General features: G+C 71.8%; 43 protein-coding genes and 1 pseudogene (1 of these 44 running past the window's edge). 23 read left to right on the top strand and 21 right to left on the bottom strand.

Going from position 1 to position 57671, the window contains the following annotated elements; all coding sequences use genetic code 11:
* The 3 genes from AB0B35_RS10415 to AB0B35_RS10405 form a co-directional block, all read right to left on the bottom strand.
* Window positions 1-317 carry the start of a hypothetical protein gene (locus AB0B35_RS10415; protein ID WP_361043229.1) on the bottom strand. The gene continues 691 nt to the left of window position 1, outside the view, so the window shows 317 of its 1008 coding nt (coding positions 1-317); its start codon is at window positions 315-317; its stop codon lies beyond the left edge, outside the window.
* Window positions 318-324: 7 nt separating this feature from the next.
* Window positions 325-585, bottom strand: a complete 261-nt coding sequence (locus AB0B35_RS10410) for a hypothetical protein (RefSeq protein WP_120318357.1) — start codon at window positions 583-585, stop codon at window positions 325-327.
* A 92-nt stretch (window positions 586-677) separates the two neighbouring features.
* Window positions 678-1280, bottom strand: a complete 603-nt coding sequence (locus AB0B35_RS10405) for a DUF4126 domain-containing protein (RefSeq protein WP_361043226.1) — start codon at window positions 1278-1280, stop codon at window positions 678-680.
* Between the two features lie 71 nt (window positions 1281-1351).
* On the opposite strand from AB0B35_RS10405, the gene nucS reads away from it, so the two are divergent.
* Window positions 1352-2011: an endonuclease NucS gene (gene nucS / locus AB0B35_RS10400; protein WP_361043223.1), complete on the top strand. Its 660-nt coding sequence runs from the start codon at window positions 1352-1354 to the stop codon at window positions 2009-2011.
* A 63-nt stretch (window positions 2012-2074) separates the two neighbouring features.
* Here the strand turns inward: nucS and AB0B35_RS10395 are convergent, their stop codons facing one another.
* The 3 genes from AB0B35_RS10395 to AB0B35_RS10385 all read right to left on the bottom strand — a co-directional run bounded on the left by AB0B35_RS10395 (window position 2075) and on the right by AB0B35_RS10385 (window position 5541).
* Complete coding sequence (locus AB0B35_RS10395) at window positions 2075-3574, bottom strand: aldehyde dehydrogenase family protein (protein ID WP_361043221.1); 1500 nt, start codon at window positions 3572-3574, stop codon at window positions 2075-2077.
* 41 nt (window positions 3575-3615) lie between these two features.
* Window positions 3616-4302: an SDR family NAD(P)-dependent oxidoreductase gene (locus tag AB0B35_RS10390; RefSeq protein WP_361043218.1), complete on the bottom strand. Its 687-nt coding sequence runs from the start codon at window positions 4300-4302 to the stop codon at window positions 3616-3618.
* A gap of 162 nt (window positions 4303-4464) precedes the next feature.
* Window positions 4465-5541: an RNA ligase (ATP) gene (locus tag AB0B35_RS10385; RefSeq protein WP_361043215.1), complete on the bottom strand. Its 1077-nt coding sequence runs from the start codon at window positions 5539-5541 to the stop codon at window positions 4465-4467.
* Between the two features lie 346 nt (window positions 5542-5887).
* Here AB0B35_RS10385 and AB0B35_RS10380 point away from each other — a divergent pair, with 346 nt between their 5' ends.
* The 4 genes from AB0B35_RS10380 (at window position 5888) to AB0B35_RS10365 (ending at window position 10074) form a co-directional block, all read left to right on the top strand.
* Entirely contained in the window at window positions 5888-6787 is a 900-nt protein-coding gene (locus AB0B35_RS10380) for an alpha/beta hydrolase (protein ID WP_361043212.1), read from the top strand.
* A 210-nt stretch (window positions 6788-6997) separates the two neighbouring features.
* A complete protein-coding gene (locus AB0B35_RS10375; protein WP_361043387.1) occupies window positions 6998-8782 on the top strand; it encodes a 3-hydroxybutyryl-CoA dehydrogenase in 1785 nt (594 codons plus the stop codon).
* Window positions 8783-8958: 176 nt separating this feature from the next.
* On the top strand, window positions 8959-9228 hold the full coding sequence (locus tag AB0B35_RS10370; RefSeq protein ID WP_361043208.1) for a hypothetical protein: 270 nt from the start codon (window positions 8959-8961) through the stop codon (window positions 9226-9228).
* 66 nt (window positions 9229-9294) lie between these two features.
* Window positions 9295-10074 (top strand): alpha/beta hydrolase, encoded by a 780-nt coding sequence (locus AB0B35_RS10365; protein ID WP_361043205.1) that lies wholly within the window; start codon window positions 9295-9297, stop codon window positions 10072-10074.
* Between the two features lie 92 nt (window positions 10075-10166).
* Here the strand turns inward: AB0B35_RS10365 and AB0B35_RS10360 are convergent, their stop codons facing one another.
* The 4 genes from AB0B35_RS10360 to mce all read right to left on the bottom strand — a co-directional run bounded on the left by AB0B35_RS10360 (window position 10167) and on the right by mce (window position 15087).
* Window positions 10167-11480 carry a hypothetical protein gene (locus AB0B35_RS10360; RefSeq protein WP_361043202.1) on the bottom strand — a complete coding sequence of 438 codons (1314 nt, stop codon included), beginning with the start codon at window positions 11478-11480 and terminating at the stop codon, window positions 10167-10169.
* 78 nt (window positions 11481-11558) lie between these two features.
* Entirely contained in the window at window positions 11559-12788 is a 1230-nt protein-coding gene (locus AB0B35_RS10355; protein WP_360520818.1) for a cell division protein DivIVA, read from the bottom strand.
* Between the two features lie 229 nt (window positions 12789-13017).
* Window positions 13018-14373: a crotonyl-CoA carboxylase/reductase gene (ccrA, locus tag AB0B35_RS10350; RefSeq protein ID WP_361043199.1), complete on the bottom strand. Its 1356-nt coding sequence runs from the start codon at window positions 14371-14373 to the stop codon at window positions 13018-13020.
* Window positions 14374-14607: 234 nt separating this feature from the next.
* On the bottom strand, window positions 14608-15087 hold the full coding sequence (gene mce, locus AB0B35_RS10345; protein WP_361043196.1) for a methylmalonyl-CoA epimerase: 480 nt from the start codon (window positions 15085-15087) through the stop codon (window positions 14608-14610).
* Between the two features lie 65 nt (window positions 15088-15152).
* Here mce and AB0B35_RS10340 point away from each other — a divergent pair, with 65 nt between their 5' ends.
* From AB0B35_RS10340 to AB0B35_RS10320, 5 genes are all read left to right on the top strand, one after another.
* A complete protein-coding gene (locus AB0B35_RS10340; RefSeq protein ID WP_360520809.1) occupies window positions 15153-16334 on the top strand; it encodes an acetyl-CoA C-acetyltransferase in 1182 nt (393 codons plus the stop codon).
* Between the two features lie 159 nt (window positions 16335-16493).
* Window positions 16494-17495 carry a methylmalonyl Co-A mutase-associated GTPase MeaB gene (gene meaB / locus AB0B35_RS10335; protein WP_361043195.1) on the top strand — a complete coding sequence of 334 codons (1002 nt, stop codon included), beginning with the start codon at window positions 16494-16496 and terminating at the stop codon, window positions 17493-17495.
* A gap of 432 nt (window positions 17496-17927) precedes the next feature.
* Window positions 17928-21023, top strand: a complete 3096-nt coding sequence (locus tag AB0B35_RS10330) for an FtsX-like permease family protein (RefSeq protein WP_361043193.1) — start codon at window positions 17928-17930, stop codon at window positions 21021-21023.
* Window positions 21020-21967 (top strand): ABC transporter ATP-binding protein, encoded by a 948-nt coding sequence (locus AB0B35_RS10325; RefSeq protein WP_361043191.1) that lies wholly within the window; start codon window positions 21020-21022, stop codon window positions 21965-21967. Before AB0B35_RS10330 ends, AB0B35_RS10325 begins: the two co-directional genes overlap by 4 nt.
* The gene (locus tag AB0B35_RS10320; RefSeq protein ID WP_360520797.1) at window positions 21967-22626 is read left to right on the top strand and encodes an ATP-binding cassette domain-containing protein; all 660 of its coding nucleotides are present in this window, start codon (window positions 21967-21969) and stop codon (window positions 22624-22626) included. The genes AB0B35_RS10325 and AB0B35_RS10320 overlap by 1 nt, the downstream gene beginning before the upstream one ends.
* Window positions 22627-22720: 94 nt before the next feature.
* On the opposite strand, the gene AB0B35_RS10315 is transcribed toward AB0B35_RS10320, so the two are convergent.
* Together AB0B35_RS10315 and AB0B35_RS10310 are read right to left on the bottom strand one after the other, a co-directional pair.
* Entirely contained in the window at window positions 22721-25945 is a 3225-nt protein-coding gene (locus AB0B35_RS10315; protein ID WP_361043189.1) for a penicillin acylase family protein, read from the bottom strand.
* Between the two features lie 310 nt (window positions 25946-26255).
* A complete protein-coding gene (locus AB0B35_RS10310) occupies window positions 26256-27509 on the bottom strand; it encodes a CDP-glycerol glycerophosphotransferase family protein (RefSeq protein ID WP_361043384.1) in 1254 nt (417 codons plus the stop codon).
* Window positions 27510-27798: 289 nt separating this feature from the next.
* On the opposite strand from AB0B35_RS10310, the gene AB0B35_RS10305 reads away from it, so the two are divergent.
* The 5 genes and pseudogenes from AB0B35_RS10305 (at window position 27799) to AB0B35_RS10285 (ending at window position 32597) form a co-directional block, all read left to right on the top strand.
* Window positions 27799-29472 (top strand): methylmalonyl-CoA mutase family protein, encoded by a 1674-nt coding sequence (locus AB0B35_RS10305; RefSeq protein ID WP_361043187.1) that lies wholly within the window; start codon window positions 27799-27801, stop codon window positions 29470-29472.
* Window positions 29473-29613: 141 nt separating this feature from the next.
* Window positions 29614-30558 carry a tetratricopeptide repeat protein gene (locus AB0B35_RS10300; protein WP_360520788.1) on the top strand — a complete coding sequence of 315 codons (945 nt, stop codon included), beginning with the start codon at window positions 29614-29616 and terminating at the stop codon, window positions 30556-30558.
* Window positions 30559-30648: 90 nt separating this feature from the next.
* A pseudogene (locus AB0B35_RS10295) lies at window positions 30649-31551 on the top strand (arginase family protein); the annotation flags it as partial.
* A gap of 253 nt (window positions 31552-31804) precedes the next feature.
* A complete protein-coding gene (locus AB0B35_RS10290) occupies window positions 31805-32161 on the top strand; it encodes a hypothetical protein (protein ID WP_361043184.1) in 357 nt (118 codons plus the stop codon).
* Complete coding sequence (locus AB0B35_RS10285) at window positions 32154-32597, top strand: hypothetical protein (protein ID WP_361043181.1); 444 nt, start codon at window positions 32154-32156, stop codon at window positions 32595-32597. The genes AB0B35_RS10290 and AB0B35_RS10285 overlap by 8 nt, the downstream gene beginning before the upstream one ends.
* A gap of 92 nt (window positions 32598-32689) precedes the next feature.
* Here AB0B35_RS10285 and AB0B35_RS10280 read toward each other — a convergent pair whose 3' ends face one another.
* The 3 genes from AB0B35_RS10280 to AB0B35_RS10270 all read right to left on the bottom strand — a co-directional run bounded on the left by AB0B35_RS10280 (window position 32690) and on the right by AB0B35_RS10270 (window position 36821).
* Window positions 32690-33637: a hypothetical protein gene (locus AB0B35_RS10280; RefSeq protein ID WP_361043178.1), complete on the bottom strand. Its 948-nt coding sequence runs from the start codon at window positions 33635-33637 to the stop codon at window positions 32690-32692.
* A gap of 158 nt (window positions 33638-33795) precedes the next feature.
* The gene (locus tag AB0B35_RS10275; RefSeq protein WP_361043176.1) at window positions 33796-34773 is read right to left on the bottom strand and encodes a hypothetical protein; all 978 of its coding nucleotides are present in this window, start codon (window positions 34771-34773) and stop codon (window positions 33796-33798) included.
* 119 nt (window positions 34774-34892) lie between these two features.
* On the bottom strand, window positions 34893-36821 hold the full coding sequence (locus AB0B35_RS10270) for a penicillin-binding transpeptidase domain-containing protein (protein WP_361043174.1): 1929 nt from the start codon (window positions 36819-36821) through the stop codon (window positions 34893-34895).
* A 288-nt stretch (window positions 36822-37109) separates the two neighbouring features.
* Here AB0B35_RS10270 and AB0B35_RS10265 point away from each other — a divergent pair, with 288 nt between their 5' ends.
* On the top strand, window positions 37110-42077 hold the full coding sequence (locus AB0B35_RS10265; RefSeq protein WP_361043382.1) for an NAD-glutamate dehydrogenase: 4968 nt from the start codon (window positions 37110-37112) through the stop codon (window positions 42075-42077).
* A gap of 113 nt (window positions 42078-42190) precedes the next feature.
* On the opposite strand, the gene AB0B35_RS10260 is transcribed toward AB0B35_RS10265, so the two are convergent.
* Together AB0B35_RS10260 and AB0B35_RS10255 are read right to left on the bottom strand one after the other, a co-directional pair.
* Complete coding sequence (locus AB0B35_RS10260; RefSeq protein WP_361043172.1) at window positions 42191-42751, bottom strand: NAD(P)H-dependent oxidoreductase; 561 nt, start codon at window positions 42749-42751, stop codon at window positions 42191-42193.
* A gap of 108 nt (window positions 42752-42859) precedes the next feature.
* Window positions 42860-44308, bottom strand: a complete 1449-nt coding sequence (locus AB0B35_RS10255) for a glycoside hydrolase family 3 N-terminal domain-containing protein (RefSeq protein ID WP_361043169.1) — start codon at window positions 44306-44308, stop codon at window positions 42860-42862.
* A 202-nt stretch (window positions 44309-44510) separates the two neighbouring features.
* On the opposite strand from AB0B35_RS10255, the gene AB0B35_RS10250 reads away from it, so the two are divergent.
* On the top strand, window positions 44511-45701 hold the full coding sequence (locus AB0B35_RS10250) for an ROK family transcriptional regulator (RefSeq protein ID WP_360520761.1): 1191 nt from the start codon (window positions 44511-44513) through the stop codon (window positions 45699-45701).
* Here the strand turns inward: AB0B35_RS10250 and AB0B35_RS10245 are convergent, their stop codons facing one another.
* Window positions 45702-46676, bottom strand: coding sequence for an ABC transporter permease subunit (locus AB0B35_RS10245; RefSeq protein WP_361043167.1), 975 nt, complete (start codon window positions 46674-46676; stop codon window positions 45702-45704).
* 58 nt (window positions 46677-46734) lie between these two features.
* Window positions 46735-47742 carry an ATP-binding cassette domain-containing protein gene (locus AB0B35_RS10240; protein WP_361043164.1) on the bottom strand — a complete coding sequence of 336 codons (1008 nt, stop codon included), beginning with the start codon at window positions 47740-47742 and terminating at the stop codon, window positions 46735-46737.
* Between the two features lie 147 nt (window positions 47743-47889).
* On the opposite strand from AB0B35_RS10240, the gene AB0B35_RS10235 reads away from it, so the two are divergent.
* Entirely contained in the window at window positions 47890-48729 is an 840-nt protein-coding gene (locus tag AB0B35_RS10235; protein ID WP_361043379.1) for an ABC transporter ATP-binding protein, read from the top strand.
* Between the two features lie 56 nt (window positions 48730-48785).
* Entirely contained in the window at window positions 48786-49163 is a 378-nt protein-coding gene (locus tag AB0B35_RS10230; protein WP_361043161.1) for a YccF domain-containing protein, read from the top strand.
* Between the two features lie 54 nt (window positions 49164-49217).
* Here the strand turns inward: AB0B35_RS10230 and AB0B35_RS10225 are convergent, their stop codons facing one another.
* The gene (locus tag AB0B35_RS10225; protein ID WP_361043159.1) at window positions 49218-49694 is read right to left on the bottom strand and encodes a DUF6232 family protein; all 477 of its coding nucleotides are present in this window, start codon (window positions 49692-49694) and stop codon (window positions 49218-49220) included.
* A gap of 80 nt (window positions 49695-49774) precedes the next feature.
* Between AB0B35_RS10225 and AB0B35_RS10220 the strand changes: the two genes are divergently transcribed.
* On the top strand, window positions 49775-50548 hold the full coding sequence (locus AB0B35_RS10220) for an enoyl-CoA hydratase-related protein (protein ID WP_361043156.1): 774 nt from the start codon (window positions 49775-49777) through the stop codon (window positions 50546-50548).
* A 157-nt stretch (window positions 50549-50705) separates the two neighbouring features.
* Window positions 50706-52337, top strand: a complete 1632-nt coding sequence (locus tag AB0B35_RS10215; protein WP_361043153.1) for an acetolactate synthase — start codon at window positions 50706-50708, stop codon at window positions 52335-52337.
* 439 nt (window positions 52338-52776) lie between these two features.
* Here AB0B35_RS10215 and AB0B35_RS10210 read toward each other — a convergent pair whose 3' ends face one another.
* Window positions 52777-54840 carry a hypothetical protein gene (locus AB0B35_RS10210; RefSeq protein WP_361043150.1) on the bottom strand — a complete coding sequence of 688 codons (2064 nt, stop codon included), beginning with the start codon at window positions 54838-54840 and terminating at the stop codon, window positions 52777-52779.
* A gap of 153 nt (window positions 54841-54993) precedes the next feature.
* Here AB0B35_RS10210 and AB0B35_RS10205 point away from each other — a divergent pair, with 153 nt between their 5' ends.
* Window positions 54994-56283 (top strand): MFS transporter, encoded by a 1290-nt coding sequence (locus AB0B35_RS10205; RefSeq protein WP_361043148.1) that lies wholly within the window; start codon window positions 54994-54996, stop codon window positions 56281-56283.
* Between the two features lie 74 nt (window positions 56284-56357).
* Entirely contained in the window at window positions 56358-57524 is a 1167-nt protein-coding gene (locus tag AB0B35_RS10200) for an alanine racemase (protein WP_361043377.1), read from the top strand.
* Window positions 57525-57671 lie beyond the last annotated feature (147 nt).

The raw sequence follows: 57671 nt of genomic DNA, 5'->3' as shown, positions 1-57671 counted from the left end.
CCGCGCGGGGCCTGGGCGGGCACGGCGCTCTGCCAGCCCTCGTGGTGGCGGGCGTGGGTGTCGACGGGCATGCCCAGCGCCAGCGCGTACTCGTCGAGCCGGTCCTGGGCGACGCGCAGCGCGGCGGCGGCGTGGTCCAGGCGCTCGACGGCACGGCTCAGGTCGGGCACGCTGACCGGGGTCGCGCTGTGGTGCAGCACCCAGGCCAGCAGCCCGGTCGCGCTGCGCAGCCGTTCGGCGGCCGCGGAAACCTGCGGCAGCGGCAGTTCCTCCCGGGCGACCCGGAGCTGATCCGCAAGATCTTGAACGAGACTCATGCCAGGCTCACAGCGTCGCGACGTACGACTCGGCCTGCTCCACCGCGTGCAGCGTCGCGGTGAGGCATTCCTCGAGTTCCGAGGCGGCTTGGGCGAGTGCGGCCTGCGCGGCGGTCACGGCCTCGTGCCCGGACCCCTCGACGGCGGTCGCGAGGCTGAGCTGCGCCTCGCCGAGCCGGTCGTTGGCGGAACGGACCGCGTCCTGGCCTTCCTGCACGTGCAGCATGGCGGCATCGATGGCGGCTTTGACCTCGGCGACGCTGGCCACGAGACCTCCACGGGGGATCGGATGGAATTCCTCCGCGAGAGTATGACGTTTTCGCCCGTTTATCACGCTTTCGCCACGCCTGGTGGCCAGAGCTACTTTTCCGACAGTGCCCCGATGGCGCGACGCTGCCGCCGCCGTCGCCGGGCCGTCACCATCCACCAGACCAGGCCGATCAAGAAGATGATCACCAGGAACGGGACGATGATCGCGACGACCGACAGGCCCGCGCTCGCGCCGTCCTCGACCGTCGAGACCACCGGGGCCGCCATGCCGACCGTGGCCACGTTCATCACCGGCCGGGCGGTCGCCTTCGCGCCGTGCACGGTGAACGCGATGAGCAGGCCGATCACGATCGGTATCCACAGCTTCTGCGTCCACAGCGCCGACGGGTCGGTGACCGTGACGGTCTCGGAACCCGTGCCCGCCGCGAACGCCATGCCGCCCGCGGTCGGCCGGACCACGGTCTGCACCACGTCGTTGACGCTGTCCACCACCGGCACCTTGTCCGCGACGAACTCGATCGCCAGCAGCACCGCGAGGATCAGCAGCACCCAGCCGTTGCTCAGCCAGGACCAGGTGGAAGGCAGGTTGATCAGGTTCGTGTACCGGTCCAGCATGCCGATCACGAGGAGCGGGATGTAAGCGTTGAGCCCCGCGGCCGTGGCCAGCCCCGTGCCGGTCAGTAGTTCGAGCACGATCCCAGCATGCCCCGGCGGAGCAACGGACGCGAACGCTACGACGGATACGCGTCCCTTAGGCTGGTTCGGTGCGTCTCGTCATCGCCCGGTGCACCGTCGACTACGTCGGACGGCTGTCATCCCACCTCCCCTCCGCCAAACGCCTGCTCATCGTGAAGGCGGACGGTTCGGTCTCGATCCACGCCGACGACCGGGCGTACAAGCCGCTGAACTGGATGAGCCCGCCCTGCAAGCTGGTCGAGGAGCCCGGCGTCTGGCGCGTGGTCAACAAGGCCGGCGAGGAGCTCCGGATCGCTCTGGAGGAGATCTTCGAGGACACGTCCCACGTCTTCGGCCCCGACCCCGGCCTCCAGAAGGACGGCGTCGAAGCCCACCTCCAGGAACTGCTCGCCGCCGCCCCGCACACCTTCGGCGAAGGCTTCACCCTGGTCCGCCGCGAGTACATGACCGCCATCGGCCCCGTAGACCTGCTCTGCCGTGACGCCGCCAGCGCCCACGTCGCCGTCGAGGTCAAGCGCCGCGGCGAGATCGACGGCGTGGAGCAGCTCACCCGCTACCTGGAACTGCTCAACCGCGACCCCCTGCTGGCCCCCGTCGCCGGCATCTTCGCCGCCCAGGAGATCAAGCCCCAGGCCCGAGTCCTCGCCGAAGACCGCGGAATCCGCTGCGTGGTCGTCGACTACGACCGCCTCCGCGGCACCAAGAAAGACGAACTGACCCTCTTCTGACACCCGAGTGCGGAAACGGTGAGGCCCCCGGCGGGTGTGCCGGGGGCCTTCGTCGTGGGTGGGTCAGCGGTCGCGGCCGTGTAGGAGTCGGGTCACGGCCAGGGCCAGTTTCACGGCCGAGGGTTTGCGGTCGAAGGTGAGCAGGGGCGGCAGGCTGGGCAGGCGCCGGCGGGCGATGGCCTTGGCGCGGGTGAACTCGCGCAGGCCGTCGGCGCCGTGGATGCGGCCGAAGCCCGACGCGCCCACGCCGCCGAAGGGCAGGGTGGGCAGGACGGCGAAGGAGAAGGCCGAGTTCACGGCGGTCATGCCGGTCTTCAGGCGGCGGGCGATGGCCATGCCGTGGCGCTTGGAGAACACCGCCGAGCCGAGGCCGTACGCGGAGTCGTTGGCCAGCGCGATCGCCTCCTCGACGGAGGCGACCTTGGTGACGGTGATGGTCGGGCCGAAGGTCTCCTCGCGTACCGCGGCCGAGGACTCCGGAACGTCGACCAGGATGGTCGGCTTGACGTACGCGCCCTGCACCGAGTCCGGGCCGCCGAGCAGGGCGCGGCCGCCGCTGGTCAGCGCGTCGTCGATGTGGCGGGCGATGATGTCGCGCTGGCCGGGCATGGTGATCGGACCGACCTGCTCCCCCACGGTCAGCTTCTCGGTCCGCGCCACCAGCTTGCCCACGAACGCGTCGTAGACCCGCTCGTGCACGTACGCCCGCTCGATGCCGACGCAGGCCTGCCCGGCGTTGAAGTTCGCGCCCCAGGCCGCGGCCTCGGCCGCCGCGTCGAGATCGGCGTCGTCGTCCACGATCAGCGCGTCCTTGCCGCCGCACTCGATCAGCACGGGCGTCAGGGTCTCCGCGCAGGCCGCCATCACCTTGCGGCCGGTCGCCGCCGAGCCGGTGAAGGCCAGCTTGTCCACGCCCGAGCGGCACAGCGCCGCGCCGGTCTCGCCGGAGCCGTGCACGATCTGCAGCACCGGGTGCTCCGGCACGACCTCGTTGAACGCGTCCACGTAGAACTGGCCCACGGCGGGGGTGTACTCGCTGGGCTTGAAGACCACGGCGTTGCCCGCGGCCAGCCCGTACGCGATGGAACCGAACGGCGTGAAGATCGGGAAGTTCCACGGGCCGAGCACGCCGATGACGCCGAACGGCTGGTACTCCAGGTGCGCGGCGTATTCCGACTGCATCAGCGAGCCGCCGACGCGGCGCGGGCCGAGCACCTTGCGGGCATGCTTGGCGGCCCAGGCGGCATGGTCGACCGAGACGACGATCTCCAGCAGCGCCTCGTCGACCGGCTTGCCGCCCTCGCGGTGCATCAGCTCGGCCAGCTCCTGGATGCGGGCGACCAGCAGGCTGCGCCAGCGCAGCAGGCGCCGGCGGCGTTCGCGCCAGCCCAGGCCCGCCCACCAGACGCTCGCGGCGCGGGCCCGCTCGACGGCGGCGGCCACGTCCGCGGCGGTCGCGACGGGCAGGCGGGCCACCTCTTCGCCGGTGGCGGGGTTCGTCGAGATCAGCTTGCCGGCCTCGACGACACTCGCGCCGGGCGGCAGGGATGAGGTGGTGGTCACGCGCGCAGTCTAGGCCTACTCACGAGTAATCCGAAACATCCTCACGCCTGGAGATGCTCCTCGATCAGCCGGGCCGCGATCGCGGCCGGATCGGGCAGCTCGTCGTTCTCGTACAGGTCGAGGAAGCGCTGCCGTCCCGCGAACCGGGCGGACCGGATCGTCTCCTGCATACCCGTGTCCATCACGCCCGGGTTGACGACCTCCACCTTGATCCGCGGATCGTCCGAGCACTGCTCGGCCAGGTGTGCGAAGAACTCCTCGGCCCCGCGCTTGGTCGCCGAGTACGCCGACCAGCCGTCGATGATCCGGTGCGCCGCCCCGGAGGAGACGAACATGATCACGGCGCGGGAGGCGGTGGCGGGCAGTGCCGCGAGCAGGGAGTTCGTCAGCAGCATCGGCGCAGTCAGGTTCACCGCCACCGCGTTGGCCAGCTCGTCGGGCTCCAGGTCGCCGATCGGCCCGATCGGGGCGACCACCGCGGCGTTGTGGATCAGCACCACCTCGTCGGCGTCCTCGAACAGCTCGCTCAGCTCGGACGCGTGCGGCAGGGTGGACGGCTCGGCCAGCTCGCAGTGGCGCAGGATCAGCCGCTTGCCGGCGTTGATGCGCTGCGCGTCGGTGAAACCGCGACCCAGCGCGAGCACCACGGTGTCCTCGTCGGTCTCGAACTGGTTGAGCAGGGCTTCGCCCAGCCCGCGGGACACACCTGTGATCACGACATAACGCACGCTGACAGGCTAGTGCCTCGCCGTCGAGATCCACGCGACCGGCCCGAACAACCGGACCCCACTCAGATCTTGACGGTTTCTCGCGGCCCAGGCGACGAGAAACCGTCAAGATCAGACCTCGTGGCCCACGGCACGACGGCCGGTGAGAGTGGGCCGGGGCGGTCACTCGTACTCGGTGCCGCCCTTGCGGGTGAGGTAGGCGGGGGAGACCATCTTGCCGATGGCGCGGCCGCCGGTCACCGGGCTGTAGCGCTCGGGCAGCGAGCGTACGACCAGGCCCTCGCGCAGGTTCGCGCCCGTGCCGGAGACCGTCTCGGTGCCGTCGGCCAGCGCCATCAGCGCCTGCTCGTCGTACGCGCCCCGGTAGAGCACCGGGACCAGGGGCACCGCGTGCTCGGCGGCGAGCGGCGCGTACTCGTCCAGCGTCAGCCAGCGCACACCGTCCCCGGCGTCCACGCACACGTCGAACACCGCGTACCCGGGGCGCACCCCGGCGTTCGCGCCGTACGGCAGGTCCTGCACGCCCCGGCCGAACACCTCGCCGAACACGCCGACCCGGCCCGCGCCGACCGCGGCGGCGACCGCCCCGGCGAAGGCGGGCAGGTCGAAGGTCCGGATCGCGCGCCAGTACAGGTTGGCGCCGGTCTCCTTGATGGCGAGGCGCTGCTTGCCGAAGCCCTTCGACGACGCGTACACCGCACCGGTCGCCGCGACGTACGTCATCAGCGTGGCCGAGCCGTGGATCTTCTCGGTGGCGATCACCGGCTCCCCGGCCGTGAACAGGTCCGGGTAGCGGCGGATGTTCTCCACCTCGAGCCAGGGCAGCAGGTCGGCGGCGGGCTCCATGTCCCCGGCCAGGTGCACCGGCACCGGCGGGTTCCACTTGACCACGCCGAGCACCTCGGCGAAGTCCGTGCCCGCCGCGGCGGCCGCGACGAGGTCCAGGTCGGACAGTGCCTTGGGCAGGCAGACGATGCCCTGGGACAGCTCGCCGCGCAGGCGTACCGCGGTGATGCGGTCCTTGTTCGCGCCCGCGAGGCGTCCGGTGAGGCCGAGTTCGGCGATCAGCGGCTCCGGCAGCACCGAGCCTTCGGGCAGGTAAACGGCGTGGTCCCCGGTGCGGTAGGCGCCCTTGGCGACCACCGCGCGCAGCCGTCCCACCTCGGCGAGTTCGAGCGCGTCGGCATTGGGGTGCGGGTGGATCACCAGCCGTTCCGCGGTGACCTTGAGTGTCGACATGCCGAGAATGCTCCCGCCCCCGCATGCCCACAGCAACCGACTTCCCCGCCCGCCCAGAGCGAAGGAAGGGCACCTTCCCATCGCTATGTGTTGTAGAAGGTGCCCTTCCCAACCTAGGCGGGCGGACAGGCCTGCTCCGGACGTGGTCCAGTGCGCTACGGCGGTGCAACGGGCGCGGTGGCCGACGGGTCACGGCGCGGTCCCGCGGGCGTGCCGGCTGATGACCACGGACCGTGCCGTCGGCGGTGTGCGGCACGGTCCGGCGGCTGGGGTTGTGTGGGCAGACACCACTGGCAGGACGCGCGTGGTGTGGCAGCATTCGGCGCACGGCGAGTGAGGAGCGGCGATGGGCGACCTGGTGGCGTACCGGCTGGAGAGCGTGCCCGTGCGCGGCGGTGAGCTGCGGGTGGGCGTGTGGGGCGAGGGCGGTCCGGCGATCGTCGCGGTGCACGGGATCACGTCGTCGCACCTGGCCTGGACCCTGATCGGGCCGGAGCTGGGCCGCGACCACCGGGTGGTCGCGGTGGACCTGCGCGGCCGGGGCGGCAGCAGGGACCTGCCGGGCCCGTACGGCATGGCCGAGCACGCCGCCGACGTGGCCGAGGTGATCCGCGCGTACGCCGACACCCCTGTGCTCCTGGTCGGCCACTCCATGGGCGGCTTCGTGGTCGCCGAGACCGCGCGCCGATTCCCGGAGCTGGTCGAGCGCCTGGTCCTGGTCGACGGCGGAGCCGCGCTGCCGCTGCCGCCGGGCGTCGACGCATCGGCGGGCGCGGCCGCGCTGGAGGAGGCGATCGCCACCACCGTGGGCGCCGTCTTCGCCCGGCTGAACATGACCTTCCCCGACCGGGACGCGTACCTGGCGCTGTGGCGGCAGCACCCGTCGTTCGACCCGTGGCCCGAGGGGGCCGACGCGTATCTCGCGTACGACGTGGTCGGGCAGGAGCCGGAGTTGCGGGCCGCGTGCCGGATGGAGGCCGCGGTCCGCGACGGCCAGGACCTCTACGCGCTGCCGGGTATGACGCCGGAGCCGCTGCCCCGCCCCGCCGTGTTCCTGCGCGCCCCGCGTGGCATGTTCGACGACCCGGACTCCCCGCTCTACCCGCCGGGCCGGGCAAGCGAGTGGCTGCCCGGCGTGACGGAGGACGACGTTCCGGATGTGAACCACTACACGATCACCCTGGGCCGTGCAGGTGCCGAGACCGTGGCGGCAGCCGTGCGCGCCGCCCCGCGCGACGCCCCCTGACCTACCCCGCGCGGCCGCTGGCCTGGGCTGATGTCACCCAGATGTTAAGAAGGGCACCTTGTACATCGCGGAGCGATGGCAAGGTGCCCTTCCTTTCGTCAGTACGTGACGAGTGGCTATGTTCACTTGCGGCAGCCGCTGTGGGGACGCATGGGCCATGGCAGACTCCCGAGTAACCTTAGCGATCGTTCGGGAGATGGGATGGGCACTGTGGCTCGCGAAATCAACACGGTGGGCGTGGTCGGCCTCGGCACCATGGGCGCCGGCATCGTCGAGGTATTCGCGCGCAACGGCCTGAACGTCGTGGCCGTCGAGATCAGCGAGGGCGCGCTGGACCGGGGCCGGGCCAACCTGACCGGCTCGACCGACCGCGCCGTGGCCAAGGGCAAGCTGTCCGAGCAGGACCGCGACACGCTGCACTCCCGGGTCGACTTCCAGGTCGGCCTGGCGGCGCTGCACAGCGTCGACTTCGTGATCGAGGCGGTGCCCGAGCACCTGGACCTCAAGCAGGCGATCTTCGCCGAGCTGGACAAGGTCTGCCCGCCGCACGCCATCCTCGCCACCAACACCAGCTCGCTGTCGGTCACCGAGATCTCGGTCGCCACGCACCGGCCCAACCAGGTCATCGGCGTGCACTTCTTCAACCCCGCGCCGGTGATGAAGCTCGTCGAGATCATCCGTACCGTGGTGACCGCGCCTGAGGTCGTCGCCGACGTGGAGGCGCTGATCGCCCGCCTCGGCAAGACCGACGTGACCATCAGCGACCGCGCCGGGTTCATCGCCAACGCGCTGCTGTTCGGCTACCTGAACCACGCCGTCACCATGTTCGAGAACCACTACGCGACCCGCGAGGACATCGACGCGGCCATGAAGCTGGGCTGCGGCCTGCCGATGGGCCCGCTCGCGCTGATGGACCTGATCGGCCTCGACACGGCGTACGAGATCCTCGACACCATGTACCGCCGCGGCGGCCGCGACCGCCGGCACGCCCCGGCCCCGCTGCTCAAGCAGATGGTCACCGCGGGCCTGCTGGGCCGCAAGTCCGGCCGCGGCTTCTACACGTACGAGAAGCAGGGCTCGCCGGTCGTGGTCGCCGATGAGCTGACCCCGGCCGCCGGGGAGCACGAGGCCGCCGCCCGCCCGATCGGCAGCGTCGGCGTCGTCGGCTCGGGCACCATGGCCACCGGCATCATCGAGGTCTTCGCCAAGGCGGGGTACGAGGTGCTGAGCGTGACCCGCGGCGCGGAGAAGTCCGCGAAGGTCTGCGAGTCCGTGAAGACCTCGCTGAACAAGGGCGTGGTGCGGGGCAAGCTCAGCGAGGCCGAGCGCGACGCGGCCATCAGCCGGATCACCTGGTCCACCAACCTGGACCACCTGGCCGACGTGGACATGGTCGTCGAGGCCGTCGTCGAGGAGCTGAGCGTCAAGAAGGCGCTGTTCGCCAGCCTCGACGAGATCTGCAAGCCCGGCACCGTACTGGCCACGACCACGTCGAGCCTGCCGGTCGTCGAGTGCGCCATGGCCACCCACCGCCCCGCGGACGTGGTCGGCCTGCACTTCTTCAACCCCGCCCAGGTCATGCCGCTGATCGAGGTCGTCGCCACGATCCGTACCAGCGCCGCCACCCTGGCCACCGCCGACGCCGTGGTCTCCAGTCTCGGCAAGACCGCCGTCGACTGCGCCGACCGCGCCGGCTTCATCGTCAACGCCCTGCTCTTCCCGTACCTCAACGACGCCGTGAAGATGCTTGAGGCGAGCTACGCCACCGCCGACGACATCGACGCCGCCATGAAGCTCGGCTGCGGCTACCCCATGGGCCCCTTCGAACTGCTCGACGTGGTCGGCCTCGACGTCTCCCTCGCCATCCAGCGCGAGCTCTACCTCGAACTCCGCGAACCCGGCTTCTCCCCGGCCCCCCTCCTGGAGCACCTCGTCACCGCCGGCTACCTCGGCCGCAAGACCGGCCGCGGCTTCCGCGACCACACCCACCGCTGACCACTGACACCACCGACGATCTTGCGCAAACCGTGGGGATGACATGCCTTAATCGGGCATATCCCCAACAGTTCGCGCAAGATCGTTGAGTCTGGTGGGGTGCGCCGTATCTTGGGGACATGAGTCCGCGTCGTAACAACAAAAAAGATCGCCCGGAGCGCGATCTTGATGAGGCCATGTCGCGACGCGGGGTGGAGTACGTGCACGACGATCCGGACGGGGAATTCACCGTCCGGCATCTGAGCGGCGAGCGGTCGGACAAGATTTACAAGTGCCCGGGGTGCCACCAGGACATCCGGCCCGGGGTGCCGCACGTCGTCGCCTGGCCCTCGCAGGGCTGGGGTGACGCGGGCGACCGCAGGCACTGGCACAGCAGCTGCTGGCAGGGTCGGCACCAGCGCAAACCCAACGTCGAACGGTCCCGCAACGCGCCCCGTTACGGCTGAGCGGCCCGGTGTGATCACCGCGACGTCGGGGGGTAAGGCGGGCCGGTGCGCGGGCAGACTGTAGGCGTGACCGCGATCCGTGCCAACTCGATCCTGCCCGCTCGGCGTCAGGACATCGAACTGCATACCGCCGACGGGTTGAAGCTGGTCGGGGAGCTGGCGCTGCCCGCCGACCGCGACCCGGTCGCCACCCTGATCTGCCTGCACCCGCTGCCCACGCACGGCGGCATGATGGACAGCCACGTGTACCGCAAGGCCGCCTGGCGGCTGCCCGCGCTGGCCGGGATCGCGGTGCTGCGGTTCAACAGCCGCGGCACGTCCAGCGTTCGCGGCACCAGCGAGGGCGCGTTCGACAACGCGGTGGGCGAGCGCTTCGACGTCGCCGCCGCCATCGAGTACGCCGAGTTCCACGAGCTGCCGAACCTGTGGCTGGTCGGCTGGTCCTTCGGCACCGACCTGGCGCTCAAGTACGGCTGCGACCCGGCGGTCGCCGGCGCGATCCTGCTGTCCCCGCCGCTGCGCTTCTCCCAGCCCGAGGATCTGGCGGTATGGGCGCAGTCGCGCCGCCCGGTGACCGCGCTCGTGCCCGAGCACGACGACTACCTGCGCCCGGCCGAGGCGAAGGAGCGCTTCGCCGCGATCCCGCACGCCGAGGTCGTGGGCGTGCCCGGCGCGAAGCACCTGTGGGTGGGCGACGCCGAGACGGTGCTGGACGAGATCGTCCGCCGCGTCGCCCCCTCGGTCGAGACCCCGCTCCCCAAAGACTGGCCCGGCCCCATGGAGTACGGCGACGCCAGCGCGTACGCCGACCGCACCGTCGCCGCCTTCGCCGACAAGCCGCGCTGACCGAGCACCGCCAGTCGCCTGCCGTGGGTGGGGCCGGAAAACGGCTGTGCGCCCCGGGCGGAATCCCCGTGGCGCACAGCGGCGAAGAGTGCCTAGCGGCTGGACGCCCCGGCGTCGCTGTTGCTGCCGTCCAGGCTGATGGTCGGTTCGTTGCCGGCCAGCATGATCGTGGGCTCGTCCCCGGGCTGTGACTCGGCCGGCTGCGCCGGTGCGGCGGGGGCAGCCGGTGCCGGTGCGGGCGGAGCAGGTGCGGCCTGCGCGGCGGGAGCGGGCGGGGCGGGCAGGCTGACGGCCTGGGTCGGCTCCTCGGCCGGACGGGTCGCCTCGGCGCGGCGGCGCTCGGCCTCCTCGGCCTCGCGCTGGGCCTTGGCCAGGCGCTCCAGCTCGACGTGCAGTTGCTGCTTCAGCTCGGCGAGCCGGTGCTCTACCTGCGTGATGTCGGCCCGCATCGCCACCAGGCGGGTCTGGCCGTCCTCGTACTGCTGCTTGGCCGTGTCCGCGGCGGCCTGCTCGGCGGCGGCTCGCCCACGGGCCAGTGCGACCTCCTGCTCGGCCTGGTCGGTGCGCTGGGTCGCCTGGACCTCGACCTCGGCCAGCTTCTGCGCGGCCGCTGCGGTCGCGGCGGCGAGCTGCCGCTCGGCTTCCGCGTTCGCCGCGGCCACCCGCTGCTCGGCTTCGGCGGTGGCCGCCGCCAACCGCTGCTCGGCCTCCGCGGCGGCCGCGGCGAGCCGCTGCTCGGCCTGGGCGCGGCTCTCCGCCGCGTGGCGCTCGGTCTCGGCGCGCGCGGCGGCGATCTCCTTGTCGGCCTGGATGCGCCGGGAGGCGGCCTCCTGCGCCGCGGCGGTGCGGGTGCCCTGCGCCTCGGTCTGGGCGTGGTTGAGCAGCTCGCGCGCCTCGGCACGCAGGCGCTGCGTCTCCTCGGTCAGCTCGGTGCGGTGCTGCTCCTCGGCTTTGCGCTCCTCGGCGCGACGGGAGGCCAGGGCCAGGTCGAAGTCGCGGGACGCGGTGGCGGCGCGGTCACGGGCGTCGGCGAGCAGCCGCTCGGCCTCGGCGCGCTGGTCGGCGATCTCCTGTGCGGCACCGTTGCGCAGGTCGTCGGCCTGGTCCTCGGCCAGCGACAGGATCTGCTCGACCCGCGCGCCCAGGTGCCGGAAGGAGACCCGCGACGGCACGGCGCGGCGGGCGGCGTCGGCGAGCTCCAGCTGGAGCTGCTGCACCTGCCCGGCGAGCGCCTGAAGCTGCGAGATGGCCTGGTCCCGCTCGGCGGCCAGGGTCGCCAGTTCGGACTCGACCTGGACGACGTATCGGTTCACCTGCTTCTTGTCGAAGCCCTTGAGGGACGTATCGAAGCTGGGTTCCGATGAGACGCCCTCACCGAGTGCGAACAGGTCTCCGCCGTGCGACATGCGGTCCATCTTCACATAAAAGGTCACGCCGCGCCCGACAGGTGCCGGGCGCGGCGTGATCAGATGTGGATCGGATCGTTATTCGGCCTTCTCCGCCTTCGGCTTCTCCTCGGCGGCCGCCGGGGCCGGCGCGCCGACGCCCGGGACGATGCCGGCCAGGCCGGACAGCATCTGGCCGAGCTGCGCGGTGACCGCGTTCTTCTGGCGGGTGAGGTCGTCGACTTCGCGGCGAGCGGCCGTGGTGGTCAGCTCGGCCTCGTTGCGGGCCTCGGACACCAGGCGGTGCGCCTCGGCCTTGGCCTCGTTGACGGCCTTCTCCGCGGCGACGCGCGCCTTCTCGGTCGTCTCGACGGCGGTGCGCTCGGACTCGACCCGGCGCGCCTCGGCACGCTGCTCGATCTCCTTGGCCCGGTCCTCGGCGGCGCGGGCGCGCTCCTCGGCCTCGCCGACCAGCTTCTGCGTGGCGGCCACGGCGGAGGAGTGGCGCTGCGACTCCTCGCGCTCGGACTTCTCGCGCCGCTCGGCCAGCTCCAGCTGCAGGGCCTGCAGGTCCTTGTCACGCTTGTCCCGCGCGTCGGCCAGCATCTTGGAGGCCTCGGCGCGCTTCTCCTCCGCCTCGCGGGCGGCCTTGGCGCGCAGCTGGGTGATCTCCCGCTCGGCGGTGGCGCGCAGCGTCGCGACCTCACGCTCGACCGTCGCCTTGAGCTCGGCGACCTCGTGCGAGGTGGCGGTGCGCAGCTGCTTGGTCTCGCGGTCGGCGTCGGCGCGCAGCGTGTCGGCCTCGCGGCGGGCCTGCACCCGGACCTCGGCGGCCTCGCGCTCGGCGGCGGTGCGCAGGTTGCCGGCCTCGCGCTCGGCGGTCGCCTTCATGGCGGCGGCCTCGGCACGCGCCTTGTCGGTGATCTCGCGGGCCTCCAGGCGGGCCGCGGACAGGATGCCCTCGGACTCGCGCTTGGACTCGCCGCGGTGGTCGTTGGCCTGCTCCTCGGCGAGCCGCAGGATCTGCTCCACGCGGGTGCCGAGGCCGGACAGGGTGGGGCGGCTGTTCTCTTCCAGCTGCTTGCTCGTGTCGGTGAGCTTCTGCTCGACCGAGTTGAGCCGCTGCTCAGCCTGGCGCAGACGACGCTGGGCGTCGTTCATGCGCTGCTCGGCCTCCGCGCGTGCCTGCTCCGACTGGGCAAGCTGAGCGTTCAGGCGACCGACAAACGCGTTTACCTGCTCGCGGTCGAAACCGCGCAGGACGACTGTGAAGTCTTGTTGGGTATTCGCGCCATCGAAGAACGCGACGGAGGAGGGCTGCTGGGACATTGGGACATACTCGCAGATGACCCCGGGTGTCGCGCAAGGGCGTGGGGTCACTTTCGCCCACCGGATGTGGGCCGGAGAGGCCGAAAGTGCCAGTGCCATTCCAGCCGGAAGATCCATACCGGAAGCCAATAGTCAGTATTGCCGGAAATGCCGGATGGCGGAAGCGCGCCGTTGCGCTTCCGCCATCCGGGTCCTTCGGCAGCGAGCCTCACCAGTGGTGAGCCCTGGGTCACACCCCGCGGAAGCGGTTGATCGCGGGCAGGTGGCGGGCCCGCTTCTCCTGATCGCGTACGCCGAGACCCTCCGCCGGTGCCAGGCACAGCACGCCGACCTTGCCCTGGTGCGTGTTGCGGTGCACCTCGTAGGCGGCCTGGCCGGTCTGCTCCAGCGGGAACACCTTCGACAGCGTCGGGTGCACCCGGCCCAGGTCGATCAGGCGGTTGGCCTCCCACGCCTCGCGGTAGTTGGCGAAGTGGCTGCCGATGATGCGCTTGAGCGACATCCACAGGTAGCGGTTGTCGTACTGGTGCTCGTAGCCGCTGGTCGAGGCGCAGGTGACGATCGTGCCGCCCTTCTTGGCGACGTACACGCTCGCGCCGAAGGTCTCCCGGCCCGGGTGCTCGAACACGATGTCGGGGTCCTCGCCGCCGGTCAGCTCGCGGATGCGCGCTCCGAACCGCTTCCACTCGGCCGGATCCTGGGTGTGCTCATCGGACCAGAACCGGTAGCCCTCGGCGGCACGGTCGATGACCAGGTCGGCGCCCATCCGGCGGCAGATCTCCGCCTTCTCCGGAGAGGACACCACGCACACCGGGATCGCGCCGCCGTTGAGCGCCATCTGCGTGGCGTACGAACCGAGCCCGCCGCTCGCACCCCAGATCAGCACGACGTCGCCCTGCTTCATGTTCGCGCCGTGGTGCGACACCAGCTGCCGGTACGCGGTGGAGTTGACCAGCCCCGGGCTGGCCGCCTCCTCCCAGGTCAGGTGGGCGGGCTTGGGCATGAGCTGGTTGGCCTTGACGATCGCGAGCTGGGCCAGGCCGCCGAAGTTGGTCTCGAAGCCCCAGATGCGCTGCTGCGGGTCGAGCATGGTGTCGTCGTGGCCGGCCGCGTCCTCCAGCTCGACGTTGAGGCAGTGCGCCACGACCTGGTCGCCGGCCTGCCATTTCGTCACAGCCGCGCCGGTGCGCAGCACCACGCCCGCCGCGTCCGAACCCACCACGTGGTACGGCAGGTCGTGCCGCTTCGTCAGCGCCGACAACCGTCCGTATCGCTTCAGGAACCCGAACGTCGACAGGGGCTCGAAAATGGACGTCCACACCGTGTTGTAGTTGACCGCGCTGGCCATCACGGCGATCAGCGCCTCGCCCGGCCCGAGCTCCGGCACCGGCACTTCCTGCAGGTGGAGGGCCTTGCGCGGGTCCTTGTCGCGAGTGGCCAGTCCGTCGAACATGGTGGTCTCGTCCTCGCGTACCACCATCCCCTGGTAGGAAGCGGGCACCGGCACGTCGGCCAGGCTCCGCAGCCGCGCGGCCGGGTCGGCCGCGTTCTCGGCTTCCATGATCACGTCGAGGATGTCTTGCACGGCGCCACCTCCGTGGTGAGGGAACTGCGGCGTCCCGCGCTCGCGCTGCGGGCGGTGAGTTCCGGGTCTGCGGGCCATCCTTGGCGGGCCCTCCTGCGGGTCGCCATGTGGTCGGGCACACATGGCGGGTCAGGTGAGCCGGACGTTACTGGTCGGTAGCTTCGGCGGGAACGGGTGTGTGAAAAAGTCCACGCTCGGCTTAACGATCATTCAGCCGCCGTGGCCGCGGGGCCGTCAGTGGCCGCGGCCGGGCTCCACCAACTCGACCAGCACGCCGCCGGCGTCCTTCGGGTGCACGAAGTTGATCCGCGAGCCCGCGGTGCCGCGCTTCGGGGTCTCGTAGAGCAGCCGCACCCCGCGCTCGCGCAGGGCGGCGCAGGTCGCGTCGATGTCGGCGACGGTGTACGCCATCTGCTGGATGCCGGGGCCGCTGCGGTCCAGGAACTTGCCGATGGGGGAGTCGGGGCGCAGCGGGGCGAGCAGCTGCACGGCCCCGCCGTCGGGGCTCGGCCCGACCTGGAGCATCGCCTCGCGGACGCCCTGCTCCTCGTTGGTCTCGGTGTGCACGCAGGTCATCCCGAACGTACCTTCGTAGAAGGCGATGGCGACGTCCAGATCCGGCACGGCGATGCCCACGTGATCGATGCGCTGCAGACCCACGGACTGTGACGGAATGCCCTGTGATGAGGTCGACAGGGATGCGGGATCGGTCATGCGGTTAGTCTGACCGAACCATCGTTAAGGCGATACGTGAACCAGGCCACTCGGAGGGGTACCCCATGACTTCTGTGATCGTGAGCGGAGCGCGCACCCCGATGGGCCGCCTGCTCGGCAACCTGAAGGACCTGTCGGCCACGCAGCTCGGGTCGGTCGCCATCAAGGCCGCCCTGGAGCGCGCCGGGGTCTCCCCCGACCAGGTGCAGTACGTGATCATGGGCCAGGTGCTGCAGGCCGGCGGCGGCCAGATCACCGCCCGCCAGGCCGCCGTGGGCGCCGGCATCCCGATGAGCGTGCCCGCGCTCACCGTGAACAAGGTCTGCCTGTCCGGCCTCGACGCGATCGCGCTGGCCGACCAGCTCATCCGCGCGGGCGAGTTCGACATCGTGGTGGCCGGCGGCATGGAGTCCATGACCAACGCCCCGCACCTGATGATCGGCCAGCGCGCCGGGTACAAGTACGGCGACGTCGTGGTCAAGGACCACATGGCCCACGACGGCCTGTCCGACGCCTGGGACCAGTGCTCGATGGGCGAGTCGACCGAGCGCCACAACGGCCGCTACGAGATCACCCGCGCCGAGCAGGACGCCTTCGCCGCCGCGTCGCACCAGCGCGCCGCCGCCGCGATCAAGGACGGCCGCTTCGCCGAGGAGATCGCCCCGGTCACCATCCCGGCCCGCAAGGGCGACCCGATTGTGATCAGCGAGGACGAGGGCGTACGCCCCGACACCACCGCCGACACCCTCGGCAAGCTGCGCCCGGCGTTCGCCAAGGACGGCACCATCACCGCCGGCTCCTCGTCGCCGATCTCCGACGGCGCGGCCGCGGTCGTGGTCATGCGCAAGGAGAAGGCTCAGGAGCTGGGCCTGACCTGGCTCGCCGAGATCGGCGCGCACGGCAACGTGGCGGGCCCGGACAACTCCCTGCACGCCCAGCCGGCCAACGCCATCAAGCAGGCCCTGGCCAAGGAGGGCCTGACCGCCGCCGACCTCGACCTGGTCGAGATCAACGAGGCGTTCGCCGCGGTCGGCATCCAGTCGACCCGCGAGCTGGGCATCGACCCGGAGATCGTGAACGTCAACGGCGGCGCGATCGCCCTGGGCCACCCCATCGGCATGTCCGGCGCCCGCCTGGCCCTGACCCTGGCCCTGGAGCTCAAGCGCCGCGGCGGCGGCACCGGCGCGGCCGCCCTCTGCGGCGGCGGCGGCCAGGGCGACGCCCTGATCCTCAAGGTCGCCCCCTGACCCAGCACCGCCCCGGGGGCGCCGCTCCGCGCCGCCCCCGGCGCACCGCGCCGCCGTCCGTGGCGCAGCTCTGAAAGAGTCGCGGCAATCCGGGCCACCGGAAGCCGCGACTCTTTAAGAGCTGAGGCGAAGTTGATGACCCCGTCCCGCTGTCTGTGAATGGTTGAGTTGATGAGCGAGCCGAGCATGCCGTCCTTGTCGCCTGCGCCGCAGCGGTCGGTCGCCGAGTTGGTCGCTCGGGCGCGGGAGGGTGAGGCCAGGGCGGTGGCGCGGCTGATCACGCTGGTGGAGTCGGGGGCGGCGGCGCTGCCGGAGATCGCGGCGACGCTGGCCCCGACCGCGGGCGGCGCGATCGTCGTCGGGCTGACCGGGTCGCCGGGCGTGGGCAAGTCGACGACCACCAACGAGCTGGTGCGGGCGTTCCGGGCTGCCGGCAAGCGGGTCGCGGTGCTGGCGATCGACCCGTCGAGCCCGTACACCGGTGGCGCGATCCTCGGTGACCGGATCCGCATGCAGGACCATGCCACCGACCCCGGCGTCTACATCCGGTCGATGTCCAGCCGGGGCCATCTCGGCGGGCTGTCGGCGGCGACCCCGGCGGCGGTACGCGTGCTGGCCGGCGTCGGATTCGACGTGGTGCTCGTGGAGACGGTCGGGGTGGGGCAGGCCGAGGTCGAGATCGCCTCGCTGGCCGACACCACCCTGGTGCTGCTCGCGCCGGGCATGGGCGACGCGATCCAGGCGGTCAAGGCGGGCATCCTGGAGATCGCCGACATCTTCGTCATCAACAAGGCCGACCGTGACGGCGTGGAGGCCACCCACCGCGACATCCAGGGCATGATCGCCCTCGGCGGGTCGGACCGCGGCCCGGGGGACTGGCGGCCGCGCGTGGTCAAGGCCGTCGCGGCTCGGGCCGAGGGCATCGACGGCATCGTCGCCGCCATCGAGGAGCACCGGGCCTGGCTGGTCGACACCGACCAGCTCACGGTGCGCCGCCGCCGCCGGGCCGCCGCCGAGATCGAGGCGCTGGCACTGGGCCAGCTGCGCGCCCGCTTCGCCGAGCTGCCGGGCGAGGGCCTCGCCGCGCTCGCAGACAAGGTCGTCGCCGGCTCCCTCGACCCGTACGCCGCGGCCACCCAGTTGCTCGACGAACTGGTCTGAGCAGGGGCGGGCCACCGTCCTCCCGCGCCCTGCCACGGCGCATCGGTCACGGCGGCCGTCGGTGTCCGCCCGGTGGCCAGTTCGCCGACACGGTCCGCAGTCCGCCGGCAGGTATGCCCCACCACCGCGTTTGCTCTGCACCCATTCCTTCCCTTGCTCTGCACCCCAGGACGCAACAGCGGGCCGCGGACGGCAGGGTCCGTTGCGTCGGTGGGTGCAGAGCAAGCTATGGGGTGCAGAGCAAATGCGGTGGCGCCGTATGCCCGGCGGCACGGCGCCGGGATGCGCGAAATGACGCTCCGTGAGCAGGTGAATCCGCGCCGAGAGCTGCTCGGATGCGGGTTGGCAACGATAGGCGAAGCGACTTCACGGGCGGACTGACCAATCGCTAAGGTGTCGGGGCACATAGGGCTCTTACGCGTGGAGGCGACGGTGACCGGTTGGTCCGTCATGATGCGGGGCATCCGGCACCGCTCCGGCCGGTCGGCGGTGGTGCTGGCGCTCGCGGCGTTCGCCACCGCCGCGGCGGTGCTCGCCCCGGCGTACGGTCGCGCCGCGCAGCAGTCGGTGCTGACCGACGCGCTGAGCGCGGCCCCGGCCACCGCCGCCGCGGTCACCGTGACCGCCGAGGGCAGCGCCGACACCGCCGAGGCCGCACACCAGCCGGTCGGTGACACCCAGGCCACGGTCAACGGTGCGCTGGCCAAGGCGCCGCACCTGGCCGCGGTGCTGGACCGGCCCGTCGGCTCGGTCAGCGTCGACACGACGCTGAGCAGCAACCGCACCAACCGCTTCGCCGCCCGGCTGGCCTGGCACCAGGGCGCGTGCGCGCACCTGCGGATCACCGGCGACTGCGCCATCGACGCCGAGCAGGTGCTGCTCAGCGAGCGCGCCGCGGCCGAGGCCGGCGTCGAGGTCGGCGACAAGGTGTCGGTACGCCCCGCGCAGGGCGAAGCGGCGGTCCGGTCCTATGAGGTCGTCGGCCTCTACACCCCGCTCGCCCCGGACGACTCCTACTGGGGCAACAACGGCTACTTCGCGCAGGCCCAGTCGGGCGGCGAGGGCGCGCCGCGCCTGGACGCCGTGTTCACCGGCGCGGAGGACGACGTGCGGCTGGGCGACGCGGTGCCGGTCACGCTGTCCGTGACGTACCCGCTGCGTCCCGATCAGGTGCGGCTGGACGACGTCACCGCGCTGCGCGACGAGCTGGGCACGCTCGGCCTGGCGCTGAACGGTTTCGAGCTGCAGGTCGAGACGGCCCTCCCGTCGATCGTCGAGGACGCAGCCAAGGACCAGGACGCCCTCGCGCGGACCGTGCCCATCATCGCGGTGCCGCTGGTGCTGCTCGCCTTCGTCGTGCTACTGCTGCTGGTCGCGGCGCTGACCGAGGAGCGCGGCCCGGAGCTGGCGCTGGCCCGGTTGCGCGGCTACGGCACCGGCGGCACGGTCCGGTTCGGACTGGGCGAGACGCTGCTGCTGATCGTGCTCGGCGCACCCCTGGGCCTGGCGGCCGGGCTCGGCGCGGTCGAGCTGGCCGCACGTTCGGTGCTCGCCGCGGGCGTACACGCCGAGATCCGGTGGCCCGTGCTCGCCGCCGCCGTGGGCGGCCTGCTGATCGCCTGCCTCGCCGCCTGGCTGGCCGCCCGTGCCACGCTCGGCCGCAGCGTGCTCGGGCTGCTGCGGCGCGTGCCGCAGCGCGGCACCTGGCGCGCGAGTGTGCTGGAGGGGGTGGCCGCCGCGCTGGCGATCGCCTCGCTGGCCGCGGCGCTGCGCGACCGGTCGGCTCCGCTGGCGCTGCTGGCCCCGGCCGCGCTGGCCATCGTCGCCGGCGTGCTCGCGGGCCGGCTGCTGAACCTGTGGTCGCGGGTGCGGCTTGGCCTGGCCCGCCGCCGAGGCCGGCTGCCCGCCATGCTGTCCGCGGCGCAGCTGTCGCGCCGGCCGGGTGCGGCCCGCACCGTCGCGGTGCTGACCGCCGCCGTCGCGCTGCTGACCTTCTCGGCCACCGCCTGGGACGTCGCGGCGGACGCCCGCGCCCAGCGGGCCGACGACGCGGTCGGCGCGCCGACCGTCTACGCCGTCTCCGCGGAGCACCCGCAGGCGCTGGTCAAGGCGCTGGCCGCGACCGATCCGACGAACCGTTCGATGGCCGTGGTGCGCGTCGACGAGCTCTACAACAACCAGCGGGTCGAGCTGATCGGGGTGCAGTCCGAGCGGCTGCCCGCCGTGGCCATCTGGCGCGACCACGACGCCGCCACGCTGTCGCTGCTGGCGGGCCGCCTGCGCGCCGACGCGCCGCAGGTCGCCGAGGTCGGCGGCCAGCTGACCGCCCGAGCCACGGTGAGTTCGCTCGGCGCGACGCCGGCCCGCCTGGGCGCGGTGCTGTCCTCGCCGGGTGAGCCGCCGAGCATCGTCTGGCTGGGCAAGCTGCGGGAGGGCACGCGCAACTACATCGCCGCCGCGCCCGCCTGCGCGGCCACGCCCTGCCGCGTGGTCGGCCTGGCGGTCGGCCGGGAGGCCGGCGAGAGCGGCCCGGTGCAGGTGGAGCTGACCATGCAGTCGCTCAGCTCCGGCGGGCAGCAGCTGCCGCTGCGCTTCGCGGAGTCGAAGGCGTGGCGCTTCCTGGTGGACCGCACGCCCAACGCGACCGTACGGGTCACCCCCGGCACGCAGCTCGGCCTCAGCGTGAACTCCGCCGACCAGGGCGACGTGCTCGTCTCCTACCTGGACACCCCCGCGGAGCTGCCCGCGGTGCTGGCCGGCCCCGCGCCGAGCAGCGACGATCCGGAGCACTTCGACCTGCCCGCGTTCGCCGAGGCGCCGCAGGGGTTCAGCGTGCTGGAGAAGGCCGCGCTGCTGCCCCGCGCCGGTGAGCGCGGCCTGCTGTTCGACCTCGACCTGGCGACCCGGGCCGCCTCCGTGACGCAGGGCCTGTCCGACGCGAGCGACCTGCGCTACGAGGTGTGGGCCGCGCCGGACGCCCCGGCCGACCTCGCCGCGAAGCTCGCCGGCCAGGGCGTGCAGGTGCTGCGCACCGAGACCGTGCCGGACGAGCTGGCCCGGCTCGGCCGCCGCGCCCCCGCGCTGGGCCTGCGGCTCTACCTGCTGGCCGGTATCGCGGCCGCGCTGCTCGCGCTGGGCGTGCTCATGCTCAGCACCCGGCTGGGCGCCGGCGACCGCCGGGCCGAGCTGGCCGCGCTGCGCGTCACCGGCGTACGCCCCAACGTGCTGCGCCGCGCGCTGCGGCGGGAGCGGCTCGCGCTGATCGGCCTGCCGATGGTCGTCGGGCTGCTGGTCGGCGTCGGGGCCGCGGCGCTGATGCTGCCCGGCATCCCGCTGGTCACCGTCGGCACCGCCGGAGCGCCCAACTTGACCGGGGACGTGCTCGGCGCGCTCGTGCCCGGACTCACCCTGGACGCGCTGCCGCTGGCGATCGCCGGTGCGCTGCTGGTGCTCGTGCTGGCGGTGATACGCGGTGGCCGGCTGGTCAAGCGGGCCACCCCTGAACTGATCCGAGGAGGCAGCCGGTGAACGGCACGGTTACCTGTCGCGGCCTGGTCTACATCTACCGGCTGGAAGGCTACGACGTGGTCGCCCTCGGCGGGGTGGACCTGGACATCGCGCCCGGCGAGTCGGTGGCCCTGCTGGGCCCGTCCGGCTCCGGCAAGTCCACGCTGCTCTCGCTGCTCGCGGGGCTGATCCGGCCGGCCGCCGGGCGGGCCACCGTCGGCGAGACCGACCTGGCCAAGGCGTCCGAGTCGGACCTGGCCCGGATGCGGGCCACCGAGGTCGGCGTCGTGCTGCAGGGCGCCGAGCGCAACCTGCTGCCGTACCTGACCGCCGAGCAGAACGTGCGCTTCGCCCAGCGGGCCGCCCGCTCCCACGGCGTCGCCGACCTGCCGGCCCCGCGCGACGTGCTGGCCCTGGTCGGCCTGCTCGGCGTACGCGGCCGGCTGCGCCAGCGCCCGCACGAGCTGACCCCCGGCGAGCGGCAGCGCTTGGCGCTGGCCGTGGCGCTGGCGCACAAGCCGGGGCTGCTCCTCGCCGACGAGCCGACCAGCCAGCTCGACTCCGCCGCCCGCGACGAGGTCATCGCGGCCCTGGAGTCGGTGCGCCGGGCCGGCACCACGGTCGTCGTGGTCACCCACGACCCCGAGGTCGGCGCGGGCATGGGCCGCCAGGTCACCATCCGCGACGGGCGGGTCGGCGGCGAAGGACGGCTCGGCGAGGAGTTCGCCGTGGTCGGCCGGGACGGCTCGGTGCACCTGCCGCCCGACGTGCTGGCGCTGCTCCCGCCCGGCACCAAGTTGCGGGTGCACGCGCGCCCCGACGGCACGGTGCTGCTGGCCCCGGCCCACGCCGCCCAGCCGGGCAGCGCGCTCGTGGCCGCCGACGAGTACGAGCCCGAGGACGACGCGGCGGCCTACTCCCGGCGCGGGCAGATCGTCCCCGACTACAGCCGTGAGGTGGCCTGATGACCCGGATGCTGCTCGCCGACCGCATCACCATGGCGTACGGCAAGGACCGGGCGGTGCTGCGCGACATCAGCGTGGCCGCCCAGCCGGGCCGCATCCTGGCCGTCACGGGCGCGTCGGGCGCGGGCAAGACCACGCTGCTCTGGGCGCTGGCCGGGCTGCTGCGCCCGGTCGAGGGCCAGGTCACCCTCGACGGCACCCCGCTGCGCGACCGCGACCAGGCCGTCACCCAGGGCATCATCCTGATCCCGCAGCACAACGGGCTCGCCCCGACCCTGACCGCGGCCGAGAACGTGCTGGTAGCACTGGTGTCGGCGGGCGTGCGGGCGGCCGACGCGCGCCGGCTCACCGCCGAGGCGCTGGAACGCGTCGGGTTGGCGAACCAGGCCGAGCAGCTGGTCGAGGAGCTGTCCGGCGGGCAGCAGCAGCGTACGGCGATCGCCCGCGGCCTGGCCCTGCGCGGCCCGGTGCTGCTGGCTGACGAGGTAACCAGCGAACTCGACGCCGCCAACCGCCAGACGGTGCTGACCCTCCTGCGCGCCGAAGCCGACCGCGGCGCCGCCGTCGTCTTCGCCACCCACGACCCCCAGGCGGCGGCCGCCTGCGACACCGAACTCCACCTCGTCGACGGCCACGCCACCGCCCCCGCCGCCCACTGACCCGGGCCACCCCCCTCTTTCGCAACTCTTGAAGACTTGCGGCCTCCGAGTCCTTCGGAGGCCGCAAGTCTTCAAGAGTTGTCGCAGGTTGGGGTCAGCGGCTGTAGACCTCGAACTCCCACAGGCTGTAGCCGTAGGTGGTGGCGCGTTGGATGCCCTGCATGCGGACGTAGCGGGCGTTGACGGGGTTGAAGGTGTCGATGTCGACGGAGCCGTTGCCGGTGGTGGTGGACCAGGCGGTGGTCCAGGTGCTGCCGTCGGTGGAGACGTCGATGCGGTACGAGCGCCCGTACGCCGCCTCCCAGCGCAGGATCGTCCGGCCGACGCTGCGTACGCTGCCCAGGTCGACGGTGATCTGCCGGCTGTCGGCGTAACTGCTGCTCCACCGCGTGGTCGGGTTGCCGTCGACGGCGTTGCCGACCGGGTAGAACAGCTGGCTGCCGTTGGCCGAGACCGGGCGTCCCTGGGCCAGGTTGGTGATGTCCTGGCCGCGCTTGGCCGGGAACGACACCACCTGCTGGTACGTGGGCCGGTTCTGCCAGGCGGTCAGCGGCGCGGTGATGCCGCCGAGCGCCGACTGCAGGATCGCGTCGGCACACCACTGGTCCCCGGCCGCGCAGTGCTCGTCACCGGGGTACACCGCGGTCGCGGCCTGCCCGTTCGCGGTGCCGAGCGTGGACAGCAGCACGGTGCGGCAGGCGCTGAGCACACCGTTGCCGCAGTACGTGCGGCCGAGCCCGCCCGCGACCGGGTCGCCGAGCACGGTCCGCACGTCCTTCTCGACGTACCCCCACCAGCCGTGCTGGAAGGAGGAGCCCTTGTGGGCCTGGGCCGAGTTCAGCGAGCCGGGCAGGCTGGAGCCGGGGCCGTTCTGGCCGCCGGACGGCGACTCGTTGATCGACATGGCGTCGACCAGTGCCTGGTAGAGGCCGTTGCCGAGCGCGCCCTGGAACTGGCCGCTCACCAGTAGCGGCCACCAGGCGTCGAAGATCCGGATCGCGTCGGCGTGGGCGTACACCTTGGATCCGGGGGTGGTCTCCACCCGCCGGGCTCCGGCCTGCTGCCAGGCCTTGAGTTTGGCGACGGCGGCGGCAAGGGTGGTATCGGTGACGGACTGGCTCTCGATCACCCGGAGCAGGTCGTCGAGCACCTTCCAGCCGCGCAGGTCGGTGACCCCGGCGTTCTCGACGAGGCTGGTCAGCGAGGCGCGGGTGAACTTGTGCCCGCTCGCGATGGCGGCCTTGACCGGGGCGTCGAGCAGGTCGCCGCGGTGCACCGAGCCGAAGCTGAAGTCGCCGTCGGCCGCCCCGAAGTCCTTGGCCTGCCGGTTGTTCCAGCTGATGTAGTAGTCCTGGTTCACCGACTGCGGGTGGGTGGCGTTGGCCGCCCAGGTCGCGTTGTTGGTCTCGGGCTGGTAACCCAGCCATTCGTACGCCGCGTCGCCGCGTACCGGAAGGTTGGGGTTGTGCCCCGCGGCGCGCTGCGGGTTGCTGCCGGACATGAAGTAGGCGGTGTCGGTCGAGTTCACGTAGAACCAGTTGAACGAGTAGCCGACGTAGCCCGCGGCGGTCTTGAAGTCGGCGGGGGTGCCCATCGCGGCGGGGTCGTTGAACATCTGGAAGCCGATCGCCGAGTCGGCCTCGTGCCGGTAGGTCGAGCGCAGCCGGGTGAACGCGTGCGGCGCGCCGCCGACGGTGGCCCGCCAGGCCACCAGGCCGAGCTTGGTGCGGTACGTGACCAGCTTGTACGACCCGGCGGCGGTGCCGTCCGCGACGCTCGGCGTCCACGCGTTGGTGTGCGACAGCTCCTCCATCGCGGTGCAGACACCCCGGTAGAGGTATTTGTTGCTGGCCAGGGTCGGGGCGCTGCCGTCGGTGGTGCACAGCGGCAGCGAGTAGGTGTCGGTGATGTCGTGCGCCGCCGAGGTGGCGCTCCACGCGTAGTCCTGCCCCCGGCCGAGCAGCACGTACAGGTTGAGCCCGGCGAACGCCGCGCCGCGCGCGCTGATGCCGGGGCCCTGCAGCTCCTGCACCATGAGCAACTGCGGGGAGAAGTAGCCGGTCTGCGGGCCGAACACGGCGATCGGGTGGCCGGTCGCCGAGTGCGCGGCCGAGATCACGGCGGCGTTGGACATGCCCTTGCTCTTGTTGCCGATGGTCAGGCTGCCCAGGGCCGCGGCGATGTCGGACTGCGCGGTGACGGAGCTGGTCGCCGAGCCGGTGGGGTTGGTGACGACCGGTTCGGACACGGCCGAACCCGCGTCCGGCAGCACGACTCCGGCGGCGTTGTCGTCGGCCGCGCCGTACGGGAAGCTCGTGCCGTCGTGCACGGTCAGCACGGCCTCGGGGTCGGTGCGGCTGCGGAACGCGTTCCACACCGCGTCGCCCTCGACCGCGCCGTAGCGGGCCCGCGCGGCGACGCGGACCAGCGCGGACTCCATCTCGCCGCCACCCCCGCCGCCGAACAGGCCGCCGACCACACCCGCGATGGCGATCAGGTCGGTCATCGTGAACTGCACCGGGCCGCCCGCGTTGGTGATCGCGTCGAGGTGGCCGGTGAGCACGTACTCGCCGGGGCAGTTGCGGTCGGCCATGCACTTGGCGATGTACGCGTTCACGCCCGCGATGTAGTTCTGCACGTCGGTGTAGAGCTGAGCGCCCCGGGTGCCGAGGTTCTGCAGGGCGTTGACCTGGGCCTGGAGGTCGGCTTCGGTGTACGGGGCGTTGCGCCACACGCTCTGCTCCAGCGAGCGGTTGCCCGCCGCGCCGCCCGCGAACGGGGTGAGCGTGCCGCGCCCGACGTGGCGCAGCAGGTCCATGGTGAACAGCCGGTCCTCGGCTCCGGCGTAGCCGGCCCCGAACATGGTCCCGGCGCGGGTGGTGCCGGTGACGTGCGGCGTGCCGGTGGCCTTGTCGCGGACCACGGTCACGTCGGAGCGGGGGGAGTAGCTGCGTTCGACCTGCCCGGCGGGCACGCCGAAGGAGGCGTCGTTGAAGTACGACGGGATCTGCTCGTCGGTGAGGCCGGCGTAGTTGTAGACGAGGTTGGCGTACCGGTCGAGCTGGTCGGCCGAGTGCGCGGGCCGGGTGCCGAACGCCTGGTGGCCGAGGATGTCGACGAGGGTGGCGTTGCCGTTCTGGCCGGGCGGCAGGATGTCGGAGCACTCGGCCAGGCAGTAGTCGTTCGGGGCGAGCACGGCCGCGGCGGCGGGCGCCGCGGCGGGCACGAACGTCGCGAACGCACCGGCCGTGACCAGTGCGAACGTGGCGGCTAGGGGGCGTTTGACCCGGGCATTGGGGCGGGTGGCGCGTCGGGACATGGGGTGGATCCCTTCGGCAGGACGGGGGACGGGGCCGCTGATCCGCATCGGACAGCAGGCCCACGCGCAGCCTGACGCGACATGTCCGCCGCCGACGCACTTACGTGAAGCAATTTCGTGTACCGGATGGTAACGAAGTATTCACCGCTATGAAAGAGTCACGCACGATCGTGCGACCGCCCGGCGCACGGCCGGATGATCGCTCGACTTGCCAGGCAGGTGGGCGAAAGCGCGCTCAAGATACGCACAGGTGCCCGGCAAGTCGAGCGATCTTGACGGGCGGGCCGGCGGCGGGCCGGGCGGGGTGGGGTCAGGAGAGGGCGGGCTGATCGGCCGGGGTGGCCTGGCGGGGTACGCGCGGTGCGGCCGCGGGGCGGTGGTCGACCTGCTCGCCGAGCAGCACCCGGCGCACCACGCGCTCGGCGGCCCGGCCGTCCTCCAGGGCGCAGAAGCGCTCCCGGAACGCCGCCCGCCGCAGCCGCGCGTCCTCGCCGTCGACCGCGCCGGAGGCGAACAGCTCGAACAGCTGCTCCTGGGTCGTGGCGAACACGCCGGGGTGCTCCTCGGCGATGTCGAAGTACGCGCCGCGCGTGCGCTTGTAGTACGACCAGTCCGACGCGTACACGGCGATCGGCCGGTCCAGCACCGCGAAGTCGAACATGGTCGACGAGTAGTCCGTGATCAGCACGTCGGCGGCCAGGTACAGGTCCTCGACCCGCGGGTGGCTGGTCACGTCCACGACCCGCGCCGCGCCGGCCGCGGCCGAGGGCCGGTCCTCGTAGAAGTAGTGCGAGCGGGTCAGCACCACGGCGTCCGGGCCCAGCGCCTCGGCCAGCGCGGCGACGTCGAGGTAGACCGAGGTCTTGCCGGCGTTGCCGCCCCGGTGCGTCGGCGCGTACAGCACCACCCGCCGGCCGGGGGCGATGCCCAGCTCGGCCCGCACCCGGTCGCGGTGCTCCGGCTTCGCGTTCACCAGGATGTCGTTGCGCGGGTAGCCGTACTCCAGCGACTCGTAGCGCCCCGGGAAGGCGGTGTTCCAGGCCTGCGTGGAGAAGGGGTTGGCGGCGATGCTGTAGTCCCACTTGGCCACGACTTTGCGCAGCTCGGCGCTGCCCGTGCCGTCGCGCCCGGCGAAGGTGAGCCCGTCCAGGCCCATGAGCTTGAGCGGGGTGCCGTGGTGGGTCAGCACGACCACCGAGCCCGGCCGCTTGACGACGTACTCGGGGAAGTTGGCGTTGCTGATGAAGTACTTGGCCCGTGCCATGGCCCGGAAGTACGCCGGGGACTCCTCGACGACGTAGTCGACGCCCGCCGGGATGTTGCGCACGCGGTCGGCCTTGACCACCCATACGCCGCGGATGTGCGGGGCCAGCTCGCGGGCCTTCTCGTAGATCGCGGCCGGGTTGCAGCTGTAGGCCGCGTTCCAGTACGCGGAGTACACGGCGAGCTGCTCGTCCAGCGGCAGGCGAAGCTGCGCGCGGTAGAGCGCGTACTTGAGGGCGCGGCTCGGCTGGCGGGTCACGCGGCGGGCCTTGGCGCTGACCGACCGCATCCGGCGCAGCATCTGCACAGGCTCCCCCTCGCGTGCGTTCACCTGGGGCGATGGGCCTTTTCGCCGCCCGCTCCGGGACGCGCGGGCCAGTGGCGGCCCGCGGCCATAGTGGGCCAGAAGATAACAGGAAGGGCCGGTCCGAGTAAACAGTCTCTGAACGGTCCGTGACCTGTCCACACGCGGCCTTGGCGGCCGCGGTGATGTGACCGGCGGGTAGCGACTGGCTGAGCGATCGTTCAGGCAATCGGGCTACGCTGTGCTCGAAATCCTGTGATCCAGGTATCAGACCCCGGGAGGAAACGTGGACGCGAACGAGATCGCCGCCGGTCGCGAGCGCTGGCAGCAGCGGTACGACAAGGCGCACAAGCGCCACGCGGACTTCACCACGCTCAGCGGGGTCGAGGTCGAGCCGCTGTACGGCCCCGCCGAGGGCGTCGAGTACCCGGGCTTCGAGCGCATCGGCTGGCCCGGCGAGTTCCCGTTCACCCGCGGCCTCTACCCGACCGGCTACCGGGGCCGCACCTGGACCATCCGCCAGTTCGCCGGCTTCGGCAACGCGGTGCAGACCAACGAGCGATACAAGCTGATCCTCGGCGCGGGCGGCGGCGGCCTGTCAGTCGCCTTCGACATGCCGACCCTGATGGGCCGCGACTCCGACGACGGCCGCTCGCTGGGCGAGGTCGGCCACTGCGGCGTGGCGATCGACTCGGCCGCCGACATGGACGTGCTGTTCGGCGGCATCGACCTGCAGAAGGTCACCACCTCGATGACCATCTCCGGCCCCGCCGTGCCGGTGTTCTGCATGTACCTGGTCGCCGCCGAGCGCCAGGGCGCCGACCTGAGCAAGCTCGACGGCACCCTGCAGACCGACATCTTCAAGGAGTACATCGCGCAGAAGGAGTGGCTGTTCGACCCCGAGCCGCACCTGCGCCTCATCGGCGACCTGATGGAGTACTGCGCCCACGAGATCCCGAAGTACAAGCCGCTGTCGGTGTCGGGCTACCACATCCGCGAGGCGGGCGCGACGGCCGCGCAGGAGCTGGCGTACACCCTGGCCGACGGCTTCGGCTACGTGGAGCTGGGCCTGTCCCGCGGCCTGGACGTCAACGTCTTCGCCCCTGGCCTGAGCTTCTTCTTCGACGCGCACATCGACTTCTTCGAGGAGATCGCGAAGTTCCGTGCCGCCCGCCGCATCTGGGCCCGCTGGATGCGCGACGTGTACGGCGCGACCAGCGAGAAGGCCCAGTGGCTGCGCTTCCACACGCAGACCGCCGGCGTCTCGCTGACCGCGCAGCAGCCGGTCAACAACGTGGTCCGCACCGCCGTCGAGGCGCTGTCGGCCGTGCTCGGCGGCACCAACTCCCTGCACACCAACGCCCTGGACGAGACCCTCGCCCTGCCCACCGACGAGTCCGCCGAGATCGCCCTGCGGACCCAGCAGGTCCTCATGGAGGAGACCGGCATCGTCAACGTCGCCGACCCGCTGGGCGGCTCCTGGTACGTCGAGGCCCTCACCGACAAGATCGAGGCCGAGGCCGAGGCCATCTTCCAGCGCATCAAGGACCGCGGCACCGACGGCACCATCACCAGCGGCATCCTGAGGGGCATCGAGGACGGCTGGTTCACCTCCGAGATCGCCGACTCCGCCTACATCTACCAGCGCGCCCTTGAAGAGGGCCACAAGCGCATCGTCGGCGTCAACTGCCACACCGGCACCATCGCCAAGGACCTCGAAATCATGCGCGTCTCCCACGAGGTGGAACGCGAGCAGGTCAAACTCCTCCAGGCCCGCCGCACCGACCGCGACCAGGCCGCCGTGGACGCCGCCCTCCAAAAGATGATCGACGTCTCCCGCACCGACGCCAACATGGTCCCCGCCATGCTCGACGCCTGCCGCGCCGAAGCCACCCTCGGCGAAATCTGCGACGCCCTCCGCGCCGAATGGGGCGTCTACCGCGAACCCGCCCGCTTCTGAGGCGACGATCTTGCGTGGATGTACCCCACGACATGCCCATATCGGGCGTAAATGGGGCCATCCACGCAAGATCGTCGTGATCTATGGGTGGGGTGGGACCTTTGCGGGGGGATTGTTACGGGCGTGGGAGACTGGGTAACCATGAGCGATCTCCGACCCGGACAGTCGATCTTCACGCGTGGCGCGGTGGATCTCGGCGCGCTGGCCGCGCGCAGTCAGCAGGCGGCGGCGACCCCGGCCGCGGGCGCGGCGGGACCGGCCGGCAGCGGCGGTGACGGTGGTAACGGCGGCGGCTTCCCCGGGGCGCCCGCGGGGGGCGGTCACGTGGTGGACGTGACCGAGGCCAACGTGCAGGACGAGGTCCTGCAGAAGTCGATGAGCCAGCCCGTCGTGGTGGCGTTCCTGGCCCCGGGTTATCCCGAGGTGGACCAGCTGGCCGACGCGCTGGCGCAGTTCAACGCGGCCGACGGCGGCAGCTGGGTGCTGGCGCGGGTGAACGCGCAGGCCGACCCGCGGCTGGCGGCCATGTTCCGGGTGCAGAGCGTGCCGACGGTGTACGCCGTCGTGGGCGGGCAGCCGATCGACGCGTTCGCCGGGCCGGTGCCGCCTGCGCAGCTGCGGCAGTGGCTGGACGCGGTGCTGCGGGCGGGCGGGGTCGAGGTGGCCGTGCCCGATGATCCGCGCCTGGAAGCGGCGGACGACGCCCTGATGATGGGTGACCTCGACGAGGCCGAGAAGGCGTACCGCAAGATCCTGTCGGACTCGCCGAAGGACGCCGCGGCCGAGGCCGGCCTGGCCCAGGTCGTGCTGGCCAAGCGGGTCGCGGGAGTGGACCCGCAGGCCGCCGTGGCCGCCGCCGACGCCGCGCCCGACGACCTTGCCGCGCAGCTGAAAGCGGCCGATGTCGAGGTGCTGGGCGGTCAGGCAGAGCAGGCGTATCAGCGGCTGGTCAATCTGGTGCGCCGCGTCTACGGTGACGATCGGGAGACGGTGCGCCAGCACCTCGTGTCGCTGTTCGCCGTCGCCGGCCCGGACGACCCCGCGGTGGCGGCCGCGCGGCGTGCCCTGGCCAGCGCTTTGTTCTAGAACCGCTAGTGGCCCGTCCCGGACGGCCCGCCCGCACGGTGGGCCGCCGGGAACTCCCCACCAGCGTGCATGAGGCCAGGGGGGAGAGGTATGCGCCGCATCGCGGTTCTCGACGCGCCGTCGAACCTGGGCCTGCGCCCGCCTACCGAGACCTCCGTGCCCGGTTGCGCCAAAGCGCCGGGCGCGCTGCGCGACAAGAAGCTGCTGGCCCGGCTCGACGCCCGTGACGCCGGCTGCCTCACCCCGCCCCGCTACGACCCCGGTGACTGGCGTCCCGGCGACGGGGTGGCGCACGCGCTGCAGATCCACTCGTACAGCGTGCGGCTGGCGGAGCGGATCGGCGCGATCGTCGACGGTGGGGAGTTCCCGCTGGTGCTGGGCGGGGACTGCTCGATCCTGCTCGGCTCGGCGCTGGCCATGCGGCGGCTCGGCGAGGAGGTCGGCGGCCGGATCGGGCTGGTCTTCGTGGACGGGCACTCCGACTTCCGGCATCCGGGCAACGCGCCGTACGTCGGCGCGGCCGCGGGCGAGGACCTGGCCCTGGTCACCGGCCGGGGCCAGACCGAGCTGGCCGGGATCGAGGGCCGCCGCCCGTACTTCCGCGACACCGACGTCGTCGTGCTCGGCATCCGCGAACACGACGAGTACCGCCTGGACCTGCAGGCGGCCGGGTTCGCCACCCGCCCGGCGACCGCCCTGCGCGCCGAGGGCGCCCGCCGCACCGCGCAGTGGGCCCGCGAGCGCCTGGCCGACTGCGCCGGCTACTGGGTGCACATCGACGTGGACGTGCTCGACCCTGCGGTCATGCCCGCGGTCGACGCCCCCGAGCCTGGCGGCATCGCCCTCACCGAGCTCGAACTCCTGCTCACCGGCCTGGTCAACACCCCCGACTGCCTCGGCATGGAGCTGACCGTCTTCGACCCCGACCACGACCCCGACGGCCGCCATGCCGCCGAACTCGTCTCCACCCTGGTCACCGGCCTGGCCCCGCTGCTCCCGCCCAAACGCCCCACCCGCGCCCGCGTCCCCACCCCCCGCACCCCCACCCCCACCCCCACCCCCGACAAACGCACCGCCGCCTGACCCTTCCGCGTTGATCATGAACTTATGGCACGGCTCGACGGTGTGTCCCGGCCACAACCTCATGATCAACAATGAGGGTGGAGGGTATGCCCGGCGGTGGTGTGGGCTACCCGGGGCGGAGGTGCGCGCACGAGGGGCGGCCTCGGCGGATACTGTGGCGCGCATGCCCGCTGTGCTCTCGACCGCGACGACCGTCGTCGCCCTGCTGCTGGCCGCCGTCGCGTTGCTGGCGGCCGCGCTCAACCGCGCCCCGGACCGCGTGCAGCTGATCGGCACCGTCGTGGTCAGCGTCGCCGCGGTGCTGCTGGTCGGAGCGGCGGTGGCGAGCTGGATCGGTGGTCACTCGCCGCGGGAGACCACGACCTTCCTGGGGTACGCCCTGACGATGCTGCTCCTGCCCGCGGGCGCCTGGATCGTCGGCAAGATGGAGCCCACCCGCTTCGGCAGCGTGATCATCGGCGTGGCCGCGCTCATCGTGCCCGTGCTGGTGTTGCGCATCGGCCAGGTGTTCGGTGCCTAGGCCCGTCAACACCGGCCTGGGCCGCGTGCTCGTCTTCGTGTACGGCCTGTTCGCCGTCGCCGCGACCTGCCGAGCGGGCGTGCAGATCATCATGAAGTTCAGCGAGGCCCCGGTCTCGTACCTGCTCAGCGCCCTGGCGGCGGTGCTCTACATCGTCGCGACGGTCGGCCTGGTGCGCGGCGACGCCGGCGGTCGCCGCCTGGCGCAGGCCTGCTTCACCGTAGAGCTGGTCGGCGTGCTCGCCGTCGGCACGCTCAGCGTGCTCCAGCCGCAGGACTTCCCCGACGCCACCGTGTGGTCCGGCTTCGGCGAGGGCTACGGCTACCTGCCACTCGTGCTGCCCGTGCTCGGCCTGATCTGGCTGCGCCGGCCACAGCCCGCGCCTGCCAGCAGGCCGGAGCAGCCCGCCGCCCCGGAGCAGCCCGCCGCCCGCTGAACCGGCCCCGTCGTCCGGGGAGCTCGGCACCGCCGCCCCGGATCGCTTGACGCGGTCCGGCGAGACCCGGCGGCGCCGAGCGGCCGCGCGGGTCAGGCTTTGGCGAGGTGGTAACGCGTGTAGTCGCGCAGCTTCAGGAAGGACCGCTCGGCCTTGCCGTGGTAGTACCACGGGTCGCGGGTGACGAGGTCGTCTCCGATCAGGGCGAAGCAGCGTTCGGCCTCGGCGAAGTGGTCGCCCAGCGCGAACGCCATGGCGAACGCGTTCCACACGTGCGGGGTGTACGGGGTGCGGCGGTGAGCCGGGTGCCAGATCGAGTTCTCGGCGGCGGCCACCAGCTCGTCGCGGATCTCGTGCTGCTCCAGGTATTCGTCTTCCTTCTTGCGGGAGAGCCATTCCTCGATGTGCGCCTCCGCGATCAGGCCACCCAGGTTCGTGGCGGGGTGGGCGGCGGCCCGCTCGCGCGCGAACCGGAACATCAGCTCGGAGCTGCCGTACCACTTGCCGCACACCGCCTGGAGCATCCGACCGTGGGCGCGCTCGTCGGCCGGGTCGACCGCGATCACCGCGTCGAAATGCCGCTGGATCTCGGGCAGGCCTTTGGAACGGGCCTTGGCGAGGGTGATCAGGCCGGCGAGCGCCCTGACGTTATGCGGGTCCCGGTCGAGAACGTCGTCCAGGCAGTTCTCGGAGACCACCAGCCGCTGCCGGAACAGCTTCCAGCCCTCTTCCGTCACGGTGGAAGCTGTGCCGCTGCCCCGGGCGTCCCAGGCCCAGTTGATCGCCGCTAGGCCCTTGAGGAGCAGCGGCAAGGTCGGGTCGGGGTCGGTGCGGACGGCGTCGTCGATCCACTCCATCAGCCCGGACTTCGACGAGGCGATGCCGACGTAGTACCCACGCAGCACCGGATCGGGGTTCATGATGATGCTGCGCGCGGCCGGCCAGTCCCGGTTGCCCAGGTGCATGCTCAGGCGCCGGGCATCAGGATCACCGAGGAACGGATCGATCGCGATCTCCGGTGGAGGCTCCTCGGGTGCCACCCTGCTCTTCTTACGAAACGGCCACATGCCGCGCGAGCCTAATGGCGACTCGCGTATCCCGCTGACCTCCGAAGATAGCGACGATCTTGCACGAACGGTCGGTGTCCTGTCCGGTACGAGCCGGCACACCCGCCGTTCGTGCAGGATCGTCGTCGGGGTCAGGCCCCTTCTTCGAGCTTGTGCCGGGTCCAGTCGCGCCACTTGAGGAAGGCCTTGCCGGGCTTGCCGTAGTAGGCCCACGGCTTGCGAGTGGCCAGGCCGTCGCCGATGCGGGCGAAGCAGCGCTCGGCTTCGGCGTAGTTGTCGCCCATCGCGAACGCCATCGCGAACGCGTTCCACAGGCGTGGCGTCTCCAGCCCCTCCCGGAAGGCCGGGTGCCAGATCGACTGCTCGGCCGCGGCCTTCAGATCGGCGCCGACCTCGGGCTGCTCCAGGTACGCGTAGTCGCGTTTGCGGGACAGCCACTCCTCGAGGTGCGCATAGGCGATGAGGGCCGGCAGGCCCGTGCCGGGGTGGGCCGCGGCGCGCTCGCGGGCGAACTCGAACATCAACTCGGAGCTGCCATGCCACTTGCGGCACACCGCCTGCAGCATCGACCAGTGGGCGTCCTGATGCGTCGGGTCGACGGCGATCACCGCGGCGAAGGCCCGCTGGATCTCGTCCAGCCCCTTGGACCGGGCGTTGGCCAGCGTGATCATGCCGACCAGCGCCTCGACGTTCATCGGGTCGCGGTCGAGGACGTCGTCCAGACAGTTCTCGGCGACCACCAGTCGCTGCGCGAACACCTTCCATGCGTCGTCCGAGACGGAATCGGCGTAGCCGCCGCCCCGTGCCTCCCAGGCCCAGCCGATCGCCTTGAGCCCCTTGACGAGCAGCGGCAGGGTCGGCTCGGGATCGGTCCGGACGGCGTCGTCGATCCACTCCATCAGCCCGGACTTCGTCGAGGCGATGCCCACATAGAAGGAGTGCCGCGCCGGGTCCGGGTCGTCGATGATGGTCCGCGCCGCGGCCCAGTCCCGATCACCCAGCAGCCGGCTCAACCGGCGCGCGTCGGCGTCCCCGAGGAACGGGTCGAACGTCATCTCAGGCTCGGGCGCCTCCGGCGCCACCACAGCCTTCTTCCGAAACGGCCACATGCCCCGCGACCCTAACCGTCACCCCGGGACCCCGCTGCCCCCGAAGATCCCGACGATCTTGCACGAACGGTTGGTGTTCTGTCGTACCCACCGTTCGCGCAAGATCGTCGGAGTCGTGGTCAGCGGAGGTTGCGGAGGAAGGATTCGGTGACGGGGACGGCGGTTTCGCTGGGTTTGATGCCGTTCTCGACGAAGACGGCGAAGGCGATGTCGCCCTGCCAGCCGATGAACCAGGCGTGGGTGTGCGCGGGGTTGTTGTCGTACTCGGCCGTGCCGGTCTTGCCGAATACGGCGCCGCCGGGGGTGTCCTTGAGGGCGGTGGCGGTGCCTGCGGTGACGACCTCGCGCATCATGGCGCGCAGGGGGTCGAGGGTGGTGGGCTTGAGGGCGGGGCCGTCGGGGGCGGGCTTGGCGGCGGCGGGGTCGAGCAGGAGGACGGGCTGCTTCCACTGGCCGCGGGCGATCGCGGCGGCGGCGCCGGCCATGGCGACCGGGCTGACGATGGTCTGGCCCTGGCCGAACGTGGCCGCGGCCAGCTCGGTGGCGGTGCCTCCGGCGGAGACGCGGCCGGTGAACGCGGGCACGCCCAGGTCCCAGGTCTGGCCGAGGCCGAGCGCGGTGCCGGCGTTGACCAGGCCCTCCGGGCCCAGCGCCGGGGCCAGCGAGGCGAACGCGGTGTTGCAGGACTTGGCGAAGTCCGTGTGGAACGCGACGTTGCCCAGCTCCAGGAAGTTCGAGTTCTTGAACTGGCGGCCCTCGACGGTGAAGAACTTCGGGCACGGCACGATCTGGTTGGCCGTCACCTTGCCCGCGTCGAGCAGCCCGTACGCCGAAACGGCCTTGAAGGTCGAGCCCGGCGGCACCTGCGCGGTGAGGGCCAGGTTGTCCGGGCCGCTGTTGGCCACCGCGACGAGCTGCCCGTCGCTGATCCGGATCGCCACCATCGCGCTGCGCTGCTTGACCGTCGCGAGGGCCTTCTCCGCCGCGATCTGGGTCTTCGTGTCGATCGTGAGCTGGAGCTTCTGGCCGTCCTTGTCCTCGACGGTGTAGAGCGGGGTGTCCTGGACGGTGCCGTCGGAGGCCTTGCGGCTGGAGACCACGCTCAGGCCCGCGACGCCGCGCAGCCGGTCGTCGTAGGTGCGCTGGATGCCGCCGAGGCCCGCCTGGTCGCCCACCTGGTAGGCGCCGGGCTTGCTGTCCATGATCTCCTTGGTGACCGGCCCGACCGTGCCGAGCAGCGCCCGCGCGAAGGTGCGGGTCGGCGAGAGCAGCCGGTCCTCCTCGCGGAACGCGACCCCCTTGTCCATGAGCGCGCGCAGGCGGTCGCGGATCGGCTCGTAGACCTCCCGGCGCAGCGTCACGATCTCCACCAGGGCGTCCGGCTTGGCGTCCTTCACCCGGGCGGGCAGCTTGGCCAGGTCGTCTGTGCTGACGTCGTACGCCCCGGACGCGAAGATCGGGGTCAGGTCCTTGACCAGCGCGTCGATGTCGGTGACCTTCCGCGGCTCGACGCCGATGACGACGACCGGCCGCGGCTTGACGATCTCCTCGCCCTTGCCGTCGAAGACGCCGGCCCGGGTCGGGGCGAGGCGGCGCACCGCCAGCTCGTCACCCTTGGTCAGCTTCTCGTGCACGATCGCCGGCTCCCAGACGACCTGCCAGGTGTCCTTGGCCTTGGTCATCCGCACCGTGGTGGTGTACTCCCAGGTGGTCTTGTCCGGCAGCGGCTGGGTGACCTTGATCTGGGTGGTCGCCAGGCCCTCGCTCACCGCGGGGGCCTGCTTGGTCAGCGTCGGGGGAGTGTCGCGGAAGACGCCCTCCAGGGCCCGCAACTCGGTCTTGACCGTGTCGGCGGCGACGCCCTGACCGGTCGGGCTGACGAAGGTGACCTTGTCGAAGGTCCCCGACCGCCAGCCGGCCAGGAACGCGTCCAGCATGGGCTCAGGGCCGTCGTCCTTCGAGCAGGCGGCAAGTGCGGGGAACAGCAGCGACATCGCCACCAGGGAGAGGACAATTCTGGGACGGCGTACCTTCGAGCGCAGGGCCATGCGGGCATTCTGCCGTAAGGACCTGGGTCGTGTGGCACCACCGCTGTCCGGGACCGGACTCGTGGACGCGGATGTCGGCGGCCCCCGAACGCGTGGCTGGCCGGGGGTGCTGACTAGGCTGGGGTTGACGACGGGACGGCCCCTGCAACGGCCCGTCCCACCAACGACCCACAGCGTGGTGGGCGAAGGGGAGTGCTTTTCATGGAGTCTGGCGGCCGAATAGGCGGCGGCAGCGCTTCTGCCGAGGTCGAAGCCGGTGCGAGCGGTGACACCATCCGGAACGAGGGCATGCCGCAGGCGCATCCGGACGACCTGGATGACGGCGATCTCGACGAGCCCCTGCCCAACGGCGAGCGCCTGATCGCGGCCGCGGTCGCGCTGGCCGCCGGGGGCAGCCCGGACACTCCGAGCCTGGCTGACGACCGGCTGGCCGAGGCCCAGCTGGTCCAGCGGTACTGGCGCTTCGCCCCCGACGAGGAACTCGTCGACCTGACCCCCGCTCGCCTGCTCGAGGCCGCGCGGGCCCACCGCGAGCTGGCGGCTTCACGTACGCCGGGCGAGCTGAAGCTGCGCCTGTCCCTGTCGGGTGAACCGCGCCACACCGTTGTGGAGATCGTCACCGACGACATGCCGTTCCTGGTCGACTCGGTCACTGCCGCGCTGTCCGCGCGCAAGGACGTGCAGCTGCTGGTGCACCCGGTGATGGTGGTGCGCCGTGACGAGCAGGGCGACCTGATCGAGGTGTGCGCCGAGGTCGAGCCGGACGACGCCATCGCGGGTGACCTGGTCGAGAGCTGGATGCGCATCGAGGTCGGCGCCATCCGCGACGAGGCGGAACTGGAGCACCTGCGGGCCGACCTGGAGCGGGTGCTGGGCGACGTACGCCGGGCGGTCGAGGACTGGCCGCGGATGCGGGCCCAGGCGCTGGCGCTGGCCGACGAGATCTCCGGGGCCGAGCTGCCGGTGCCCGACCGTGACATCACCGACTCGGTGGAGCTGCTGCGCTGGCTCGCCGACCACCACTTCACCTTCCTCGGCTACCGCGAGTACGAGCTGGTCCACGTGCCCGGCGCGGCCGGCAGCGAGACCGACCTGATGCGCGCCGTGCCCGGCACGGGCCTGGGCATCCTGCGCGACGAGTCGTCCTCCACGGCCCGCACGCTGGAGTCGATGACGCCGGAGGCGCAGCACAAGGCGCTGGAGAAGCGCCTGCTGGTGATCACCAAGGCGAACTCGCGGTCCACCGTGCACCGCTCGGCGTACCTGGACTACATCGGCTTCAAGATGTTCGACGCCGACGGCAACGTCTGCGGCGAGCGCCGTTTCCTCGGCCTGTTCTCGTCGGCGGCGTACCGCACCAGCGTGCGGGACCTGCCGGTGATCCGGCGCAAGGTGGACAACGTGCTGGACCGCTCCGGCCTGTCCGCCCGCAGCCACTCCGGCAAGGACCTGCTGGAGATCCTGGAGACGTACCCGCGCGACGAGCTGTTCCAGATCAGCACCGACGACCTGTACCAGGCCGTGACCGGGGTGCTGCGCATGGCCGGACGCCGCCAGCTGCGGCTGTTCCTGCGCCGCGACGGCTACGGCCGGTTCATCTCGGCCCTGGTCTACCTGCCGCGGGACCGGTTCACCACCGCGCACCGGCTGGCCATGCAGGACATCCTGCTGCGCGAGCTCAACGGCGTCGGCGTCGACTACACGACCCGGGTCAGCGAGTCCAACCTGGCCCGCATCCACTTCATCGTGCGCACCGACCCGAACGACCCGCCCGGCGACGTGGACGTCGACGCGCTGGCCGAGATGCTCGGCGACGCCACCCGCAACTGGGACGACGACTTCCGGCTGGTGCTGGAGCGCAAGGTCGGCGACGAGCAGGCCAAGCTGCTGGCCGCCCGGTACGTCGACGCGCTGCCGGAGACCTACAAGGACGGCCACCTGCCCTACGAGGGCGTGCAGGACCTGGCCAAGCTGGAGCTGCTGGACGAGCCCGGCCAGCTGGAGATGCACCTGTTCCGGCGGCGCTTCACGGCCGGCTCGGGCAGCATGGTCGAGGCCACCACGCCCGGCAACGACGTGCGGTTCAAGGTCTACCGGCACGGCGAGCCGATGCTGCTGTCGGCGGTGCTGCCGGTGCTGCACTCGCTGGGCGTGCGGGTCACCGACGAGCGGCCGTACGAGGTGCGCCGCGACGACGCGACCGTGTTCGTGTACGACTTCGGCCTGCAACTGCCCTCCGGGGCGCGCGACCTGGCCGAGGTGCGCGCGCACGTGGAGAACGCCTTCGCCGCCGCGTGGCGGGGTGAGGCCGAGGTCGACGGCTTCAACGAGCTGGTGCTGCGCGCGGGCCTGACCTGGCGGCAGGCCGTGGTGCTGCGGGCGTACGCCAAGTACCTGCGCCAGGCCGGCACGGTGTTCGCGCAGGAGTCGATGGAGGCGACCTTCACGGCGTACCCGCAGATCGCGGCGATGCTGGTGGCGCTGTTCGAGACCCGGTTCAACCCGAACCTGCAGCTGAGCGACACCGAGCGGGGCAGCCAGGCCAAGGAGCTGATCTCGGCGATCGGCCGCCAGCTGGAGTCGGTGGCGAGCCTGGACCAGGACCGCATCCTGCGCAACTTCCTGACGCTGATGCAGGCCACCCTGCGCACCTCCTTCTTCCAGAAGGCGGCCGACGGGCGGCCCAAGTCGTACATCTCGTTCAAGCTGGACCCGCAGGCGATCCCGGACCTGCCCGCGCCGCGGCCCAAGTTCGAGATCTTCGTGTACTCGCCCCGCTTCGAGGGCGTGCACCTGCGCTTCGGCGCGGTGGCCCGGGGTGGCCTGCGCTGGTCGGACCGCCGCGACGACTTCCGCACCGAGGTGCTGGGCCTGGTCAAGGCGCAGATGGTCAAGAACGCGGTGATCGTGCCGGTCGGGGCCAAGGGCGGCTTCGTGCTCAAGCAGGCCCCCGTCGGCGGTGACCGCGACGCCCTGCAGGCCGAGGGTGTGGCCTGCTACAAGCGCTTCATCTCGGCGCTGCTCGACATCACCGACAACCTCGACGCCGGCAAGATCGTGCCGCCGGCCGACGTGGTGCGCCACGACGGGGACGACCCCTACCTGGTCGTCGCCGCCGACAAGGGCACGGCGACGTTCTCCGACATCGCCAACGAGATCTCCGCCTCGTACGGGTTCTGGCTCGGCGACGCGTTCGCCTCGGGCGGCTCGGCCGGCTATGACCACAAGGGCATGGGCATCACCGCCCGTGGTGCCTGGGAGTCGGTCAAGCGCCACTTCCGCGAGCTTGCGAGCGGAAGCGACAAGCACGGTCGCGGCATGGGCCGGGACACCCAGACCGAGGACTTCACCGTGGTCGGCGTGGGTGACATGTCGGGTGACGTGTTCGGCAACGGCATGCTGCTGTCCGAGCACATCCGCCTGGTCGCCGCGTTCGACCACCGGCACATCTTCCTCGACCCGAACCCCGACACGGCCACGTCGTTCGCCGAGCGGGCCCGTTTGTTCGCGCTGCCCCGCAGCTCGTGGGCCGACTACGACCCGACCCTCATCTCCGAGGGCGGCGGGGTGCACCCGCGCACCGCGAAGTCGATCCCGATCACGCCGCAGGTCCGGGCGGCGCTAGGGCTGGCCGACACGGTCACCGCGATGAGCCCGGCCGAGCTGATGAAGGCGATCCTGCTGGCCCCGGTGGACCTGCTCTGGAACGGCGGCATCGGCACGTACGTCAAGGCCACCACCGAGTCGCACGCCGAGGTCGGCGACAAGGCCAACGACGCGATCCGGGTCAACGGCGGGCACCTGCGCTGCCGGGTCGTCGGCGAGGGCGGCAACCTGGGTCTGACCCAGGCCGGGCGCATCGAGTACGCGCGCAAGGGCGCGCAGGGCGCGGGCGGCCGGATCTTCACCGACTTCATCGACAACACGGCCGGGGTGGACTGCTCCGACCACGAGGTCAACATCAAGATCCTGCTGGGCGCGGACACCGAGCTGGGCCGCGACGCCCGCAACGAGCTGCTGGCCAGCATGACCGACGAGGTCGCCGCGCTGGTGCTGCGCGACAACTACGGCCAGGCCACGGCGCTGGGCAACGCCCGCGCGCAGACCCTGTCGCTGCTGCCGGTGCACCGCCGCCTGCTCACCGAGCTGGAGCGCTCCGGCCGGCTGGACCGGGCCCTGGAGGGCCTGCCCACCGACGAGGAGCTGGTGGCGCGCTCGGAGAACGGCGAGGGCCTGTCCACGCCCGAGTTCGCCGTGCTCATGGCGTACGTGAAGATCGCGCTGGAGGAGGAGATCGTGCACTCCGATCTCCCCGACGACGCGTGGACCGCGCAGACCATGGCCGACTACTTCCCGACGCCGCTGCGCGGCATGACCCAGCAGATGGCCGAGCACCGGCTGCGCCGCGAGATCGTCACCACGGTGCTGGTCAACGAGACGGTCAACCGGGGCGGCATCACGTTCGTGCACCGTACGGTCGAGGAGACCGGCGCGTCCGCCGCGGACGTGCTCCGGGCCTTCGAGATCGTCTGGGAGGTCTTCGAACTGCCCGCGCTGTGGGCGGCCGTCGAGGCCACCGACAACCGAGTCCCGACCGCCGCGCAGACCGCCGTCTACCTCAAGGCCCGCCGCCTCATGGACCGCGCGGTCAGGTGGCTCATCCAGAACCGCCGCTCGCCCCTGGACGTGCCCGGCGAGATCGCCAAGCTCAAGCCCGGCGTGTCCGCGCTGGCCCCGCGCATGAAGGAGATGTTCCTGGGCGCGGAGCGCGAGGGCATCGCCGAGCACGAGGCCGAACTGGTCGCCCTCGGCGCACCGCAGGACCTGGCCGAATGGGGCGCCCGCACCCTGTACAGCTTCGCCCTGCTCGACGTCGTCGAAGTCGCCTCCGCGACTGGCCGCGACCTCGACGAGGTGGCCGGCGTCTACTTCGTCCTGTCCGAGCGCTTCCGGGTGGACGACCTCCTCACCAAGATCTCCCAGCTCCCCCGGGACGACCGCTGGCAGACCCTGGCCCGCATGGCCCTGCGCTACGACCTCTACGCGGCCCTGGCAGCCCTCACCGGAGAGGTCCTGGCGGCCTCCCCGACCGGCACCCCCCAGGACCGCGTCACCCAATGGGAGCAGCGCAACGCCACCACCATCGCCCAGGCCCGCAAATCCATCGGCGAGCTGGAAGGCATCAAGGCCGACCTGGCCCCCCTGTCCGTCCTCCTCCGCCAAATCCGCACCCTGGTCCGCACCGCCGCCGCCTGACCCACCCGCCAAGATCGCGACGATCTTGCTTGGGCTGTGGGGATGACACGCTCCAATCGGGTGTGTCCCCAACAGTTCCCGCAAGATCGTCGCGATCTTGGCTGCGGTGAGGGTCAGGCGAAGAAGGTTTTGGCGCGGGTGAGGGCTTCGGGGTCGGTGAGGATGTCGTCGGGGCGGTTGCCGTAGCCGAGGAGGGCTCCGCCCCAGGTCATGCCGAGGTAGTCGGCGGACAGGCGCAGGGTGCCGATGAGCGGGTCGGCGGTGGTGTGGTCCGTGGAACTCAGGACGCTGACCGTCCACAGGGTCTTGCCGCGCATGCGGGCTTTGAAGTCGGCTCCGGGGACGCGTAGCCAGGCGGACCAGTAGTCGAGGTAGAGCTTGGCGGAGGCGGAGACGCTGTACCAGTACAGCGGGGAGGCGATGACCAGGTTGTCGGCGGCCAAGGTGGCGTCGAGCAGGGTCTTCTCGGGGCCTTCGGGTTGGGGGTAGACGCCGTCGCCGGTGTGGCGGATGTCGTCGAACGGGGGCAGGGGCAGGTCGCGGAGGTTGAGCCAGGTCTGCGTGGCGTGGGCCGGGAGTTCGGCGGCGGCGGCGCGGGCCAGGGTCTCGGTGTTGCCGCCCTGTCGGGCCCCGGCGAGCAGGAAGAGGTAGGTGCTGGGGTGATCGAGCGGCACGGCCGGGTCTCCTGTCGGAAATGATTCATGCTCACGCATTAGATGCGTGAGCATGAATACTGCCATCGGGTCCGGCCGGTGGTCCAGTCCGGGTCGGAGTGACGACGGTTACGAGGCGAGGCCCAGGATCTCGGCGGCGGCGCGGCCGTTGGCGTGGCTCGCGCCGTACGTCGTGACGAAGGCCTTCACTCCGTTGGGTCGCCAGCCGGCGGGCCAGCCCATCTCGACCACGGCGAGCGGGTGCACCGCCGCGAGCTGCTCGGCCAGGGACCGGGCGGCGGGGTTGCGGTGGGTGTGCCGCCCGACGAGCACGATCGGCCGTCCGGCGGCGGCGTCGATGAGCGCGCCGGCGCTGGTCTCGTCGGCGGCGACGGCCAGCTGCGGGGTGCCGTCGAGGTGCGGCGACAGGCCCCACGGCACGGCGCCCTCGGCGATGGTGTGCCCGGCCCGCAGCTGTACGACGAACGGCTGCTCGAACCCGGTCAGGCTGCCCTCGACGCTCACCGCACGCCGCGCGGCGTCGTAGCCCAGCCGCGGACTGAGCTCGATGTGCTCGATCCCGTGCGTCCACGCGGCCAGCGCCTGGTTGCGCGCGACGGCCTGCTCGACCCGCGCGACGGGCAGCGTGCCGTCGGCGATCGCGCCGGCGATGGCCGAGGCGACGTGCTCGGTGATCTCCAGGTCGATGTCCGCGCCGAGGCACAGCAGGTCGGCCCCGGCCAGCAGCGCCCGGACCGCGGCCGGGCCGATGCCACCCGCGGCACGGGCCGCGCCCTGCATCTCCAGGGCGTCGGTGACCACGGTGCCGGTGAAGCCGTACTCCCGGCGCAGCACGTCGACCAGCAGCTTCTCGCTGAACGTGGCCGGTTCGTCGCCGGTGATCGCGGGCACCCGGATGTGCGCCGTCATGATCGCCTTGGTGCCCGCCGCGATGACGGCCGCGAACGGGGGCAGCTCGCGGTCGCGCAGCAGCTGCGGGGTCACGTCGACGGTCGGCAGTTCCAGGTGCGAGTCGGCGATGGTCGCGCCGTGCCCGGGGAAGTGCTTGGCGCAGGCGGCCACGCCGGCCTGCTGGAGGCCGACCACGGCCGCGGCGGCGTGCGCGGCGACCCGGACCGGGTCCGCGCCGAACGACCGGGTGCCGATGACCGGGTTGTCGGTGGCGGTGTTGACGTCGACGGTCGGGGCGAGGTTCAGGTTGATGCCGACATCGGCCAGCTCCCGCCCGATGGAGTGGTACACCCGACGGGTGAGGTCGAGGTCGCCGATCGCGCCCAGCGCCGCGTTGCCCGGGTACGGGCTGCCGGTGCGGTGGGCCAGCCGGGTGACGTCGCCGCCCTCCTCGTCGATGGCGATGAGGGTGTCGCGGCGCGCGGCCCGCAGCTGCGCGGTCAGCCCGGCGAGCTGCACCGGCTCGGCCACGTTGAACCCGAACAGCGTGTAGCCGGCCAGGCCCTCGCCGAGCAGGCCGGTGGCCCACTCGGGGGCGGTGTGGCCCTGGAACGCGGCCAGCATGGTGCGCAGTGCCAGCCGGCGCAGACCTGGATCAGTGGTCACGGTGTCCTCCGCTTCGACCCGACGTGGTGGTGGGCCCTTCGGCCAGTGTGTCGGGTCTTGCCATCCATAGTGGTTTTGTGCGCGTAGGCCGTAGGCTACGGCCGTACCGGTTAAGGTAACCCAATCTAATAAGAAACTTTACTAAAAGCCAGCGCGCGCCGACATCCGGTGCTGCCGCATGTCGACTCTAGGATGACGCACCATGGCCGCAGTTTCCCAGCCCGGCACTCCCCGGCTGCTCCGCGCGCTCAACGACCGGGCCGCCCTCGAGCTGCTGCTGGCCCGGGGCCCGCTGACCCGATCCCAGCTCGGCGAGCTGACCGGCCTGTCCAAGGTCACCGCCTCGCAGCTGGTCGAGCGGCTGGAGGAGCGCGGCCTGGTGCGCCGGGTCGGCGAGCAGGCGGGCGGACGCGGCCCCAACGCGCAGCTCTACAACGTCGCGCCGAACAGCGCGTACGTGGTGGGCGTCGAGGTGGGCGACGAGCACGTGGTGGCCGCCTGCGCCGACATCACCGGCGCGGTGGTGGGCCGGGTCGAGGTCTCCACCAAGCCCGACGCCAACGGTGGCGGCGAGGACCCGGTCCGGCTGGTGCACAACGCCGTCGTGCAGGCGGCCGAGCAGGCGGGCGCTTCCCTCGGCGACGTACGCCGCATCGTGCTGGGCACCCCGGGTCTGGTCGACCCGAACACCGGGGACATCGTCTTCGCCTTCAACCTGCCTCGCTGGCAGCGCGGCCTGGCCGCGGCCCTGCGCGACGACCTGCACACCACGATCGTGTTCGAGAACGACGTGAACCTCGCCGCCGTCGCCGAGTCCCACACCGGTGCGGCCCGCGAGGTCGGCGACTTCCTGCTCGTCTGGATCGGCCAGGGCGTCGGCCTGGCCGTCATGCTCGGCGGCCGGCTGCACCGCGGCACCGCCGGCGCGGCCGGTGAGATCGGCTACCTGCCGGTGCCCGGCGCGGACATCCCGCGCGAGGTCAGCCGGCGCGGCAAGGGCGCGTTCCAGCAGGTCGCCGGGGCGGACGCGGTCCGCCAGGTGGCCCGCGAGCACGGTTTCCGGACCGGCACCGCGGCCGAGGCGGTCAAGGCCGCGATCGCGGCGGGCACCAAGGGCGGCCCCGTGCTCGACGAGGTCGCCCGGCGGCTCGCGCTGGGTGTGGCGGCCTCCTGCATCGTGCTCGACCCGCCGCTGGTCGTGCTGGCCGGCGAGGTCGGCGCGGCGGGCGGCACCCCGCTGGCCGAGCGCGTGCAGCACGAGGTCGCCGCGATCAGCCCCGTGGCCCCGCGGGTCGTGGTGACCGGTGTGGCCGACGAGCCCGTGCTCCAGGGGGCGCTGCTCACCGCCCTCGACGCGGTCCGCGACGAGGTCTTCGGCTCGACCGTCGACTGATCAGGTCAGGTCCCGGCGGCGGAAGTTGGCGAACGCGGCGGCGATCAGGACGGCGGTGAGGCCCGCCACGACCATGCCGCCGCTGAGCCGGGTGATCACCAGGTCGCCCGTGCCGTCGAGGCCGTGCCAGTAGGTCAGGTCGCCGGAGACGAACGCGGACAGATAGCTGGACAGGAAGTACGGGTCGTACGGCAGCATGCCGCCGATCTCGAAGACGATGCGCGCGCCCGCCTCCCAGACCAGGAAGTAGCCGACCGCGATGCCCAGCGCGGCTGCGGTGTGGCGGGCCAGCGTGGCCAGCGCGAACGCGCACGCGGCGGCGGCGGTCGACAGTGCGATGGCACGCCCGCCCAACGCGGCGAGGTCGGCCCAGAAAGCCACGCCGGGTTGGCCGGTCCAGCCCGAGGTGTACGCGATCAGATAGAACGTGCCGACGTAGAGCGCCGTGAACAGGGCGGAGAACACCGCGACACCACCGGTCAGCGCGGTGAGCTTGGCCCCGAGGATCGCGGAGCGCTGCGGCCGCCACAGCAGCAGATTGGTGATCCCGCCGCTGCTCATCTCGGCCCCGATGAACGACGCGGCGATCACGAAGGCGAAGAAGCTGAGATACACCGCCAGGAAGACGGTCAGCCCCCCGATCTCCTGCTCGAACACGAACGCGTCCTCGAGGTAGCGCGCGGCCTGGATCTCGGTGGAGTCGCCCACGGCTCCGCAGCCGCCGGGGAAGGCCGCCTCCGCGGCCTCCTTGTCGACGAGGAACTTCTCCTCGCAGCTCGCCTTGAACCGGGCGAGGCTCTCGCGCTGCTCCGAGGCGGTCTTCTGGGCGGCGGCCCAGACCCCGGCGTCGGGTCGCGTGGAGTTGGCCAGCGTGGTCGCCGCGGTGACCCCGAAGACGGCGAGCAGGCCGAGCACCATGATGTGGGTGAACCGCCGCGACAGCAGCCGACTGAGCTCAGCTCGTACCAGGTTCATGCCTTCTCCTCGCTGCGCTCGCCGGCGGCATGTCGCCTGAGCCTGCTGATTCGCTCGCTCATGCCTGCTCCCCGCTCCGTACGTCGAGGTCGATGAAGTTGTCGGAGGGTGGGCGGCGGCGGGTCGGCACGGCGATCTGCGGGGGTGCGTCGGCGGCGGGCCGGGTGCCGGTGAGGTCCAGGAAGACGCTCTCCAGGTCGGGCGTGAGCGGCGTCAACTCGGTCACCCAGAGGCCGGCCCGGCCGAGCGTCTCGCTGATCGCGGCCGGGCCGCTGACACCGCCGACGAACAGCACGCCGTCGGCGGACCGCACCGTCGCGCCCGCGGCCCGCAGCACCTGCGCGGCCTGCTCGGGGTCGGCGACCCGGACCAGGTGCTCGCCGGTGTCGTGGCCGGCCAGCACCACGGACACGGGCCCGTGGGCGACCCGGCGGCCCCGGTCGATGATGGTCACCGAGTCGCAGACCTGCTCGATCTCGGACAGCAGGTGGCTGGAGAGCAGCACGGTCACGCCCTGCTCGGCCAGGTCGCTCATCAGGGTGCGCATGGCGTGGATGCCGGACGGGTCCAGCCCGTTCGCGGGCTCGTCGAGGATGAGCAGCTCGGGCCGCTTGAGCAGGGCGGAGGCGACGGCGAGCCGCTGGCGCATGCCGAGGGAATACACCTTGACCGGCTCGTCGGCGCGGTCGCGCAGCCCGACGGTGGTCAGCACCTCGTCGACCCGGCCGCGGGGCAGCCCGCCCGCGGTGGCCAGCAGCTGGAGGGTCTTGCGGCCGCTGAACGGGGTGAAGAAGGCCGGGCTCTCCACGATCGCGCCGACCCGGTGCGCCACGCTGCCGAAGTCGGCGCTGGGCGTGTCGAGGATGCGCATCACGCCCTCGTCGGGCCGCAGCAGGCCGAGCAGCGTACGCAGCGTGGTGGTCTTGCCCGAGCCGTTGGGCCCGAGGAAGCCGTGGACCTGGCCCTTCTCGACGTACATGTCGAAGCCGTCGAGTGCGGTCTTCTCCTCGCGCCACAGGCTGTGGAACGTCTTGCACAACCCGCTGATCTCGATCACGGCGGTCACAGCGCCTCCCCAATCGGTCTGTGTGCCGCCTCACCGTATGTGATCCGGCGGCGCTCGTGGGGGCCCGGTGCCGGCCGGACTGTGATCTGGCTGGCAGGTCTGCACCCCGGCGGGTGCGGCCGTGATTGGATATCGGCTGTGTCAGGACTGCACCGCGTCGCTCAGACCGTCCACGAGGTCAACCGGGCCGTAGCCCCGGACGACCCCGATCTCGTGATCGCCGCCGAAGGCGTCGACGTCGTCCGCGAGGGCAAGCACCTGCTGCGGGACATCTCGTGGCGGGTGGAGCTGGACGAGCGCTGGGTGGTGCTCGGCCCCAACGGCGCGGGCAAGACCACGCTGCTGCACCTGGCCGCCGGCCGCGCGCACCCGACCAAGGGCGCCGTGTACGTGCTCGGCGAGCGCATCGGCCGCGTCGATATGCACGAGCTGCGCACCAGGATCGGCCTGTCCACGGCGGCGCTGGCCGAGCGGGTGCCCCCGGGCGAGCTGGTCCGCGACGTGGTGGTCACCGCGTCCTGGTCGGTGGTGGGCCGGTTCAAGGAGTCGTACGACCCGATGGACGAGGCCCGCGCCGGCGAACTGCTGGAGGAGTGGGGCATGGCCGGGCTGGCGCAGCGCCAGTACGGCACCCTGTCGGAGGGCGAGCGCAAGCGCACCCAGATCGCCCGTGCCCTGATGACCGACCCGGAGCTGCTGCTGCTGGACGAGCCCGCGGCGGGGCTGGACCTGGGCGGCCGGGAGGACCTGGTGGCCCGGCTGTCCGAGCTGGCGGCCGACCCGGACGCCCCGGCGCTGGTGCTGGTGACGCACCATGTCGAGGAGATCCCGCCGAGCTTCACCCACGCGCTGCTGCTGCGCGAGGGCGGCATCGTCGCGGCCGGGCCGATCCCGGAGACGATCACGTCGGACAACCTGTCGGCGACCTTCGGCCTGCCGCTGGAGGTCACCTCGGTCGAGGGCCGGTTCACCGCCCGCGCCCGCTGACCGGCGTCTGGGCGGAACCGGCACCGGGCTTGCCCGGACCGGTCACGATCGTAGGTATGCGCACGCTCCTGAACATCCTGTGGTTCATCTTCGGTAGCGGCTTCCTGCTGGCCATCGCGTACGGGCTGGCCGGCATCATCTGCTTCGTCCTGATCGTGACCATCCCGTTCGGCGTGGCCTCGTTCCGGATCGCCCGGTACGCGCTGTGGCCGTTCGGGTACACCATCGTGGAGAAACCCAGCGCCGGGCTGGCCTCCGCGCTGGCGAACGTCGTCTGGCTGATCGTGGCGGGCTGGTGGCTGGCGCTGACGCACATCGTCACCGGCATCGCGCTGTGCATCACGCTGATCGGCATCCCGTTCGGCATCGCCAACTTCAAGCTGGTGCCCGCCGCGCTGTGGCCGCTCGGCCGGGAGATCGTCGAGCGTCCCTGACCGCCGCGCCGCGGCTGGGCCGTCCCCGACGCGGGACGGGCCGGCCGTGCGGCGCTAGCGGTGCTGTTCGAGGGCGCGCTGGATGGAGCGGTAGATGCGGCCGAAGCGGGACTCGTCGGCCACCCGCAGCAGGAGCAACTCGCGGCCACGCCATACCGCCCAGATCTCGTGCATCGAGATGCCCTGGTCGTAGCTGTGGTCCAAGCGGTGCAGGATCCACTCCAGCATGGGACCGGCGAGGCCGACCAGCAGCACGACGATCGCCAGCGGCACCAGCACCCGCCCGGCCGCCCCGGGATCGCCGACCGTGGCGGCGATCAGGTAGATGAGTCCGAGCAGGGCCAGCACCGCGCCGACCACGACGCCGGCGTTCAGCGCGCCGCGCCCGGCCAGCCGGCGCATGGACCGCGGATCCGCGGTGATCTCGCGGTGCCAGACGTACTCCAGATCCTCGAGCCGGAAGACGCGGTCGTGGATGTGGATCGCGGTGGAGGTGACTTCCACCGCGGGATCGCGGTAATAGACGATCATCGCAGCCTCCGGCCCTCACCGTAGGCGATCCGTGCAAACCGCCTAAGCTCGTCCTATCGGCACTCGATGAGGAGGCAGCGGTGGGCGAGTTCGTGAACGTGGAAGTCGACGCAGGCATCGGCACCATCCGGTTGGAACGCCCGCCGATGAACGCGCTGAACGTCCAGGTCCAGGAGGAGCTGCGGGCCGCCGCCCAGGCCGTGACGACCGACGGCCGCATCGCCGCCGTCGTCGTCTACGGCGGACCCAAGGTCTTCGCGGCCGGTGCCGACATCAAGGAGATGGCGGACATGTCGTACGTGGACATGTCGGCTCGCGCCGGTGCGCTGAGCAGCGCCTTCGACGCCGTCGCCCGCATCCCGAAGCCGGTCGTCGCCGCGATCACCGGGTACGCCCTCGGCGGCGGGTGCGAGCTGGCCCTGGCCTGCGACTGGCGGGTCGTCGCCGACGACGCCAAGCTCGGCCAGCCCGAGATCAAGCTGGGCATCATCCCCGGCGCGGGCGGCACCCAGCGGCTGGCGCGCCTGGTCGGCCCGGCCAAGGCCAAGGACATCATCTTCTCCGGCCGCATGGTCGACGCCGAGGAGGCGCTGGAGATCGGGCTCGCCGACCGGGTGTGCGCCGCCGAAATGGTGTACGACCAGGCCAAGGCGCTGGTCGCCGGCTACGTGAACGGCCCCGCGCAGGCGCTGAAGGCGGCGAAGCTGGCCATCGACGGCGGCCTGGACCGCGACCTCGCGGCCGGGCTGGCCTGGGAGTCGCAGCTGTTCGCGGCGCTGTTCGCCACCGAGGACCGGCGCGAGGGCATGACCGCGTTCGTGGAGCGCCGCCAGCCGAAGTTCATCGGCCGCTGACCTCGCCGCGACCGGGCTCCCTACCCGGTGTCGGCCCGCACCGGCGCGCCGCCGGATCACCCGTGGCGCGCCGGGAGAGCACGTTCGCGAGTTTGTGAGTCCTCTTCATATTTTCTCGCGTGCTGGATAGGCTCCCGGCACACGAAGGGACACGGTCATGGCTGAGACCTCTGACATCGCTGTTTCCGGCCACGGTGGACAGCTCGCGCTGGCCGCGTTGCGGGCCGCGGGCGTACGTGAGCTGTTCACCCTCTCCGGGGGGCACGTCTTCCCGGTGTACGACGCGGCCCACCAGGACGGCTTCCCGCTCTACGACGTGCGGCACGAGCAGACCGCCGTGTTCGCCGCCGAGGCGGTCGCCAAGCTGCAGCGCCGCCCCGGCGTAGCGGTGCTCACCGCCGGTCCCGGCGTCACCAACGGCGTCTCCGGCCTGACCAGCGCCTTCTTCAACGCCGCGCCGGTGCTGGTGCTCGGCGGGCGCGCCCCGCAGTTCCGCTGGGGTTCCGGGTCGCTGCAGGAGATCGACCACCTGCCGATCGTCGCGCCGGTCACCAAACACGCCGCCACCGTCACGTCCACCGACGACATCACCGCGGCCGTCACCACCGCGCTGGAGCACGCGCTCACCCCGCACCGCGGTCCGTCGTTCCTGGATCTGCCGCTCGAGGTCGTCTTCAGCACCGGTGACGGCAAGGCCGTCGCGCCGCGGGTCGACGTCCTGGAGCCGGACCCGGACCTGGTCGAGCAGGCCGCCCGCCTCATCGCCGCCGCGCAGCGCCCCGTGATCATCGCCGGTTCCGACGTGTACGGCGGGAGCGCGACCGAGGCGCTGCGGGCCGCCGCCGAGGCGCTGACCGTGCCCGTCTTCGCCAACGGCATGGGCCGGGGCTCGCTGCCCCCGAGCCACCCGCTGGCCTTCGCCAAGTCCCGCCGCAAGGCCCTGGACGGGGCCGACGTGGTCGTCGTCGTGGGCACCCCGCTCGACTTCCGGCTCGGCTTCGGCGACTTCGGCGCGGCCCAGGTCGTCCACATCGTGGACGCGCCGAGCCAGCGCGCCGGGCACGTCACCGTCGCCGTCTCGCCCGCCGGTGACCTGCGCACGATCCTGACCGGCCTCGCGGCGTACGCGGGGGAGCGGGTGGATCACGAGGACTGGGTGGCCACGCTGCGGGACGCCGAGCAGGCCCAGGCCGCCAAGCACGAGCTGGAGATGCAGGCCGACACCGAGCTGATCAAACCGGCCCGGGTCTACGGCGAGCTGCGCAAGGTGCTGGCGGCCGACGCGGTCACCATCGGCGACGGCGGCGACTTCGTCTCGTACGCCGGGCGCTACCTGGAGCCGTCGGTCCCCGGCAGCTGGCTCGACCCCGGCCCGTACGGTTGCCTCGGCACCGGCATGGGCTACGCCATGGGCGCCCGCGTCACCTACCCCGACCGCCAGATCTGCGTCCTGATGGGCGACGGCGCGGCCGGCTTCTCCCTGATGGACGTCGAGTCCCTGGTCCGCCAGAAGCTCCCCGTCGTCATGGTCGTCGGCAACAACGGCATCTGGGGCCTGGAGAAGCACCCCATGCGCGCCATGTACGGCTACGACGTCGCCGCCGACCTCCAGCCCGGCCTGCGCTACGACGAGGTCGTCAAGGCCCTCGGCGGCGGCGGCGAGACCGTCGCCAAAGCCGCCGCCCTCCCCGCCGCCCTCTCCCGCGCCTTCTCCGCCGGCGTCCCCTACCTCGTCAACGTCATCACCGACCCCGACGACGCATACCCCCGCTCCGCCAACCTCGCCTAGCCCAAAGGAAGGGCACCTTCTACATCGCTCCGCGATGTAGAAGGTGCCCTTCCTGACGCCCGCCTGGCGCTGCCAGGGACGATGCGGGCGGGGGTCGGCAGGTTACCTGCGGAAGACGAGCCAGTCGACGTTGACGAAGTCGGCGGGCTGGCCGCTGGCGAGGAACACGGCCGCCGGACCGGGGAGGGCCGGGTGCCGACCCGTTCGTCGGGCCGGGCGGGTCCCGGTGCCAAGCGGCGGTGATCGCTGTTTCCGGTCATGATCTGCGTTCAGACCGCAGGTTCTGACCGGAGACAGCGATCTCACGCCCCAGGCGGCAGGCCGTCTGCGCACGCGTTAAGAAGGGCACCTTCCTCTACGCATAGCGATGTGAAGGTGCCCTTCCTTCGCTCCGGGCGGCGGCGCTGGCGGCGGCGACGGCGACGGCGTTGCGCGGGGGTCAGGTGGTGGCGGGTTCCGGGGTGGGCTCGGGGGCCGGGGTTGGGGCGGCCGTGGGGGTGCGGCCGGGGACGAGAGCCGCGCCGAGGGCCCAGGGGATCCAGACGACCTCGGTCAGCACGCGCAGCAGGGCGGGGGAGACCGGCAGCCAGGGGATCATGATCAACCCGTGGTCGATCGCGCCGAGCAGCGCGAAAGCGGCCACGATCAGCGTGGTCGTGCCCAGCTTGCGGGCGCGGGTGGTGCGCAGGGCCAGGCCGAGCAGGGCTAAGCCGGCGCCGTACAGGGCGAGGCCGATCGGGTGCAGGACGCTGCCCATCTCGACGGTGCCGAAGACGCCGACGGTCAGGCCGCCGACCGTCAGCAGCAGCCCGAGCAGCGCGCGCTTGGAGTCGCGCAGGCGGCGGTAGTAGAGGCCGATCGCCAGCAGGCCGAGCACGACCGCGCCGCCGAACGCCCACTTCACCTCGATGCGTTCCAGCCCGGAGGCGGCGTACTCGCCGTACCAGTCGCAGTCGGAGGGCAGGTGCTGCCGTCCGCCGTCGTAGCCGGCGCAGGCGTACATCTTCAGGGTGCCGGCGGGCTCACCGAAGTAGCGGTGCGAGCCGATGGCGGGCAGGTCGTCGTCGCCGCAGGCGGGCACGGTACGGATGTTCGTGGCGGACATGTCCGTCCAGCAGCTGCCGACGCCCTGCCCGTCCCACCAGAAGTTCAGCCCGTTCGGCTTGGCCTCGCCCTGCTCGCTGACCCCCATGACGTTGTCGAGGTAGCGGTTGTGGTGCGAGGTGTCGAACTGCTGGGCGAACTCGGTGTCGTTGCGCACGAAGCCGGGCACGAAGCTGGTCACGAAGCCGGAGTAGTCGTTGCCGTAGATGTGGTTGCCGCGCCAGATGTTGTAGTTGCCGCCGGGGTTGACCACGCCCGCGCCGACCGGCAGGCCGACCGCGGGGCAGACGACGCCCTGCTCGTACCCGCGTTCGGCGAAGGGCTTCTTGCAGGTGCCGTCGACGATGTGCCGGTAGTAGTCGGTGTTGTTGTTCGCGATGACGTTGTTCTCGAACTTCGAGTGGTTCTGCGGCATGCCCGGGTGGTCGGGGAAGGCGCTGTCGGTGGCGATGCCCGCGGTGTTCTCGGTGAAGACGCTGTCGTGCACCCAGACCGAGTCGCCGGCGGTGCCGGAGTAGCCGAGCGTGTTGTGGTGGCCGTAGCAGCGCTGGATCTCGACGGCGTAGCGCGGCACGTCGTGGCCCCGGTCCTTGTTGATGTTCGAGGCGGCGCCCGGGTAGAAGGCGGAGTCGCCGTTGCCGTAGCCCTCGCAGTCGGTGTAGAGGCCGTGGTCGACGGCGAAGGTGAGGAAGGCGTACTCGTCGTTCCAGCGGCCCATGGTCCGGTCGACCACGAAGCCGTCGGTCTCCATGATGTAGAAGGCGTTGAACTGCGCCCGCTGCGCGGACATGTTGCGGAAGTACACGCCGTCGGCGTTGTCGGCCCGGATCGCGTTGAGTTTCCTGTACTGCGCGTCGACGAGCACATCCTCCGGCTTCGCGCCGGTGCCTTCGAGCTGGAGGTTCTTCTTGCCCAGGATGGCCACGAGGTTGGCCAGGTGCGGGCAGGCGAGCTGTTGGTCCCAGGTGAGCACCGGGTAGCCGTAGATCCGGCCGCGTACCGCGCCGTTCTCCATGGCGGCGCACTCGGGGCTGGCCGGGGCGATGCTCGGCTCCTCCAGGTACACCCCGGGCAGGATCTTGATGTTCGTGCCGGGCAGGTGGGCGGCGTCCACGGCCTGCTGGATGTGGCGGTAGCCGTCCTTCTGGCACTGCGTCCACAGCTGCTCGTTCGCGGCCTTGAGCTCGGCCGGGTAGCCCGCGACGCGGGTGGCGAAGTCGGCCGGGTCGGTCTTGCAGACGAGCAGCGTGGGCCCGGTGGTGCGGTAGGTGGGCACGCTGCCGGTGCCGTCCAGCTCGCGGGTGGGCCGCTCCTCGTGGGCGGAGGCCGCGCCGGCCGGACCGAGTATGGCGATCGCCGCCACGGCGACGATGCCGAGCAGACGTGTGTATGCCTTCATGGCGGCGGAGCCTAGAGAAGGTTTCACGTTCTCGCCAGACCCCGCGACGCGACACGCTGCCGTTCATCTGTCCGGGTGGTGTGCCTGGTGCAAACATGAAAAGTTCTCTAAACTCCGCGCGACGGGAATCACACCTGGCCCTAGGGACCCCCCATGACCGAGCCGGCCACGCTCACCACGGCTGACCCCGCAACGCCCCCGCCCGCCCCGTTCGCCGAGCCGGAACGGCCGGTCACGGGCCGGTGGATCAGCCTGTTCGCGCTGGCGTGGCTGGGCATCTGGATGGCCCAGCTGACCCCGGTGCAACTGCTGCTGCCGATCCAGGTCGAGGCGCAGCTCAAGGCCGCGGACTGGGTGGACAACGTGGTGGCCTTCGGCGTGGTGTCGGGCATCGCGGGCGCGTTCGCGCTGATCGCGTACCCCCTGACCGGCGCCCTGTCGGACCGCACCGTTTCGCGCTTCGGCCGCCGCCGCCCCTGGATCGTCTTCGGCGCCCTGCTGTTCGCGGCCTCGCTGGTGGTGCTCGGCCGGCAGGACGGCATCGTCGGCATCGGCGTCTGGTGGACGCTGACCCTGGTCGGCTTCTGCGTGCTCACCGCGGCGCTCACCGCCACCATCTCCGACCAGGTTCCGGTCGGCCAGCGCGGCTACATCTCGGGCTGGATCTCGGCCCCGCAGGCGATCGGCACCATCCTCGGCATCGTGCTGGTCACCGAGCTGGCGCTGAGCCAGTTCATCGGCTACTCGCTGATGGCCGGGCTGCTCGTGCTGCTGGTGCTGCCGTTCGTGCTGGGCGCGCCCGACGAGGTGCTGCCGCGCGCGGCCCGCCCGCCGTTCAGCTTCCGTGACCTGGCTGCCGGGTTCTGGATCAGCCCGCGGCGTTACCCCGACTTCGGCTGGACGCTGCTGAGCCGCATCCTGGTCAACGTCGGCAACGCCCTGGGCACCACGCTGCTGCTCTACTTCCTGATGTACCACGTGAAGGTGGCGAAGGCCGAGGACGAGCTGCTCGTCCTCACGCTGATCTACATGCTGTTCGTGGTGCTGGCCGCGCTGTTCCTCGGCCGGCTGTCCGACCGTTTCGGACGGCGCAAGGTCTTCGTTCTCGTCTCGTCGGGTCTGCAGGGCGTCGCGGCGGTGCTGCTGGCGTTCTTTCCGAACCTGACCGTGGCCACCGTCGGCGCGGGACTGCTGGGCCTGGGCTACGGCTGCTTCCTGTCGGTGGACCAGGCGCTGGCCACCCAGGTGCTGCCGGACCCGGCGGCGCGCGGCAAGGACCTCGGCATCATGAACATCGCCACTGCGGTGCCGCAGGCGGTGGCCCCGCTGCTCGGCGCGTTCGTCGTGGCGCAGTGGGGCGGTTTCGGGACGCTGTACCTGGCGTCCGGGTTGATCTCGGTGCTCGGCGCGCTCGCCGTGCTGCCGGTGAAGGGAGTGCGCTGATGACGCTGGCGCTGCAGGTGTCGGCTCCGTCCACGGCCCGGCCGTGGGAGGACGCCGACGCGTACTGGTCGGCCATGAACGCGGCGACCGCGGCGCTGGATCCGGTGTTCGGCGCGGTGAACCTGGCCGCGCTGTCGTACAACGCGCACGACCTGGCCCGCCGCGCGAACGGTGTGCCGATCCGCGTCGCCAGCAAGTCGGTGCGCTGCCGGGGTGTGCTCGACGCGGTGCTGGCGATGCCGGGCTACGGCGGCGTGCTGGCGTACACGCTGGCCGAGGCGCTGTGGCTGGCCGAGACGATCGACGACGTGGTGGTCGGCTACCCGACCGCCGACCGTGCCGCCGTCGCGGCGCTGGCCGCCTCGTCCGAACTGGCCGCCCGGGTCACCATCATGATCGATTCGGTGGACCACCTGGACCTGGTGGACAGCGTGGTCGCCCCGAGCGCGCGGCCGGACATCCGGGTCGCCATCGAGCTGGACTCGTCGTACAAGTCGAAGCTGCTCGGGCACATCGGGGTGTGGCGCTCGCCGGTGCACCGGGCCGAGCAGGCCCGCGCGCTGGCCGAGGCCGTCGTGGCCCGGCGCGGCTTCCGGCTGGTCGGCATGATGGGGTACGAGGCCCAGGTCGCCGGGCTTGGCAACGCCCCCAAGGGCAGCCCGCTGCGGGGCGCGATGGTGCGCGCGTTGCAGCGCTTCTCGATGGCCGAACTGGTCGAGCGCCGCGCGGCGGCCGTCGCGGCCGTGTCCGAGCTGGCCCCGCTGGAGTTCGTCAACGGCGGCGGCACCGGCAGCCTGGAGGCCACCGGCGCGGACCGCTCGGTGACCGAGGTCGCCGCCGGTTCGGGGCTGTTCGGCCCGCACCTGTTCGACAACTACGCCCACTTCACCCCGGCTCCCGCCGCCGCGTTCGCGCTGCCGGTGGTGCGGCGCCCCGCCCCGGACCGGGTGACCCTGCTCGGCGGCGGCTGGATCGCCTCCGGGCCGCCCGGCCTGGACCGGCTCCCGCAGGTGGTCTGGCCCGCTGGGCTGAAGATGGTGCCTCGCGAGATGGCCGGGGAGGTGCAGACCCCGGTGGTGGGCGAGCCCGCGACCCGGCTGCGCCTGGGCGACCGGGTGTGGCTGCGGCACACCAAGGCGGGCGAGCTGTCCGAGCACGTCAACGAGCTTCACCTGATCGACGCGGACACGGTGGCCGGGGCCCTGCCCACGTACCGTGGTGAAGGAAAGGCATTTCTGTGAGCAGCGAGGAACGAGCTTGCGAGTCCCGCAGTCGCGAACTGGCGGTGGCACTGTGAGCAGCGAGGAACGAGCTTGCGAGTCCCGCAGTCGCGAACTGGCGGTGGCACTGTGAGCAGCGAGGAACGAGCTTGCGAGTCCCGCAGTCGC

Source organism: Catellatospora sp. NPDC049133 (assembly GCF_040648455.1).
Lineage (GTDB): Bacteria > Actinomycetota > Actinomycetes > Mycobacteriales > Micromonosporaceae > Catellatospora > Catellatospora aurea.
The sequence above is the reverse complement of the archived record's forward strand: the minus strand, read 5'-3'. Positions and strand labels throughout refer to the sequence as shown.

What these genes read in the sequence shown, in the direction of transcription:
- AB0B35_RS10265 (WP_361043382.1), top strand. Translation starts at nt 37,110, where the DNA reads ATGCCGCAGGCGCATCCGGACGACCTGGATGACGGCGATCTCGACGAG.
- AB0B35_RS10360 (WP_361043202.1), bottom strand. Translation starts at nt 11,480, where the DNA reads ATGTCGCACGGCGGAGACCTGTTCGCACTCGGTGAGGGCGTCTCATCG.
- AB0B35_RS10275 (WP_361043176.1), bottom strand. Translation starts at nt 34,773, where the DNA reads ATGTGGCCGTTTCGGAAGAAGGCTGTGGTGGCGCCGGAGGCGCCCGAG.
- AB0B35_RS10245 (WP_361043167.1), bottom strand. Translation starts at nt 46,676, where the DNA reads ATGAACCTGGTACGAGCTGAGCTCAGTCGGCTGCTGTCGCGGCGGTTC.
- AB0B35_RS10320 (WP_360520797.1), top strand. Translation starts at nt 21,967, where the DNA reads ATGACCCGGATGCTGCTCGCCGACCGCATCACCATGGCGTACGGCAAG.
- AB0B35_RS10355 (WP_360520818.1), bottom strand. Translation starts at nt 12,788, where the DNA reads ATGTCCCAGCAGCCCTCCTCCGTCGCGTTCTTCGATGGCGCGAATACC.
- AB0B35_RS10200 (WP_361043377.1), top strand. Translation starts at nt 56,358, where the DNA reads ATGAACGCGGCGACCGCGGCGCTGGATCCGGTGTTCGGCGCGGTGAAC.
- AB0B35_RS10270 (WP_361043174.1), bottom strand. Translation starts at nt 36,821, where the DNA reads ATGGCCCTGCGCTCGAAGGTACGCCGTCCCAGAATTGTCCTCTCCCTG.
- AB0B35_RS10215 (WP_361043153.1), top strand. Translation starts at nt 50,706, where the DNA reads ATGGCTGAGACCTCTGACATCGCTGTTTCCGGCCACGGTGGACAGCTC.
- AB0B35_RS10210 (WP_361043150.1), bottom strand. Translation starts at nt 54,840, where the DNA reads ATGAAGGCATACACACGTCTGCTCGGCATCGTCGCCGTGGCGGCGATC.
- AB0B35_RS10385 (WP_361043215.1), bottom strand. Translation starts at nt 5,541, where the DNA reads ATGTCGACACTCAAGGTCACCGCGGAACGGCTGGTGATCCACCCGCAC.
- AB0B35_RS10310 (WP_361043384.1), bottom strand. Translation starts at nt 27,509, where the DNA reads ATGCTGCGCCGGATGCGGTCGGTCAGCGCCAAGGCCCGCCGCGTGACC.
- AB0B35_RS10370 (WP_361043208.1), top strand. Translation starts at nt 8,959, where the DNA reads ATGTCGCGACGCGGGGTGGAGTACGTGCACGACGATCCGGACGGGGAA.
- AB0B35_RS10315 (WP_361043189.1), bottom strand. Translation starts at nt 25,945, where the DNA reads ATGTCCCGACGCGCCACCCGCCCCAATGCCCGGGTCAAACGCCCCCTA.
- AB0B35_RS10205 (WP_361043148.1), top strand. Translation starts at nt 54,994, where the DNA reads ATGACCGAGCCGGCCACGCTCACCACGGCTGACCCCGCAACGCCCCCG.
- AB0B35_RS10340 (WP_360520809.1), top strand. Translation starts at nt 15,153, where the DNA reads ATGACTTCTGTGATCGTGAGCGGAGCGCGCACCCCGATGGGCCGCCTG.
- AB0B35_RS10250 (WP_360520761.1), top strand. Translation starts at nt 44,511, where the DNA reads ATGGCCGCAGTTTCCCAGCCCGGCACTCCCCGGCTGCTCCGCGCGCTC.
- AB0B35_RS10225 (WP_361043159.1), bottom strand. Translation starts at nt 49,694, where the DNA reads ATGATCGTCTATTACCGCGATCCCGCGGTGGAAGTCACCTCCACCGCG.
- meaB (WP_361043195.1), top strand. Translation starts at nt 16,494, where the DNA reads ATGGTTGAGTTGATGAGCGAGCCGAGCATGCCGTCCTTGTCGCCTGCG.
- mce (WP_361043196.1), bottom strand. Translation starts at nt 15,087, where the DNA reads ATGACCGATCCCGCATCCCTGTCGACCTCATCACAGGGCATTCCGTCA.
- AB0B35_RS10380 (WP_361043212.1), top strand. Translation starts at nt 5,888, where the DNA reads ATGGGCGACCTGGTGGCGTACCGGCTGGAGAGCGTGCCCGTGCGCGGC.
- AB0B35_RS10300 (WP_360520788.1), top strand. Translation starts at nt 29,614, where the DNA reads ATGAGCGATCTCCGACCCGGACAGTCGATCTTCACGCGTGGCGCGGTG.
- AB0B35_RS10290 (WP_361043184.1), top strand. Translation starts at nt 31,805, where the DNA reads ATGCCCGCTGTGCTCTCGACCGCGACGACCGTCGTCGCCCTGCTGCTG.
- AB0B35_RS10230 (WP_361043161.1), top strand. Translation starts at nt 48,786, where the DNA reads ATGCGCACGCTCCTGAACATCCTGTGGTTCATCTTCGGTAGCGGCTTC.